Here is a 56,941-nt window from a genome sequence, read left to right as displayed (position 1 = left end):
GCACCATCACCGTCAACCGCCCGGACAAGCTGAACGCGCTCAACGCGGCCACCCTCGACGCGCTGCACCAGGCCTTCGACGATGCCGCGGCCGACGACGCGGTGCGCTGCGTGGTGTTGACCGGCGCTGGCAGCAAGGCGTTCGTCGCCGGCGCCGACATCAGCGAGATGAACACGCTGACCCCGGTGCAGGGCCGCGACTTCTCCCTGCGCGGCCAGCGCCTGATGCGGCGGATCGAGAAGATGCCCAAGCCCGTGGTCGCGATGATCAACGGCTTCGCCCTCGGCGGCGGACTGGAGCTGGCGATGGGCTGCCACCTGCGGATCGCCGGGGACAACGCCAAGCTCGGCCAGCCGGAGGTCAACCTCGGCCTGATCCCCGGCTTCGGCGGCACCCAGCGCCTGCTGCGGCTGGCCGGCCGTGCGGCGACGCTGGAGCTGTGCCTGGTCGGCACCCCGGTCGACGCCGCCCGCGCGCGCGAGTTGGGCATCGTCAACCAGGTGGTGCCGGCGGCCGAACTCGAGGCCGAGACGATGAAGCTGGCGACCCGCCTGGCCGAATCGGCGCCGCTGGCGCTGCGTGGCGTGCTCGACTGCGTGAACGTCGGCGGCGAGTGCGCGATCGAGGAAGGACTCGAGTACGAGACCGCCCAGTTCGGCCTGATGTTCTCGACCGACGACATGCGCGAAGGCACCGGGGCGTTTCTCGAACGTCGCAAGCCGGCGTTCAACGGCCGCTGAGATGGAAGTCGGCTGCCGCTGCGGATGCACCGCGCCCGGTCGCGACAATGCGCACCGGGTCGCGACCGCGGTCGCCGACGGCGATGTCGACCGCGCGATCGAGGCCGGCCTGCTGGCCTGCGGCTCCTGCCCGGCCTGCACGACGGATTGTCGCGACGCGGTGGCCGCCACCCGCGACGCACGGCTCGCGGCACTGGCCGCGCGCGAACGTTTCCGCAGCCGCGAGTCGCGCCTGCAACGCCGGGCGGCCGAACGCGACGCCGCCCGGGCGATACGAACCGCAGCGCCTGACAACACCACGTCAGCAGGTTCCGCCGCGCCGCCGACGCGCCCCGCACTGCCACCGGCCGCCGCCGCCGCCCTGGCCCGGGCGCGCGCCAAGGCAGCCGGCAACCGCGCACCCTGATCCGTCGCCCGACCGCTTCGACGCCACATGCCCGCACCCAAGGCGAAACGCCCCGCCCGCTCGAAGCTGAGCCGCGCCGAGATCGCGGAGATGTTCGCGCGGCTGAAGTCGCTCAACCCCAAGCCGACCACCGAACTGGAGTTTTCCAGCCCGTACGAGTTGCTGGTCGCGGTCACGCTGTCGGCGCAGGCAACCGACGTCGGCGTCAACAAGGCCACGCGCAAGCTGTTTCCGGTCGCCAACACGCCCGCGCGGATCGCCGCACTCGGCGTCGACGGGCTCAAGCCCTACATCGCCACGATCGGCCTGTTCAACACCAAGGCGGCCAACGTGGTGGCGATGGCCCACCAGCTGATCGAGCACCACGGCGGCGAGGTGCCGCGTGACCGCGCGTCGCTGGAAGCACTGCCCGGCGTCGGCCGCAAGACCGCCAACGTGGTGCTGAACACCGCCTTCGGCGAGCCGACGATGGCGGTCGACACCCATATCTTCCGCGTCTCCAACCGCACCGGGCTGGCGCCGGGGAAAAACGTGCGCGAGGTCGAGGACCTGCTGGTGCGGGTGATCCCGGCCGAGTACCTGCACGACGCCCACCACTGGCTGATCCTGCACGGCCGCTACGTGTGCAAGGCGCGCGTGCCCGACTGCCCGCACTGCGCCATCCGCGACATCTGCCGCTACAGGGACAAGACGCCGGGCGAGCCGGTGCCGGCGACCCGCGCCGCCGGTTGACGGCTCAGTCGTGGCGGCCTTCGCGCAGCCACTTGGTCGCGATCCACTTCTCGCCGTCGAGCACCGGCGCGCCCGCATGCAGCGTGCGCGTCATCGGGTGCGGCCGGTCGTAGCTGAAGAACACCGCGTTGCCCTTGACCGCCGCGACCTCGAAATGGGCATCGGGGAAGGTCGTCGCGCCGCCGTGTGCGGGTGTGTTGAGGTACATCACCAGCGACGCCACGCGCTGCCCGCCGCGCGCAATCTGTTTCGTGCTGCCCGGCCACGCCGGGTCGAAGTAGTCGTGATGCGGGCGGTACTGAGCGCCCGGGCCGTAGCGCAGGATCTGCATCGCCTCGCCGTTCTCCACCGGCCAGTCCAGCAGGGCGGCGATGCGCGCCTCGATGCGCCGGACCAGCGCGCTGCCGCCGCGTGGGAAGTGGGTGCCGGCGCTGGTGCGGTCGACGTGCACCGCGTCGTCGCCGGTGTCTGGATCGAGGATGGTGGAGCGCTGCAGCTTCGGCCGTGACAACACCACCAGTTCGTCGCACTCCACATCCGACAGCAGGCCGCCGAACACCACCACGCGCGGCAGCAGCAGGTTGGCCAGCACGGTGACGTCGCGGTCGCCCGCTCGCAGCACCGACGCGCCATTGAGTTCGACCGGGGATGGCACGCGCACCGCGGGCGGCAGGCCGGCGTCGCGGCTGCCCGTGGCGGCCCAGTCGCGCACCGCGGCCTCGACCGCGGCGACCGCATCGTCCTCGCTCCAGCCCTCGTCGAGCAACGGCTTGAGCAGCACGTCCGGCGGTTGTCCCGCGCGCGCCTGGGCGAGGATCCATTCAACGGTCGAGGGGGCGATTTCGCGTGTCATGCGCCGAGTGTGCGGGTGCTTCATTGCAGTTTCTTTATGACAGCGCGGTTTCACCCGGGAGGCGATTTGCGGGGTTTCCGGCCGGTAATTACGAAACCGTTATCGCTGAAAGCCCGCTGTCACAAATGGCGCCTATAAATCCGCTCCGAATCTTCGCTACAGGGGACGCGGGATTCGGGTCCGGACGGGAAAGTCCGGCCTGCATCCGGTTTCCGTGCGTTGACCCAACCCGACGATCGGAGACATCGCGCAAATGGCTGCTTCCAGCAATACCAAGACCCTCCTGATGACCCTCACCGCGGCGCTTGCGCTGAGCGCGTGTGGCGGTGGTTCCGACAACGTGGCCTCGCCGGGCGAAGGCGCCTTCCCGCCGCCGCCGAGCAGCACCCCGCCGCCGACCACGCCCCCGCCGACCACGCCGCCCCCGACCACCCCGCCGCCGACCGCGGCCGAGTGCCCGACCGGCACCACCGACGTCGGCGAAGTCGCCGGCCTGACCAACTGCCAGCTGCCCTCGCGCATCATCGGCGAGCTGCTGCTGCCGCAGGTCGACGGCCTGGTGTACTCGGTCAACGGCCGCACCGACGTCGGCGAGGACATGGGTGGCGATGCCGCCAACCCGGCGCCGCAGGCGCGCAAGGGCACCCTGCGGATCGAGCCGGGCGTGACCGTGTTCGGCTCGGCCGGTGCGGACTTCCTGATGGTCAACCGCGGTTCGCAGATCTTCGCCGAGGGCGATGCCGCCAACCCGATCGTGTTCACCAGCCGCCAGAGCGTGGAAGGCACCACCGACGTCGACTCGATCGGCCAGTGGGGTGGCCTGGTGCTGCTCGGCCGCGCCGCCATCAGCACCTGCCCGGGCACCGCGCAGCCGGGCACCGCCACCTGCGAAGCTCAGGTCGAAGGTGCGAACGGCTACTACGGCGGCAACGCCAACGACGACAACACCGGCGTGCTCAAGTACGTCCGCGTGATGCACTCCGGCTTCGAGGTCCTGCCGGACGTCGAGCTCAACGGCATCACCCTGGCCGGCCTCGGCAGCGGCACCACGGTCGAGTACGTGCAGGTGCACAACAGCTCCGACGACGGCTTCGAGTGGTTCGGCGGCACGGTCAACGCCAAGTACCTGGTCGGCACCGGCAACGACGACGACACCTTCGACACCGACTCGGGCTACCGCGGCGGCATCCAGTTCGGCCTGATCCTGCAGCGCGCCGGCGGCGGCGACCGCATGAACGAGATGAGCTCGCAGGACCTGCCGTACCGCTCGATGCCGAACCTGGCCAACGTCACCTTCGTCGGTGCCGGCCACGACAACGCCATCGTGCTGAACCAGGGCACCCTGGTGGGCTACTACAACGCGGTGGTCACCGGCGGCGCGCCGGCCTGCGTCGAGTTCCAGTCCGACACCACCGACGGCGTCTTCCACTCCACCTACCTGTCGTGCGACGTGCCGTTCGCGGGCGGCGCCAGTGGCCGCGAAGCCGCCGCGTTCAACGCCGGCACCAACAACGCCACCGGTGCATCGACCCTGACCGGCGGCTTCATCAACGGCGCCAACGAGGCCGCGGTCCCGGCCTATGCCGGCCTCGCTTCGGTCAACGCCGCCTTCGCCGACGTCGACTACATCGGCGCGGTCAAGGACGCGGGCGACACCTGGTGGCAGGGCTGGACCTGCGGCCTGACCGCCGACGACTGCTGATCGGCAACGGGCGTGGCGGTCGCGGCCGCCACGTCCCGGCGAACGGGGCAGGACGTCCGTGGCCCCGCTCCCTGATCGATGCCGCGGCCCCGTCCGCGGCATCGGCTCATCCGGACAAGCGAATCCATTGAAAGGCAGCCATACATGAAGCTCACACCCGCCCGCACGGGCCTGTTCCTGGCGATCTCCGCCCTGCTCGCGCCCGGCGTGGTGCTGGGCCAGTCCACCCAACAACCCCAGCCCGCCCCGGCCACCCCGTCGGCCGTCAGCGGTGGCACCACGGCCGCCGCCGCGGCGCCGATGCAGGCTACCGAACTCGACGTGGTGCAGGTCAAGGGCGACTACATCCCCGAACCGATGCTGCTCAGCTCGGCGGTGATGACCCACGTGTCGAAGGAAGACCTCGAACGCCAGGGCGACAGCACCGCGGCCGACGCGCTGCAGCGCGTGGCCGGCATCAGCCTCAACCACGGCCGCTACGTCTACGTGCGCGGCCTCAACGAGCGCTACTCCGCCGCCCTGCTCAACAACTCGCCGCTGCCCAGCCCCGAACCGCTGAAGCGCGTGGTGCCGCTGGACCTGTTCCCGACCAACGTGCTGCAGACCATCGAGGTGCAGAAGACCTACTCGGCCAGCATGCCGGCCGAGTTCGGCGGCGGCACCATCAACCTGTCCAGCGCAGTGATCCCGGACGAGCCCTTCCTCGACGTCAAGATCGGCACCGGCGGCAACAGCGAGACCACCTTCCAGGCCGGCCTGACCCACTACGGCGGCGGCGACTCCGACTTCTTCGGTTACGACGACGGCACCCGCAAGATGACCGCCGAGCTGAAGGACGCGATCGCCACCGGCAACCGCATCACCCCGGGCCGCGACTTCAGCAGCGACGAGGTCAAGAAGATCGCGCGCAGCTTCACCAACGCCCCGCTCAACCTGCTGCAGGCGACCGACAGCGTCGACCCCGACGTCAACGCCGAGATCAGCATGGGCAGCGCCTTCGACGTCGGCGGCGATGCGCGGCTGGGCCTGGTCGCCACCGCCGCGATGAAGAACAGCTGGCGCACCCAGCTGGGCGTGCAGCAGGACGGCGCGGTCGAGGACGGCGTGATGACCGTGCAGAGCGACTACGACTTCATGTCGACCACCAACAACGCCACCGTCAACGGACTGTTCGGCGCCGCGGTCGACTGGGGCGCGCACCGCGTCGGCCTGATGACGATGTACGTCCACGACACCGACAAGGAGACCCGCAGCAGCGAGGGCTACAGCCTGCTGACCGGCGACAACGTGCGCGACGACACCACCCACTGGTTCGAGCGCGAGATGATCAACACCCAGCTGACCGGCAAGCACGCGTTCGGCGAATACCGCGACCTGACCGTCGACTGGCGCGCCAGCCACTCGCGCGCCAGCCGCGACGCGCCCTACGAGAAGGGGTTCCGCTACCGCGAGGACGCCGACGGTTTCTGGCAGCACGACGCCTCGCAGGCGCAGAACTACACCCGCTTCAGCAACGTCGACGAGCGCGTCGACAGCGCGGGCGTGGACGCGGGGTGGCGCCTGCCGGTCGAGATGGACGCGACGCTGAATTTCGGCGCGGCCTGGTCGGAGACCGACCGCGACGCGGTGTCGCGCGAGTTCCGCCTGCTGTCGCTGGGCAACCTGCCCTTCTACGAGCGCTACCAGCGCCCGGACTACCTGCTGTCGGACTACAACATCAGCCAGGGCTACCTGACCCTGCGCGAGACCACCGGCGGCACCGGCGCGGCGGCGTACCACGGCTTCCTCGACACCAAGGCGGCCTACGCCGAGATCGAGGCGCAGCTGACCGGCACCGTGCGGGCCAACCTCGGCGTGCGCTACGAGGAGGCCTACCAGGGCGTCCGCCCGATCGACCTGTTCAACGAGGGCCAGCCGCTGCCGACCGCGCGTCCGCTCGACAACGACTACCTGCTGCCGGCGCTGTCGGTCACCTGGAACGTCGCCGAGAACCAGCAGTTGCGCTTCGGTGCATCGAAGACGATTGCCCGTCCGCAGTTCCGCGAGCTGGCACCGCAGCAGTACCTCGACCTCGACAGCAACCGCCTCGTCATCGGCAACCCGTTCCTGGTCGACAGCGAGCTGACCAACCTCGACCTGCGCTACGAGTGGTACTTCGACCAGGGCGAGTACTTCAGCGCGGGGCTGTTCTACAAGGACATCGAGAAGCCGGTGGAGATGGTGCTCAACGGCCGCTCGGGTTCGAGCTGGCAGCAGAGCTTCATCAACGCCCCGGCGGCCGAGGTGCTCGGCGTCGAGCTGGACTTCCGCAAGTACTACGACAGCCCGTTCGACTGGGCCGGCGGCAGCCGCCTGTTCCTCGGTGCCAACTACACCTGGTCGGATTCCGAGGTGCAGGTGGACGAGGGCGACGTGGCCTACACGCTCGCCGGCAACGGCCGCCCGCAGGACGCGTCGGAGCTGGTGCTGGACGGCAGCCGCCTGCAGGGCCAGTCCGAGCACCTCGCCAACCTGCAGTTCGGTATCGAGAACGAGGCCACGGGCAGCCAGGCCACCCTGCTGGTCGGCTACGCCAGCGAGCGCATCAACGCCCGCGGCATCAACGGCTACTCGCCCGACGGCATCGTGGTGGTGCAGCCCGACTACATGCAGGACCCGGGCACCACGGTCGACCTGGTGCTGAAGAAGGGCTTCAACCTCTGGGACACCGACGTGACCCTGTCGTTCGAGGCGCGCAACCTGCTGGGCGAGGAGTACAGCGAGTACCAGGAGTTCGGCGGCGGCCGCGCCGACGTGATGCGCTACGACCTGGGCACCAGCTATTCGTTCGAGATCAGCGCTTCATTCTAAGAGCGTGCGTGTGCGGCGTCCGGGGCTTGGGGAAGTGCCCGGACGCGGCGGCCCGGCAGGGAAACCTGCCGGGTTTTTTTGTATGTGACACGGCCCCGCAGGCCATGTGTCAGTTGCAATCAAACCGTCACCAAACCGTCTCATCCTGTGCGCACGCCTGAAACGTCAGTGCCCCGGCACCCCAGGAACCATGCACTTCCCCGCATTGCCCCACCGCAGTGTCCTCGCCGACTGGCGTCGCTGGCTGCCCGTCGCGACCGAGATCGTGCTGGCATCGCTGCTGGTGTTGCAGGCGGGGCGGATCGCGCTGGTGTTCGCCATGCCGGCGCCGGTCGACGCGGGTGCTCCGGCCGATGTCGCCGCGGCCGAAATGGCGGACGTTTCGCCTGCACCCGCCCTGCCGTCGATCGACGTGTTCTTCCGCACCACCACGCCCGCGGCATCGCGCGGCGAAGCGATGGGTTACCGGCTGTTCGGCGTGCGCCGCGACGGAGACGGCGGCTCGGCCATCCTCGGCAAGGACGACCTGCAGGCGTCGTACGCGGTCGGCCGCGAGGTCGCGCCGGGCGTCGTACTCGAATCGGTTGGCGACGACCACGCGGTGCTGCTTGCGGGCGGCACCCGCCACCGGCTGGAGTTGCCGGAACACGACGCGGTCGCGGCGATGGGGCCGGGAAGCCGGCCGGCACGCCGCACAGGCGCGGCAAGCCGCCCGGCCAGTGCCGATCAAGTCGCAGCTCCGATCACCGGAGCCAGCACCCGGAACGCCGACCGCAGCCCCGCGGCCACCTCGCCTGCCCGGCCGGAACCCGCCAACTCGGCTCCACTCACGCTCGACATCCGCAAGCTCGTCACCCAAGCCGGCCTGCGACCGAACCTCGCCGGCGGTTTCACCCTGTCGTCCGGCGGTGACGGCGCGTTGCTCGCGCAGGCCGGGCTCGCCCCCGGCGACGTACTGCTCGCGCTCGACGGCAAGCCGCTGACCGTCGCCAGCGTTTCCGGGCTGGCCAGCCAGCTGCAGGGCCGCAGCGAGGTGCAACTGCGCTTCCGCCGCGACGGCCGGGTCCACACCACCACCCTCAAGGCGCCACGATGATCCGTCGCTCCACCGGTGCCCTGCTCGCGCTGCTGCTGGCCGTCCAGCCAGCCCCCGCCGCCTTCGCCCAGGCCGCGCCGGCCACCGATGCGCCGCAGGCGTTCAACGTGCGCAATGCCGACCTGCGCGCCTTCATCGAGGATGTCGCGCGCGCCACCGGCACCAGCTTCATCGTCGACCCCGGCGTGCAGGGCACGGTCAACTACTCCAATGACCAGCCGCTGAGCGAGTCCGAACTGCTCGGCGTGTTGCTGACCATCCTTCGCGCCAACGGGCTGGTGGCGGTGCCCGCGGGCCCGGCGACCTACCGGGTGGTGCCCGACGACACCGCCGCCCAGCAGCCACGCACCGCCGGCGCCGGCGCGCTCGGCTTCGCCACCGAGGTGATCCCGCTGGCGCGGGTCGATGCGCGCATCGCCGCCGAGACCATCAAGCCGCTGGTCGGCCGCGGCGGCGTGGTCATCGCCACGCCACAGGGCAACAGCCTGCTGGTGGCCGACTACGCCGACAACCTGCGCCGCATCCGCGCCCTGATCGCGCAGATCGACACCGACCGGGCGACCATCGATACCGTCACCCTGCGCAACAGCTCGGCGCGCGAGATCGCCGCGACCGTCAACGGGCTGTTCGGCGGTGCGGGCGCCGAGGGCGGCAGCGCGGCGCTGTCGGTGCTGCCGGTGGCCAGCAGCAACTCGATCGTGGTGCGCGGCGACCCGGCGCTGATCCAGCGCGTGGTGCAGATGATCCTCGAGCTCGACCGCCGTGCCGAGAGCACCGGCGACGTGCAGGTGGTGATGCTGCAGCACGCCAGCGCCGAGCAACTGCTGCCGGTGCTGCAACAGCTGGTCGGGCAGCCGGTGGCGGCCGACGGTGGCGGCGCTGCCGTGCGGGTCACCGCGGGCAATGCCGGCGCCAGCGTCGATGCCGGGCAGGCGCAGGTGATCGCGGCCGTCCCCGGCAAACGCCCGACCATCGTCCGCGCGCCCGGCCAGAACGCGCTGATCATCAACGCCGACCCGGAAACCCAGCGCACCCTGGTCGGCGTGATCAAGCAGCTCGACGTTCGCCGCCAGCAGGTGCTGGTGGAGGCGATCGTGGTGGAGATCTCCGACGACGCCGCGCGCGAACTCGGCGTGCAGATCGCCGCCGCCAACCGCAAGGGCGTGCCGTTCGGCACCACCCAGTTCCGCCGCAACGGCACGCCCGGCATCACCGAACTGGCCGGCGCCGCGCTGCTGGACGACGACGACGATTCCGACCTCGCCGAGACCGCCCGCCGCGCCGCGCTGCAGTCACTGCTCGGCCTGACCGGCGGGCTGGCCGGCATCGCCGGCAGCGCCGGCGACACCCTGTTCGGCCTCGTCATCAACGCGGTCAAGAGCGACAACGGCTCCAACCTGCTGTCGACGCCGTCGATCATGACCCTCGACAACGAGCCGGCCCGCATCCTGGTCGGCCAGGAGGTGCCGGTGACCTCGGGCGAGGTGCTTGGCGACAGCAACTCCAACCCGTTCCGTACCATCGAGCGGCAGGACGTCGGCATCCAGCTGGAGGTCACGCCGCAGATCAACGCCGGCGGCGGCATCACCCTGCAGCTGCGGCAGGAGGTGTCGTCCATCGCCGGGCCGGTGTCCGCCGACTTCGACGAGCTGATCCTCAACAAGCGCGAGGTCGAGACCCGCGTGCTGGTGGACGACGGCGCGATCGTCGTGCTCGGCGGCCTGCTCGACCAGGCCGACCGCCACTCGGTCGACAAGGTGCCGCTGCTGGGCGACATCCCGCTACTGGGCAACCTGTTCCGCTCGACCGGGCGCTCGCGCAGCAAGACCAACCTGATGGTGTTCATCCGCCCGACGATCGTCGGCGGCCGCGAGGACGCGCAACGGGTGACCGCGCCGCGCTACGACTACATGCGCGACTCGCAGCTGCAGCTGGACGACGGCAAGGCGCGCGAGGCCGCGCTCGACGTGCTGGTGCGCGACTACCTGCGCACCCGGCCGCCGGTGCTGCCGGCCGACGCCCCGGCCGTCCCCGCCGTGCCGCCCGCCGCCACGCCGGCAACGACCGGCGACGCCGGCACCCCATGACCGCGATGAGCACCGCGCCCGCCCTGCCCTATGCGTTCGCCAAGCGCCACGGCGTGCTGCTGCTGGACGCTGGCGACGACACCGGCATCGCCGTCGCCCTGCGCGAGGGCGCCGACCCGGTGGCGCTGGTCGAGGTGCGGCGCGTGCTCGGCCGCCCGCTGTCGGTGCAGCCGCTGGCGCGCGCGGTGTTCGACCGCCGGCTGTCGGAGGTCTACGCCGACGCCGGCATCGGCGATGCCGGCACGGTCGACGCGCTCGACGCCCACGGCAGCCTCGACTCGCTGGTGGAGGACATTCCCGCCACCGCCGACCTGCTGGAGAACCACGACGACGCGCCGATCATCCGCCTGATCAACGGCGTCATCGCCGAGGGCGCGCGCGTCGGCGCGTCCGACATCCACATCGAGCCGTTCGAATCGATCCTGCGCGTACGCCTGCGGGTCGACGGCGTGATGCGCGAGGCCGCGCGGCTGCCGAGCCGGATCGCACCGCTGCTGGTGTCGCGGGTGAAGGTGATGGCGCGGCTCGACATCGCCGAGAAGCGCGTGCCGCAGGACGGCCGAATCTCGGTCGCGATGGGCGCGAAGGCGCTCGACGTGCGCGTGTCCACCCTGCCCGCGCGCGGCGGCGAGCGCGTGGTGCTGCGCATCCTCGACAAGGACCAGGGCACGCTGACGCTGGAGCAGCTGGGCATGCCTCCTGCTGTGCAAGCCTCGTTCGCGAAGGCGCTGCAGGTACCCAACGGCATCGTGCTGGTCACCGGCCCGACCGGATCGGGCAAGACCACCACGTTGTACGCCGGGCTGGCCTCGCTCAACGACGGCAGCCGCAACATCCTCACCGTCGAGGACCCGGTCGAGTACGCGATCGACGGCGTCGGCCAGACCCAGGTCAACACCAAGGTCGGCATGACCTTCGCCGCCGGCCTGCGTGCCATCCTGCGGCAGGACCCGGACGTGGTGATGGTCGGCGAGATCCGCGACCCGGAGACCGCGCAGATCGCGGTGCAGGCCAGCCTGACCGGCCACCTGGTGCTGTCGACCGTGCACACCAACGACGCGGTCGGCGCGATCACGCGGTTGCGCGACATGGGCATGGAGCCGTTCCTGCTCGCGTCGACCGTGCGGCTGGTACTGGCGCAACGGCTCGTTCGGCGGCTGTGCCCGCATTGCCGCGCACCGCGCGAGAACGACGCGCTGGTGCGGCAGGTGATGGGCGCCGACCACCACGGCACCGTGTACCGCGCCGCCGGCTGCGCCCGCTGCAACCACACCGGCTACGCCGGCCGGCTCGGCGTGTACGAGGCGGTGGTGATCGGCGACACCCTGCGCCGGATGATCGGCGACAACGCCGACGAGGACGCGCTTGCACACGCCGCCTTCAGCCGCACGGCGACGCTGGCGGCCTCGGCGCGCGCGGCGGTGGCGCGCGGTGACACCACGCCGGAGGAAGCCCTGCGCGTGGTCCGCCAGGACGACGCTCCGCCGATGACCACCGCAGCATCGGACAACAGCCATGCCCGCGTTTGACTACGCCGCGCTGGACACCCGCGGACTGACCCGCCAGGGCGTGATCGACGCCGCCAGCCCGGTCGACGCGCGCGAGCGGCTGGCCCGCCGCCGGCTGGTGCCGGTACGGATCGAGCCAGCCGCCACCGGCGCCGACACCGGCCCACGTCCGCTGCTGGACCGTTTCACCGCCAAGGACCTCGCCCTCGTCACCCGCCAGCTGTCGACCCTGGCGGCGGCGATGACGCTGGAGGAAGCGCTGCGCACGGTCGGCGCGCAGGCCGAGAAACGCGCAGTGCGCCGCGTGCTGATGGCGACCCACGCCCATGTGCTCGAGGGCTTCCGGCTGTCCGACGCGATGGCGCGGCAGGGCAACGCGTTCCCGCCGCTGTACCGCGCGATGGTCGCCGCCGGCGAAGGTTCCGGCGCCCTGCCCGACATCCTCGAACGACTGGCCGACCTGCTCGAACGCGAGCAGCAGGTGCGCGGCAAGCTGGTCACCGCGCTGGTCTACCCGGCCGCGCTGGCGATGACCGCGGTAGCGGTGGTCATCGCGCTGATGGCGTTCGTGGTGCCGAAGGTGGTCGAGCAGTTCGACTCGATGGGTCGCGAGCTGCCGCTGCTGACGCGGCTGGTGATCGGCGTATCCGACCTGATGGCCGCGGGCTGGCTGCCGGCGCTGGCGCTGCTGGCGGTCGGTGCGGTCGCGTTCCGCCAGTTGATGAAGCAGCCCGTGTTTGCCCGCCGTTTCGACGCGATGGTGCTGCGGCTGCCGCTGCTCGGCCGGCTGCTGCGCGACGTCCACGCCGCGCGGATGTCGCGGACCCTGTCGATCATGGTCGGCAGCGGCCTGCCGATGCTGGAAGGGCTCGTCATCACCGCGCGCACCGTGCACAACCGGGTGCTGCGCGAGGCGACCGACCGCATGGTCGCGTCGATCCGCGAGGGCGGCAGTCTGTCGGGCGCGATGCGACGCGCGGGCGTGTTCCCGCCGACGCTGCTCTACATGACCACCAGCGGCGAGGACAGCGGCCGGCTCGGGCCGATGCTCGAGCGCGCCGCCGACTACCTCGAACGCGAGTTCAACACCTTCACTTCGGTGGCGATGAGCCTGCTGGAGCCGCTGATCATCGTCGTCCTCGGCGGCGTGGTCGCGGTGATCGTGCTCGCCATCCTGCTGCCGATCCTGCAGTTCAACTCCCTTGTCCTTGGCTGAGGTACACCCATGCGCGCACCCCGCCGCACGCCCCGCTCCGCCCGCCACGCCGCCGGTTTCACCCTGGTCGAGCTGATGGTGGTCATCGTCATCATCGGCCTGCTGGCAACGGTGGTGATGATCAACGTGATGCCCAGCCAGGACCGCGCGATGGTCGAGAAGGCCCGCGCCGACGTGTCGGTACTGGAGCAGGCGGTCGAGACCTACCGGCTGGAGAACCTGGCCTATCCGCGCACCGAGCAGGGACTGGACGCCCTGGTGCAGGCGCCCGCCGGACTGGCGCGGCCGGAGCGCTACCGCAAGGGCGGCTACGTGCGCCGGCTGCCGGCCGATCCGTGGGGCAACCCGTACCAGTACCGCCAGCCGGGCCGCAGCGGCGCGTTCGACATCTACTCGTTCGGTGCCGACGGCGCCGAGGGTGGCGAGGGCGACGCCGCCGACATCGGCAACTGGAACTGAGCGACGCCGATGCACCGTCGCGGCCGCCATCCTGCGCGCCTGCCCCACGGCTTCACGCTGGTGGAGCTGATGGTGGTGCTGGTGATCCTCGGCCTGGCCGGGGTGGCGGTGGCGCTGACCGCACCCGGTGACGGCCGCCGGCTCGCGCTGGAGGCCGACACGCTGGCGGCGCGGCTGGTGCGCGCGCAGGAGGAGGCGATCCTGACCACCCGCGCGGTGCAGGTGACGGTCGACGCCGGCGGCTACACGTTCGCGCGGCAGGACTTCGGCGACTGGCAGCCGCTCGACGACGGTCCATTCGGGCCGGTCACGTGGAACGAAGGCACCGCGCTCGTCGGCGATGCGGATCACCGTGTCAGCTTCCGCTTCGATCCGGCCGGCGGCGCCCGCACCGGTGAGGTGCAGCTGCAGCGCGACGGGCAGAAGGTGCGGGTGGCGGTCGACGCCGCCGGCGAGGTGGTGGTCGATGGCCTGCGTTGACGCGCGCCGGGCCATCGGCGGCTTCTCGCTGATCGAACTGCTGGTCGCGCTGGCGGTGTTCGGCCTGACCGTGCTTGCCCTGCTCAACCTCGCCGGCGAGAACACCCGCACCGCGGTGGTGGTCGAGGAGCAGGTGCTGGCGGGCGTGGTGGCCGACAACCGCGCCGCCGAAGCGTTGCTGGCGACGCCCGCGCAACTGGCGGCCGGCGCCGACGCCGGTGAGACGCTGCTCGGCGATCGCGCCTGGCGCTGGACCCGCAGCGTCAGCCCGACCGACATGGCGGCGATCGTCCGGATCGACGTCGCGGTGATGCCGGCCGGCGAGGAGCGCGTCGCCGCCGAGGCGACCGTGTTCCGGGAGGCGCCGTGATGGCCGCGCGCACCGCCGGTTTCACCTTGGTCGAAATGCTGGTGGCGCTGCTGATCTTCGCGCTTCTATCGGCGGTCGGCGTCGGGGTGATGGCCTACGCGGCCGACAACCAGGGCGTGGTCCAGGCGCGGATGGACCGGCTCGGCGAGTTCCAGCGCGCGCGGGGGCTGCTGCAGGCCGACCTCGCCCAGGCCGCGGTGCGGCGCGTGCGCGGGCGCGATGGTGCGCCCGCGCGCAACGCCTTCGTCGGCCGCACCGATGGCGCCGGGCGCGGCGGCGAACCGCTGCTGGCGCTGGTCCGCCGTGGCTGGGCCAACCCCGACGGCGAGCCGCGCGCGTCACTCCAGTACATCGAATACCGGATCGTCGACGGCCAGCTCGAACGCGCCAGCCGGGCCGCGCTCGACGGCGCCGCGACCGGTACGCCGCAGGTGCTGCTGACCGGCATCCGTGCGGCGTCCATCGAATACCACCATCGCGGCCAATGGAACCGCGGCTGGGCCGGCGGCGCCGCGGCGATGCCCGACGCCGTGCGGTTGACGCTGGAACTGGACGGACTGGGCCGGATCGAGCAGCTGTTGCTGCTACCGGGGACGGCGACGTGATGCCGGCACCCGCTCCGCGCGCCCGTCAGCAAGGCGTCGCATTGCTGACCGTGTTGCTGCTGGTCGCGGTGATGGCGGTGCTGGTGACCAGCGTGCTCGACGACATCCGCTTCGGCCTGCGCCGCGCGACCAACGCGCAGGCGATGGCGCAGGCGCGCTGGCATGCGCTCGGCGCCGAGACGCTGGCGCGCGCGCAGATCGAGCGGCTGGCCGCGGCCGGTGCGGGCACGGTCCCGGCCGAACGCTGGAACGGCCGGCCGATGGTGTTCCCGACCGGCGACGGCCTGGTCCAGGCGCAGCTCGACGACGCCAGCACCTGCTTCAACCTCAACAGCGTGGTCGAGGGTGCGGGCGAGCTGTGGCAGCGTCGCGAGGCCGGCGCGCGCCAGTTCGGGATGCTGCTGCGCGAACTCGGCGTGCCCGCGCATCGCTCCGCTGCGCTGGTCGATGCACTGGTCGACTGGATCGACACCGATGCCGTACCCGGTTCCAACGGCGCCGAGGACAGCTACTACGCCCTGCGCGCGCCGGCATACCGGACCGCCGGCGCCCTGCTGGCCGAGACCAGCGAGCTGCGCGCGGTCGCCGGTTTCGACGCCGAACTCTACGAGTCGCTGCGCCCGTACATCTGCGCGTTGCCAATCGATGCGCGCTCGCCCGTCAACCTCAACGCGCTGGACGCCGACCACGCGGTGCTGCTGGTGGCGCTGACCGACGGTGCGCTGTCCGCGCCCGCCGCGCGCCGGCTGCTGCAGTCGCGCCCGCGCGCCGGCTGGCCGGACATCGCCACGCTGCGCGCCGAGCCGGTGCTGGCGGCGCTCGGCCTGCCCGACGCCGTATTCACCGGGATCGAGCTGAAACCGCACTACTTCGCCCTCCAGACCCGGGTCGAACACGGCGGCGCGCAGTTCGTCTCGAGCGCTCTGTTCGAACTCGCCGCCGGCCGCGCACGGCTGGTCGCCCGCCGCTGGACCCTGCCCGAATGACCCCTGCCCTGCAGTTGTTCCTGCTCCCGTCCGACCCCGACGGCGACATCGTCCGGCTGCGGGTCGACGCCGCCGGCCGCGTGCTCGCCCGCGAACGTTTTGCCGATTCCGAGCCGGGTCCCGTCGACGCCGGCGCGCGCAACCTCCTCGTCGTCCCCGGCGCCGATTGCCACGTGCTGTGGCTCGACCTGCCGGCGCGCAACCCCCTGCAGGCGCTGGCCGCCGCCCGCCTGCTGGTCGCCGACCACCTCGCGGTCGCGGCCGACTGCCAGCACGTCGCGATCGGCCCGCAAACCACCGAGGGCCGGCAACGGCTCGTGGTCTGCGTCGATGCGTCCCGCATGCGCGGCTGGCTCGACCGCACAGCCGCGCAGGGCATCACCGCCGACGCCGTGGTGCCGGCACCGCTGCTGCTGCCCATGCCCGACGATCCGGATGCGGTGACCGTCGCCGGGCACGCCGGCGAATGGCTGGTGCGCGGCGAGCGACTCGCCTTCGCCGCCGAGCCCGCACTGGCCGACGCGGTCATCGATGAACGGCGCCGGGCGCCCATCGAAGACCTCGACGAAGCACTCGCCGCCGGCGCGCTCTCGCCGCCCATCGACCTGCTGCAGCACGACTTCGCCCGCATCCCGCCGCAGCGCGAAGGCTGGCCGGCCTGGCGTCGCGCCGCCGTCCTCGCCGCGGTGCTGGCGGCCTCGCCGGCGTTGCTGCTCGGGGCGAAGGCCATCCACCACGCCCGCGCCGCCGATGCGCTCGCCGTGCAGTCGCGCGCCCTCGCCCGCACCGTGCTGCCGTCGCTGGCCGCCACCGACACACCGCTGCCCGCGGTCCGCGCTCAGCTGGCCGGACTGCGCGCCGGCGATACCTTCGCCCGTGCCACCGCCGCCCTGTCCGCCACGGTCGCCGCCATCGACGGCGCCGAAATCGACACGCTTTCCTTCAGTGGCGAAACCCTCGTCGCCACCATCGCCCACGCGGACCCGCGCGACGTCGACCGCCTGCGCGACGCCGTCGCCGCGTCCGGCCTGTCGCTGGAGGCCACCGGCAGCCGCAACACCAGTGGCCGCATCCACACCACCGTCGAACTGGCAGCGCAGCCATGACCACCCCGCACCACCGTTTCCGCGACCGCTGGGACACCTTCGCCCCGCGCGAGCGCGCCATGCTGGCGCTGATGGCCGTGGCAGTCGCGGCCTTCGTCCTGTGGCTGGGCGTGCTGCGCCCGCTGCAGGCCCGTGCCGATGCCGCCGTCCGCGACCACCGGCGCGCCGCCGCCGACCACGCCGAACTCGCCGCCGCCATCCGCGCGATCCGCGAGCTGCAGGCCGATCGCCCGGCCATCACGACCGGCGACGCCTTCACCCGGGCCGTACTCGAAAGCGCCACGGCCGCGCAAGTGCCGGTCACCCGCCAGCGCAGCGACGCCGGCCTACTGGTCATCGGCATCGACGCGGTGGCGGCGCCGGCCCTGTTCGGCTGGCTCGACGGCCTGCGCAACCGCCACGGCATCGCGCCGGCATCGCTCGACATCGGCAAGCGCAACGGCTCACTGAGGGCGGAGGTGGCCTTCCAGCTCCCGCCCCCCTGAGCGTGACGGCGGGGCGCGGGGATTCACCAGACTGCAAAACGGGTGTAACCACACCGCAGCAATGTCACATTGCTGCAAGATTCGCCGCCTAACCTGCGCGCACTTCCCCAGTGGTGACACCAAACCGTCATGAAAATCACACCGAACCGTCTTGTTGCCGCGATGCTCCTCGCCGGCTTCGCCCCGCTGGCCCAGGCCGGCGTGGTGATCGACACCATCGGCGGCTCCGAGATCAGCTTCGAGGGCCTCGTCCAGGCCGACAACAGCTGGTACGACAACGACCTGGCCGACCTCGACGGCGATGCCGGCGACGGCAGTGACAGCGACAGCGAGCTGCGCCGCGCCGAACTCGTGCTCAAGGGCAAGGGCCCGGGCGCGTTCGACTGGGTGATCGGCTACGACGCCAAGTCCGACAAGTGGCTCGACGTCAACGTCGGCTACGACTTCGGCGGCGGCCACGGCCTGACCGTCGGCCAGTTCAAGCAGCCCCACGGGATGGAGGAACTGTCGTCGACCAAGAACAACGACTTCATTTCCAAGGCGATGAGCACCAACACCTTCGCCGTCTCGCGCCGGCTGGGCGCGGCCTACAGCTACTCGGCCGACAACTGGGGCGTCACCGCCTCCAGCTTCGGCCGCGAGCTGACCAGCGGCGGTGCCCACGGCGCCGGCTACGGCGTGCGCGGCACGTTCGCGCCGGTCAACAGTGACGGCCACATCTTCCACCTCGGCCTGTCCTACGTGGACCAGGACACCGACGCCGATACCCTGCGCCTGCGCACCCGCCCGCAGGCCGACCTCGCCGCGGTGCGGCTGGCCGACACCGGCACCCTGCGCGACACCGACCGCATCGCCACCACCGGGCTCGAGAGCTTCTGGGTGCGCGGCCCGCTGAAGCTGCAGGGCGAGTACATGCACGCCGACGTCAGCCGCCACGACAACGCCGACTACGCCGCCACCGGCGGCTACCTGAGCGCGCTGTACAACCTGACTGGCGAGACCTGGAGCTACAAGAACGGCACCCCGGGCACCGGCAAGGCCGAGGACCCGGCGCGCGGGCTGTGGCAGGTCGGCCTGCGCTACGACACGATCGACCTCGACGACGGCAGCGTGCAGGGCGGCCGGATGGACGCCATCACCGCCGGCGTCAACTGGTACTGGCGCAGGAACTTCAAGTTCGCGCTCAACTACGTTCAGGTCGACAGCGAGCGCGGGGGCGTCAGCGACGACCCGAACATCATCGAGACCCGCCTGCAGTTCTACTGGTAAGGCACGCGGCGACACACGCCTGCAACATCCGGCGGCTCCAATAGGCCGCACGGCCCGCCGGGCCACCCACTCTCTCTCCTCCACGGCAGGGCGCGACCAAGGTCGCGCCCGTTTTTTTGCCCGCGCCGGCGTGACCGCGGCTGTAACAAACGTCCGCAACTGTCATATCGGCGTAACAAAAACATCATTTCATGGTCGCACCCGCCGGCAGGTGCCGGCATTTCCTCGTCACGGAGTTCCCGCATGAACACCTCGTCGGCCGGTTTCAACCTCCGCACCGCCGCCCTTTCCCTCGCCGTTGCGCTGGCGGTCGCCGCGTGTGGCGGCAACGACGCCGCCCCGGCCGCGGGCACCGGCAACGCCGCCCCGGACGCCGCCACCGGCACCGGTGACAAGGTCGCCGCGCAGATCACCGGCGCCGGCGCGACCTTCATCTTCCCGCTGGTCTCCAAGTGGTCGGCCGACTACAACGCCGCCACCGGCAACCAGGTCAACTACCAGTCGATCGGCTCGGGTGGCGGCATCGCCCAGATCAAGGCCGGCACCGTCGACTTCGGTTCGTCCGACGCACCGCTGTCGAGCGAGGAGCTGGCCGAGGCCGGCCTGCTGCAGTTCCCGTCGGTGATCGGCGGCGTGGTGCCGGTGGTCAACGTCAAGGGCATCGAGGCCGGCGAGCTGAAGCTGACCGGCCCGCTGCTGGCCGACATCTACCTGGGCAAGGTCAAGACCTGGAACGACCCGGCGATCGCCGCGGTCAACGAGGGCGTCGAGCTGCCGGCCACCAAGATCAACCTGGTGCAGCGCTCGGACGGCTCGGGCACCACCTTCAACTTCACCAACTACCTGACCAAGGTCAGCCCGGCGTGGGCCGACGCGGTCGGCGAAGGCAAGTCGGTGCAGTGGCCCGACGGCGTCGGCGGCAAGGGCAACGAGGGCGTTGCGTCCTACGTGCAGCAGATCGACGGTTCGATCGGCTACGTCGAACTGGCCTACGCGCTGCAGAACGACATGGCCTACGCGATGATGCAGAACGCGGCCGGCAACTTCGTCGCGCCGAGCGCCGAGGCCTTCGCCGCGGCCGCCGCGACCGCGGACTGGACCAGCGTGCAGGATTTCAACCTGGTCATCACCAATGCGCCGGGCGAGCAGGCGTGGCCGATCACCGCCACCAACTTCATCCTGATGTACGAGCAGCCGGCCGATCCGCAGCGCAGCGCCGCCGCGCGTGCGTTCTTCGAGTGGGCGCTGCACAACGGCCAGCAGCAGGCGTCGGCGCTGGACTACGTGCCGCTGCCGCCCGAGCTGGTCGGCCAGATCGAGCAGTACTGGGCCACCGAGTTCAAGGCCCCCGCCGCGCAGTAACCGCGTCTCGTCGGACCGCCCCCGGTTGCCTCGCGCACCGGGGGCGTACTGCCGGCCAAGGAACCGAATACCCGCATGAACGCCATCGCCCTGCCAGCCACCCGCGACCACAAGGACGCCCGCAACGACCGGCTGTTCCGATACGCGCTGGTCGCGACCGTGGTGTTCGTGCTGCTGGCGCTGGCCGGCGCCGCGCTGTCGATGCTGTGGGGTGGTCGCCATGCGCTCGAGGCGTCTGGCCTCGACTTCTTCTTCAGCGCCGACTGGAACCCGGTCGAAAACCGGTACGGCGCGCTGGTGCCGATCTACGGCACCGTGGTCACCGCGGTCATCGCGATGCTGATCGCGATCCCGGTCAGCTTCGGCATCGCCTTCTTCCTGACCGAGGTGGCGCCGCGCTGGCTGCGCGGCCCGGTCGGTACCGCCATCGAGCTGCTGGCCGGCATCCCGTCGATCATCTACGGCATGTGGGGCCTGTTCGTGCTGGTGCCGGTGATGACCCAGCACGTCACGCCGTGGGCCAACGAGCACCTCGGCACGCTGCCGGTGGTCGGTCCGCTGTTCCAGGGTCCGCCGATCGGCATCGGCATGCTCACCGCTGGCATCGTGCTGGCGATCATGGTCATTCCCTTCATCTCCTCGGTGATGCGTGAAGTGTTCCTGACCGTGCCGACCCGGCTGAAGGAATCGGCCTACGCGCTGGGCTCGACGAAGTGGGAGGTCAGCTGGGACATCGTGCTGCCCTACACCCGTTCGGCGGTGATCGGCGGCATCTTCCTCGGCCTCGGCCGGGCGCTTGGGGAGACGATGGCGGTGGCCTTCGTCATCGGCAACTCGACCCGCTTCACCGCCTCGCTGCTGGAACCGGGCACCACCATCGCCGCGCTGATCGCCAACGACTTCGGCGAGGCGACCGAGACCTACCGCTCGGCGCTGCTGCTGCTCGGCTTCGTGCTGTTCATCGTGACCTTCATCGTGCTGGCGATCGCGCGGCTGATGCTCAACCACCTGTCGCGCCGGGAGGGCAACTGACATGGCCGTCGTTGCCGGCAACCGCGCCCTGCGCAACTCCAACGCCCTGTACCGCCGGCGCCGGATCACCAACGCGGTGTCGCTGGTGCTGGCCTGCCTCGCTGCCGGGCTCGGCCTGCTGTTCCTCGGCTGGATCCTGTGGACGCTGGTGGCCAAGGGCATCTCGGGCATCGACGGGGCGCTGTTCACACAGAACACGCCGCCGCCGATGGCCGAGGGCGGCCTGAAGAACGCCTTCTTCGGCAGCGCGGTGATGTGCCTGATGGCGATCGGCATCGGCACGCCGCTGGGCATCGCCGCCGGCACCTGGCTGGCCGAGTACGGCGCCGCCAGCCGGGTCGGCACGGTGGTGCGCTTCGTCAACGACATCCTGCTGTCGGCGCCGTCGATCGTGCTGGGCCTGTTCGTCTACACGCTGGTGGTGATGCAGGCCGGCGGCAACTTCTCCGCCATCGCCGGTGCGATCGCGCTGGCCTTCATCGTGCTGCCGGTGGTGTTGCGCACCACCGACGAGATGCTGCGGCTGGTGCCGTCGCAGATGCGCGAGGCGGCGTTGTCGCTGGGCGTGCCGCAGTGGAAGGTCACGGTGCAGGTGATGTACCGCTCGGCGATGCCGGGCATCGTCACCGGCATCCTGCTGGCATTGGCCCGCATTTCCGGCGAGACCGCGCCGCTGCTGTTCACCGCGTTCGGCAACCAGTACTGGAGCACCGACATCACCGGGCCGATGGCCAGCGTGCCGGTGGTGATGTACCAGTACGCCGGCAGCCCGTACGAGACCTGGCAGGGCATCGCCTGGGCCGGCGCGCTGGTGCTGACCGCGTTCGTGCTGCTGATCAGCCTGGTGGCCCGCGCGATCGTCTCGCGCAAGCGGGTGAACCATGACTGAGGCCGCCCTGTCCCGCCGCACCGTCGCTGCGCCGCACCCTTCCACTTTCCAGATACCCGCCATGAACGACGCCATCGCCCCCGCCATCGCCACGCAGGCGCCGGTGAAGCTCGCCGCGCGCGGGCTCGACTTCCACTACGACCGGTTCCACGCGCTCAAGGGCATCGACCTGGAGATCCCCGAGAAGCAGGTCACCGCGCTGATCGGCCCGTCCGGCTGCGGCAAGTCGACCCTGCTGCGCGTGTTCAACCGGATCTACGCGCTGTACCCGAAGCTGCGCGCCTCGGGCGAGGTGCTGCTGGACGGCGAGAACATCCTCGACCCGAAGTACCCGATGAACCGGCTGCGCAGCAAGGTCGGGATGGTGTTCCAGAAGCCGGTACCGTTCCCGATGACGATCTTCGAGAACGTCGCCTACGGCATCCGCCACCACGAGAAGCTGTCCAAGGCGGAGATGAACGACCGGGTCGAGCTGGCGCTGCGCCAGGGCGCGCTCTGGGACGAGGTCAAGGACAAGCTCGGCCAGAGCGCGCTCGGGCTTTCAGGCGGCCAGCAGCAGCGCCTGTGCATCGCCCGCGCGGTGGCGCTGCGGCCGGACGTGCTGCTGCTGGACGAGCCGACCTCGGCACTGGACCCGATCTCCACCAGCCGCATCGAGCAGCTGGTCGCCGAACTCAAGAACGACTACACCATCGCGATCGTGACCCACAACATGCAGCAGGCCGCGCGCGTTTCCGATTTCACCGCCTTCATGTACCTGGGCGACCTGGTCGAGCACGGACCGACCGACCGGATCTTCTCGGCGCCGGAAAAGCAGCAGACCGAGGACTACATCACCGGCCGGTTCGGCTGAGGAGACCACCATGAGCAGCCAGCCCCACGACCACATCGTCAAGAGCTACGACGACGAGCAGCGTCGCCTGCTCGGCGAGACCCTGCGCATGGGCGGGATGGCCGCCGCGCAGCTGGAGGCCGCGCTGGACGTGGTCGCCCGCCGCGACGACAAGGCCGCCGAACGCATCATCGGCAACGACGAGGCGATCGACGCGCTGGAGCAGGAGATCAGCCACGATGTCATGAAGCTGGCCCTGCGCGGGCCGATGGCGCGCGATCTGCGCGAGATCCTCGCCGCCATCCGCATCGCCTCCGACATCGAGCGTATCGGCGACTACGCCGCCAACGTCGCCAAGCGTTCGACCGCGCTGAACCTCGCCCCTCCGCTGCCGCACGTGGGCGGGCTGCAGGTGATCGGCCGGATCGCGGTGCAGCAGTTGCGCGACGTGCTGGTGGCCTACCGCGACAACGACGTCACCGCCGCGCAGGCGGTCCGCGACCGCGATGCCGAGCTCGATGCCGCCTACACCGCGCTGTTCCGCGAGCTGCTGACCTACATGGCCGAGGACCCGCGCTCCATCACCGGCTGCACCCACCTGCTGTTCATGGCCAAGAACATCGAGCGTATCGGCGACCACGCCACCAACATCGCCGAGAACGTGTGGTTCCTGGTCCGCGGCAACGACGAACTGCCGCCGCGCGAGAAGCGCGACGACAGCAACACCGTCGCCCCGTAGGGCGGCGGGCTGGTCGCTCCGGGGGCAAACCGCGCTAGCATCGCTCCACCGCGGCCACGCCGCCCCCACGGAGACAGCCGATGTCCAGCAAGTCGAACAAGCCCGTCCTCGCCGCCGCCGGCATCGCCGGCAGCCTGCTCCTGGCCGGTACCGCGTTTGCCGCCACGCCGCTCGCGCAGGGTTACATGCTCGGCGCCGCGCAGGATCACGCCGACCACGTCTCGCACGGCATCGAGAACATGGACACCGACAAGGACGGCCGGCTCTCGCCTGCCGAATTTGCCGCGGCCCACGGCGGTGACGACAGCCGCTTCGCCGAGTACGACGCGGACAGCGATGGCTTCATCAGCGCCGCAGAGATGGACGCGCGCCACGCCGCCATGAAGGACGGCAAGGACGACAAGGCCGGCATGGAAGGCAAGTGCGGCGAGGGCAAGTGCGGCGGCATGTAGCCCGCGACGGACGCACTCCGCGCGCGCTATCCACCTGACGCGATGACCGCACCGGCGCCGCTCGCCGAGGACGCCGTCGGCCTCGGCCTGCGGCGTGCGCTGCTGGGTCCGCTGCGTGCGGCGGCGCCCGGCGGCTTCGACTTCCTCGAGGCCGCGCCGGAAAACTGGATCGGCGTCGGCGGCGCGCTCGGCGACGGCTTCGACGAGCTCGCCGCGCACCATCCCATCGTCTGCCATGGCCTGTCGCTGTCATTGGGCGGGCCCGGGCCGCTCGACGAGACCTTCCTCGGCAGGTTGCGCCGGTTCCTCGACCGCCTCCGCAGCCCGGTCTACAGCGAGCACCTGAGCGCCTGCAGCGACGCCCGCGGCCAGCTGTACGACCTGATGCCGCTGCCATTCACCGACGCCGCAGTGGCGCACGTGGCCAGCCGCATCCGCCACGTTCAGGACGTGCTAGGCCGCCGCATCGCGGTCGAGAACATCTCCTACTACGCGACGCTGGAGCCCCGCGGCATGGCCGAGATCGACTTCATCCGCGCGGTGCTGGACCGCGCCGACTGCGACCTGCTGCTGGACGTCAACAACATCGTCGTCAACGCGACCAACCACGGCTACGACGCGGTCGACTTCCTGCACGCGCTGCCGGGCGACCGCATCGCGTACATCCACGTCGCCGGCCACTACGACGAGGCCGCGGACTTCAAGATCGACACCCACGGCGCGCCGGTCAGCGACCCGGTCTGGGCACTGCTGTCCGAGGCATACCGCGTGTTCGGCCCGCGCCCGACCCTGCTCGAGCGCGATTTCAACCTGCCGCCGCTGGCCGAACTGATGGGCGAACTCGACACCGTCCGCAGCCACCTGTCAGCGACCCGCAACGGCCGGCGCCATGCCGCCTGAGGCCGACCGTCCCGGCGCACCGTCGCCGGAGTCACCCCGGCATGCAAGCACCCCGGATGCGTTCGCCGACACCCAGCGCGCGCTTGCCGACTACATCCGCGACCCCGACCACGCGCCCGCCCCGGAAGGCATCGAGCCTCGGCGGCTGAGGGTCTACCGCGAGCTGTTCTTCAACAACATGGAGTCGATGCTGGGCGGCAACTTCCCGGTGATCCGGCGGATCCTGTCGGCCGCGCCGGACGCCGGCCGCTGGTCGACGTTCGTGCGTGACTTCTACCGCGAACACCCGGTCCGCACCCCGCTGTTCCCCGAGATCGCGCGCGAGTTCCTGCGCTACGTCGAGGGCCGCGCCGACAATGCCCGCGGCGACCCGCCGTGGCTGGCCGAACTCGCCCACTACGAGTGGGTCGAACTCGCCCTGCAGATCAGCGAGGCGCGCATCGGCGACATCGCCCACGATCCCCACGGCGACCTGCTGGCCGGCGCTCCGCTGGTCTCGCCGCTGGCGTGGCCGCTGGCCTACGCGTGGCCGGTGCACCGCATCGGCCCCGGCTTCCTGCCCGACGCGCCCCCGGCCGAGGCCACCTGCCTGCTGCTGACCCGCGACGACGACGGCACGGTCCGCTTCCGGCAGCTCAGCGCGCTCACGTTCCGTTTGCTGCAACGGCTCGACCAGCACCCGGAACTCGACGGCCGCAGCCAGCTGCAAGCGCTTGCCACCGAAGCCGCGGCGCCGTCGATCGACGCCTTCATCGACGAAGGCAGGCGGACGCTAGCGGAGCTGCGACGCGACGGCATCGTCCTGGGCACGCGCAGCGGGGCGGCCATCCCCGTCTGCTAGGCTTCCCGCGATGACAGCCCCCGCCCCCACCACGCCCGCGGAACCGGTGTCCACGCCCGGTTCCGCGTCACCGCTGGCCACCCGCTTCCGCGGCTACCTGCCGGTGGTGGTCGATGTCGAGACCGGTGGTTTCGACTGGAACCGCCACGCGCTGCTGGAGATCGCCGTGCAGCCGGTCGAACTCGACGACGACGGCCTGCTGGTACCCGGCGAAACCACCAATGCGCACCTGGTGCCGGCCGAAGGGATGGAGATCGACCCCAAGTCGCTGGAGATCACCGGGATCAGGCTCGACCACCCGTTCCGCCTCGCCAAGCCCGAACGCGCGGCGCTCGACCACGTATTCGCGCCGGTGCGCGCAGCGTGCAGGAAGCACGGCTGCCAGCGCGCGATCCTGGTCGGCCACAACGCCCATTTCGACCTGAATTTCCTCAACGCCGCGGTCGCGCGGGTCGGCCACAAGCGCAATCCGTTCCACCCGTTCAGCGTGTTCGACACGGTGACGCTGGCCGGCGTCGCCTACGGCCAGACCGTGCTCGCCCGCGCGGTGCAGGCCGCCGGCTTCCACTGGGACCCCAACGAGGCGCATTCGGCCGTCTACGACACCGAGCGGACCTCCGAGCTGTTCTGCCGCATCGTCAACAGCTGGCCACGCGGCGCCTCCGCCGGCTGAGCCAGGCCGCGTTCAGCCCTGCCGCTGGCGCACCGCCTCGAACAGGGTCACGCCGGCCGCCACCGAAACGTTGAGGCTCTCCACCCCTTCACCCGGCATCGGGATACGCACCAGCTGGTCGCAGTTCTCGCGGGTCAGCCGGCGCAGGCCGTCGCCCTCGCCACCGAGCACCAGCCCGACGTTGCCGCGCAGGTCGAGCGCGTACAGCGGCGATTCGGCCTCGCCGGCCAGCCCGTACAACCAGACACCCATCTGCTGCAGATCGCGCATGGTCCGGGCGAGGTTGGTCACCGGCACCACCGGGATGCTGTCGGCGGCACCGGCGGAGGTCTTGCGCACGGTCGCATTGACCTGCACCGACTTGTCCTTGGGGATCACCACCGCGGTCGCGCCGGCCGCGGCGGCACTGCGCAGGCAGGCGCCGAGGTTGTGCGGGTCCTGCACGCCGTCGAGCAGCAGCACCAGCGCGCGGCCTGCCGCCGCATCGACCAGCTCCTTCAGCTCGTTCTCGCTCCAGGTCCTGGCCGCCGCGTAGCGCGCGACCACGCCCTGGTGGCGCAGGTTGCCGACCACGCCGTCGATCGCCTGCGTCGCGACGCGCCGGACATCGATGCCGACCCGACGCGCAGACGATTCGATCTCCGCCAGCCGCGGATTCTTCGCCCCGGCCTCGATCAGCACCTCGCGGACGTTGTCGGCATCGTGCTCGACCGCGGCGGCGACGGCGTTGATGCCGGCGATCCATTGTTTCTGGCTCATGGGGCGTGGGGCGTGGGAGGCGGGGCGCCATTGTACGGCGCCCGCCGCCTAGTACTTCTGCTTCACCCGCTTCGCCGGCTTGCCACGCTCGGGCAGCGGCTTGGCCCCGCGCTCCTCGACCAGCCTGAAATCGATCTTGCGCTCCTCCACGCTGGCCTTCATCACGATGATGCTGACGCGGTCGCCGAGACGGAATTCGCGGCCGTGGCGCTCGCCGGTCAGCGTCTTGCGGATCGGGTCGAAGTGGTAGTAGTCGTGCGGCAATTGGGTCACGTGGATCAGCCCGTTGACCTTCGACTGGTCCAGTTCGACGAACAGGCCGAAACTGGTCACGCCGCTGATCACGCCGTCGAACTCGCCGCCGACATGCTGCTCCATCCACGCCGCGCGGTAGCGCTCGTCGACCTCGCGTTCGGCTTCCTCCGCCCGGCGCGAGCGTTCCGAGCACTGCAGCGCGAGCTGGGCCATGTCGCTGGGCGAGTACTTGAACTTCTCCGGCTTCTTCCCGCTCAGCGCATGCTTGATCGCCCGGTGCACCAGCAGGTCCGGGTAACGCCGGATCGGCGAGGTGAAGTGGGCGTAGGCCTCCAGCGCCAGGCCGAAATGGCCGACGTTCTCGGGCTGGTACACCGCCAGCGACTGGCTGCGCAGCAGCACCGATTCGATCAGGGTCGAGTCGGCGCGCTCGCGGATGTTCTTCAGCAGGCTGGTGAAGTCGCGCGGCTGCACCTTCGTCCACGGCGGCATGCGCAGCTTGAACTCCTTGAGGAACTCCAGCAGGTCGGCGTACTTCTGCTCCGGCGGGCGGTCGTGGATGCGGTACGGCGCCGGCACTTCCGCTTCGATCAGGAACTTCGCGGCCTCGACGTTGGCCGCGATCATGCATTCCTCGATCAGCTTGTGTGCGTCGTTGCGCAGGATCATGCCGGCCTGGGTGACCTCGCCCTTCGGCCCGAGCACGAAGCGCACCTCGCTGGACTCGAATTCGATCGCACCGCGCCTGGCGCGCGCCTTCGCCAGCACCTGGTAGAGCTGGTGCAGGCGCTGCACCTGCGGCAGCAACGTGCCGATCCGGCCCAGCGCGTCCTCGCGGTCCTCGTCGCTGGCATCGTCGCCGACCGCGTTCCAGACCTGGGTGTAGGTCAGGCGCGCGTGCGAATGCATCACCGCCTCGTAGAACTTCGACCCGGTCACCTCGCCCTTGCGGTCGATCTGCATGTCGCAGACGAAGCACAGGCGGTCGACCCTGGGTTTGAGCGAGCAGATGCCGTTGGACAGCGTCTCCGGCAGCATCGGCACGACGAAGCCCGGGAAATACACCGAGGTCGCGCGCTTCTGCGCCTCGTCGTCCAGCGGCGTGCCGGGGCGGACGTAGTGCGACACGTCGGCGATCGCGACGACGAGGCGGAAGCCCTCGCGGTTCGGCTCGCACCAGACCGCGTCGTCGAAGTCCTTGGCGTCCTCGCCGTCGATGGTGACCAGCGGCAGGTCCCGGATGTCGACGCGGCCGCGCGCATCCGCATCCGGCACGTCCAGCGGCACCGCGGCGGCCTGGTCGAGCACCGGCTGCGGGAACTCGTGCGGGATGTCGTGGCCGTGGATCGCGGCCTGCACCGCGAGCGAAGCGGTCAGGCGCTCGCCGAGCACGGTCAGCACCCGGCCCATCGGTGGCCGGCGGGCGTCGGGGGCGCGTGTCAGCTCGCACACGACGAGCTGCCCGGCCTGCGCGTCGCCGCGGCTTTCCGGCGGGATCAGCACGTTGCGCTGGATCCGGCGATCGTCCGGCTCCACGTAGCTCACACCGTCGTCGAGGATGTAGCGGCCGATCATCCGGCTCAGACGACGCTCGAGCACCTCGACGATCGCGCCTTCCTGGCGGCCGCGCCGGTCCATGCCGGTGATGCTGGCCAGCACGCGGTCGCCATGCATGACCTTGCGCATCTCGTACGGCGGCAGGAACAGGTCGTCGCCGCCCGCGTCCGGCCGCAGGAAGCCGAAACCGTCCGGGTTGGCGATCACGCTGCCGGCCACCAGGTCGACCTGTTCGGCGGGCACGAACCCGCCGCGGCGGTTCTGCAGCAGCTGGCCATCGCGGACCATCGCCCGCAGGCGCGCGGTCAGCGCGTCGAAGCGGTCCGGCGCGGTCAGCCCGAGCTTCTCCGCCAGCGCCTCGGCCTCGATCGGGCCGTCGGACGCCGACAGCAGCTGCAGGATCATCTCGCGGCTGGCGATCGGCTGTTCGTAGCGCGCGGCCTCGCGGTCGGCATACGGGTCGGCCGGCCGGCCATCCTTGCCGCGCTGGGGCTCGCCGTGGAGCGGCGCCAGCGGTGGTTTGCGAGCGCCGCGCGGGGGCGGTTCGGGGAGCCAGCCGGGCTTTTTGCCTGCCGGCTTGCCGCGGCCGCCGGCGGCCTTCGCTCCGCCGCTGCGCGACGCCGGTGCCTTCGCGCCTCCGGCCTTCTGACCACCGGCCTTGCCGGGCGACTTGCGGGCTTTCGCGCCGCGCTTGCTGGGGGGTTTGTTCATCGAAGCGATGGTACACGCCGACCGTCAACGCCCCGTGCGGCCGCGTGCGCGTCCGGGCAGGCGCCGGGGCAACAAAAAACCCCGCCGGAGCGGGGTTCTTCGTGTGTCCGGTGCGGTAGTCACCGGTCGGTGTTTGGTGCCCAGGAGAGGACTCGAACCTCCACGGAGTTGCCCCCGCTAGCACCTGAAGCTAGTGCGTCTACCAATTCCGCCACCTGGGCAAACCGCACGTTGTTGCTGTGCGGGCCGCGCATATTGGCGGGCGGCGGTGGCGATGTCAACACTTCCTTCACCGGATCGCGCGGGGCGGCGGCAATGACGCCCCGGGAGATGCCGCCGACGCCCCCACTGCGCCGCGGCCGGGGTCTGGAGTAGACTCACTCCAGTCGCGGGCGGCGCATCTTGCGTCGCCCGCATGCATTGGAGCCCACGCATGACCGCCCCCACCATTCTCGTTTCGCGCCTGGATTGCGAGCGCCTCGAAGCGCTGCTCGAAGCTCCCGGCAGCGCCGACCTCGATACCTCCGCGCTGGAAGCCGAGCTGTCGCGTGCGCAGATCCTCGAGCCGGCGCAGATGCCGGCCGACGTCATCACCATGAACTCCACCGCCCGCTTCCGCGTGATGGACGGCGGCGACCAGGGCCAGGAGCGCGAGCTGACCCTGGTCTACCCGCGCGACGTCAACGGCCAGGCCGACCGGGTCTCGATCCTGGCGCCGGTCGGCAGCGCCCTGCTCGGCCTGCGCGTGGGCGACACCATCGAATGGCCCGTCCCGGGCGGGCGCACCGTGAGCCTGCAGGTGCTGTCGATCGCCTACCAGCCCGAGGCCTCCGGCGAACTGCACCGCTGAACCCCGGCCGCCCAGGACCGAACCTCCCGCATGACTGAATCCGTACGTCCGACCTTCCACGGTTTCGAACAGATCCCCCTGCGCGAGTATGCCGAGCGCGCCTACCTCGACTACTCGATGTACGTGGTGCTGGACCGCGCCCTGCCGTTCCTCGGCGACGGGCTCAAGCCGGTGCAGCGCCGCATCATCTACTCGATGAGCGAGCTCGGCCTCAACGCCGCCAGCAAGCCCAAGAAGTCCGCGCGCACCGTCGGCGACGTCATCGGCAAGTTCCACCCCCATGGCGACAGCGCCTGCTACGAGGCGATGGTGCTGATGGCGCAGCCGTTCTCGTACCGCTATCCGCTGATCGAGGGCCAGGGCAACTTCGGTTCCTCCGACGACCCCAAGTCGTTCGCGGCGATGCGCTACACCGAGTCCAAGCTGACCCCGATCGCCGAGATACTGCTGGGTGAGCTCGCCCACGGCACGGTCGACTGGGACCCGAACTTCGACGGCACGCTGGAAGAACCCTCGTGGATGCCGGCGCGGTTGCCACACCTGCTGCTCAACGGCACCACCGGCATCGCCGTCGGCATGGCCACCGACGTGCCGCCGCACAACCTCAACGAGGTCGTCAGCGCCTGCGTCCGGCTGCTGGAAGACCCCGACGCGACGACGCGTGACCTGTGCGAGCACGTGCTCGGCCCGGATTACCCGACCGAGGCCGAGATCATCACCCCGCGCGCCGACCTGGTGTCGATGTACGAAAGCGGCAACGGCAGCGTCCGGGCGCGCGCGGTGTTCGAAAAGGACGGCGCCAACATCGTCGTCACCGCCCTGCCGCACCAGGTCTCGCCGAGCAAGGTGATCGAGCAGATCGCCACCCAGATGCGCGCCAAGAAGCTGCCGTGGCTGGAGGACATCCGCGACGAGTCCGACCACGCCAACCCGACCCGCATCGTGCTGGTCCCGCGCAGCAACCGGGTCGACATCGACCAGCTGATGGGCCACCTGTTCGCCACCACGGACCTGGAGAAGAGCTTCCGGGTCAACTTCAACGTGATCGGCCTCGACGGCCGCCCGCAGGTGAAGAGCCTGAAGGCGTTCCTGTCGGAGTGGCTGCAGTTCCGCGCCGACACCGTGACCCGCCGCCTGACCCACCGGCTGGAGAAGGTCGAGCGCCGCCTGCACCTGCTGGAAGGCCTGCTGGTCGCCTTCCTCAACCTCGACGAAGTGATCCGCATCATCCGCACCGAGGACGAGCCCAAACCCGTCCTGATGAAGCGCTTCGAGCTCAGCGAGGAGCAGACCGACTACATCCTCGAAACCCGGCTGCGGCAGCTGGCGCGGCTGGAGGAGATGAAAATCCGCGGCGAGCAGGCCGAGCTGGAGGCCGAGCGCGAGAAGCTGGTCGCGACGCTGGGCAGCAAGGCCAAGCTGCGCAAGCTGATCAAGGACGAGCTGCTGGCCGACGCGAAGAAGTTCGGCGACGCCCGCCGCTCGCCGCTGGTCGCCCGGGGTGCCGCGCAGGCGCTGTCGGAGACCGACCTGGCGCCAAGCGAACCGATGACCGTGGTCGTCAGCGAAAAGGGCTGGGTGCGCGCGGCCAAGGGCTTCGACGTCGACGCCGCCGCGCTCAGCTACCGCGAGGGCGACGAGCTGCAGGCCTACGCCCGTGCGCGCAGCAACCAGCAGGTGGCGTTCCTCGACTCCACCGGCCGCAGCTACTCGACCATCGTCCACAGCCTGCCGTCGGCGCGCGGCAACGGCGAACCGCTGACCGGGCGCTTCTCGCCGGCGCCGGGTGCGTCGTTCCAGGCGGTGGCCAGCGGCGACAACGACACCCGTTTCGTGCTCGCGTCCAGCCACGGCTACGGCTTCGTGACCCGCTTCGAGAACCTCACCAGCCGCAACAAGGCCGGCAAGGCAATGCTGTCGCTGACGCCCAACGCGAAGGTGGTGCAGCCGGCACAGGTCGGCGATGTCGAACAGGACCGCGTCGTCGTCGCCACCAGCGCCGGGCACCTGCTGGCGTTCCCGGTGTCCGAGCTGCCGGAGCTCGACAAGGGCAAGGGCAACAAGCTTATCGACATCCCCAAGGCCAAGCTCGGCACCGAGCGCGTGGTCGCGGTGGCGGTGGTTGCGCCGGGCGGCACGCTGTCGGTGAAGTCCGGCGCCCGCACGATGACGCTGCCGTGGAAGGACCTCGACGGCTACGTCGGCGCGCGGGCGACGCGTGGTGGATTGTTGCCGCGCGGTTGGCAGAAGGTCGAAGGGCTTTCGGTCGAGTAACCGCGACGGCGTTGACCGGGCGGAAAGGCGGGGGTGAGAGAATCGCCCCTCCCCCTCCGGAGCCACCCCATGACCACCAACGCCTACGGCGCACATGCCGGCGACAAGCCGCTGGAACCGATGCTGATCCAGCGCCGCGCACCCGGCCCGCACGACGTACAGATCGACATCGCCTACTGCGGCGTCTGCCATTCCGACCTGCATACGGTCCGTTCCGAGTGGGGCGGCACCCGCTACCCGTGCGTGCCCGGCCACGAGATCGTCGGCCAGGTCAGCGCGGTCGGTGAGGCGGTCACCCGCTTCGGGGTGGGCGACACCGTCGGCGTCGGCTGCATGGTCGACAGCTGCCAGCAGTGCGCGGCCTGCGGCGACGGGCTGGAGCAGTACTGCGAGCGCGGCTTCACCGGCACCTACAACGGTCGCACGCAGGATCCGCCCGGCCACACGCTGGGCGGTTACTCGGAGCGGATCGTCGTCAGCGAGCGTTTCGTGCTGAAGATCGGCCATCCCGCCGAGCAGCTCGCCGCGGTCGCGCCGCTGCTGTGCGCAGGCATCACCACGTATTCGCCGCTGCGCCACTGGAACGTCGGCCCCGGCCAGAAGGTCGGCATCGTCGGCATCGGCGGGCTCGGCCACATGGGCCTGAAGCTCGCCCGCGCGATGGGCGCGCACGTGGTTGCCTTCACCACCTCCGAAAGCAAGCGCCAGGACGCCCGCGACCTCGGCGCGCACGAGGTGGTCAACTCGCGCAACGCCGACGAGGTGAAGCAGCATGCCGGCAGCTTCGACTTCATCCTCGACACCGTCGCCGCCAGCCACGACCTCGACCAGCTCACCGCCCTGCTCAAGCGCGACGGCACCCTGTGTCTGGTCGGCGTGCCCGAGCACCCGCACCCGACCCCGAACATCGGCCAGCTGATCTTCGGCCGCCGCTCGATCGCCGGCTCGCTGATCGGCGGCATCGCCGAAACCCAGGAAATGCTCGACTTCTGCGCCGAGCACGGCATCGTGTCGGAGATCGAGATGATCCCGGTGCAACGGATCGACGAGGCCTACGAGCGGATGCAGCGCAGCGACGTGAAATACCGGTTCGTGATCGACTGCGCGTCGCTGGTCGATTGATCCAGGCGACGGCAACCGCGAACGCAACGCCTTGTGCTAGCGTTGCCGCGGCTGGCGTGGAAGATTCCGGCCACGACATGGCTGCACCAACAGTCGAATTTGCTGATGCCAAGGAGAAGGTATGCAGGCAACCATCGAACGCACCGCGCAGGTGCGTCCCGCGAACATCGACCAGCTCATCTCGATCGTCCAGCGGGAATATCCATCCGCCAGGATTCGAGTCACCGGGCGTGCCCGTACGATACGACGGCAGGCTGAACTCATGGCCCAGCGAATCAGGGCCAGTCGTACCGAGTTCCTGAGAACCTACCGTCAGACCCGGCACATCGAGAAAATGGACCGCTGGCTGCTTCGCAATCCCAGTGCCTCCGAGCGTGAAACGGTGGACGAGTTCGAACGCCTGATCGAAGAGGCCCGCGCCCGCGGCGCGCTGGTATCGAATCACCTGTCCAATACCGCGCGCGACATCAGCTGGCCTGTCGGCAGTCACCAGCAACTCGACGCGATTGAGGCGAGGATCAACGAGCTCGGCGCCTCGGTGCTGCGCGAACCCCATGCAGCCAGCGGGAGGCACTGGCATGTCGATTGGTAAATTTGCTGGCGCGGCGCTCACGCTGTCGGTCGCCTTTTCGCTGGCGGGCTGCCGGTCGGACGGTGTGGATCCCGGCCATGCCGAGTCGACCCCGGCCGCTGCCTGGTGGTACGCCATGGAGTTCGAGCCGGTTTCGCGCATCGTCCACGGAATCGATGTCGCACGGTTCGATTCTTCCTGGAGCCGTGCCGATGCACTCGGCGCGAGAATGCTGGAATCCCGCGTCGAGCCTGGTGGGCTTTCGGAGTTCCACGACTCGGGGTTGTCGCTCTCGCTCACGGCTGACCTTGACGGCGACGGCACCGACGAGGACTTCTTCGTCGGCGTCTTTGCCGCCAATGACGGCAGCCGCGGCCGCTTCCTCGCCATCACCCGGGACGGGCGGTTGCTGCATCACTTCACCCAGTCCGGCACGGCCGGTTTCAGCGCACTGCTCGCGCAGGGTGACGAGGTCCGCTGGTACAAATGCCTGCAATGCGGGGATTTCGACTCGATCAGGTGGGCCGGGAGCTCGTACGCCCTCGAATAGCCGCGATGCGCATGGTCGATCCATGCGCGTCGTGCCGTCTTTCACGCCAGCGCCGCCCGGTGCACCCCCGCAACCGCCCGGCCCGACGGATCGGCGGCATTCGCGAACGCGGCATCCCACGCGATCGCCGCCGGTGACGAGCAGGCAATCGACTTGCCGCCGGGCACGGTCTGCGCGCAGGCCTCGCCGGGGAACAGCCGCTCGAAGATGCGGCGGTAGAAGTACGCCTCCTTGCTCTGCGGCGGGTTGACCGGGAACCGGCTCGCCGCGGCGGCGAACTCGCGGTCGCCGACGTGCGCCCCGGCATGGGCCTTGAGCGAGTCGATCCAGCCGTAGCCGACGCCGTCGCTGAACTGCTCCTTCTGCCGCCAGAGGATGGAGTCCGGCAGGTAGCCGTCGAAGGCCTCGCGCAGCACGGTCTTCTCGATCCGCAGGCGGCCGTCCGGGCCGACGCCGACCATCTTCGCGCTCGCGTCCATCCGCATCGCCACGTCGAGGAACTCGACGTCGAGGAACGGCACGCGCGCCTCCACGCCCCACGCCATCATCGACTTGTTGGCGCGCAGGCAGTCGTAGTTGTGCAGCGCGTCGAGCTTGCGCACCAGCTCGTCATGGAACTCGCGCGCGTTGGGCGCCTTGTGGAAGTACAGGTAGCCGCCGAAGATCTCGTCGCTGCCCTCGCCCGACAGCACCATCTTCACGCCCATCGCCTTGATCCGCCGCGCCAGCAGGTACATCGGGGTGGAGGCGCGGATCGTCGTCACATCGTAGGTCTCGACGTGGCGGATCACGTCCGGCAGCGCGTCCAGCCCCTCCTCGATGGTGTAGGTGAAGCCGTGGTGGACGGTGCCCAGCGCCTGCGCGGCGACCTCGGCGGCGGCCAGGTCCGGCGAGCCTTCCAGGCCGATCGCGAACGAGTGCAGGCGTGGCCACCAGGCCTCGGCGCGGTCGTCCTCCTCGATGCGACGGCGGGCGAACCGTGCGGCGCAGGCGGCGACCAGCGACGAGTCGAGGCCACCCGACAGCAGCACGCCGTACGGCACGTCGGTCATCATCTGGCGGTGCACGGCACGCTCGAACGCCTCGCGCAGCTCATCGGGCGCCACCTGCACGCCGGCGGTGGCGTCGTGCGCACGCCACGGCCGCCGGTAATAGGGCTGCAGCTGGCCGGTCGCGCTGTCGTAGAAATGACCGGGCGGGAACTGGGCGACGTCGCTGCAGGTGCCGGCCAGCGCCTTCATCTCCGAAGCCACCCACAGCCGGCCGTTGCCATCGTGGCCCCAGTACAGCGGGCAGACGCCGATCGGGTCGCGGGCGATCAGGTAGCGGCTGCCCTCGCGGTCCCACAGGGCGAAGGCGAAGATGCCGTTGAGCCGGTCGAGCCAGGCGGCGATGTCGTCGTCCTGCGCGTACAGGGCGTTGATGACCTCGCAGTCGGAACCGGTCTGGAAGTCGTACGGCTGCGCCAGCGCGCCCTGCAGCTCGCGGTGGTTGTAGATCTCGCCGTTGACGGCGAGCACGAGCCGGCCGTCGGCCGAGCGGATCGGCTGGGCGCCACCGGCGGGATCAACAATCGCCAGTCGCTCGTGGACGAGGATCGCGCCGTCGTCGGCGTGCACGCCGCTCCAGTCGGGGCCGCGATGGCGCTGTCGCTGTGAATGCTCCAGCGCCTCGCGGCGCAGGCGTGGAAGGTCGTCGCCGGGAGCGAGGCCGAAGATGCCGAGGATCGAACACATGTGCGGATTTCCTTATGCGGTGGTTGGGTGGTGGGGATCACCGGCAGCTGCGTCGCGGCAACAAAAAGGCCCGCACTTCGCAGTGCAGGCCTGGGAGAACGATGAGCGGGTACTAGGTGCTAATCGCCGGCCTGCGGAGGGCTGGCGTTGTTATTGCTGCGGTTGTTGAGGGACATCGACATTGGAGGGTCGGCCTGGACTGGAAACGCGGGCACACGCCCCTTTCGAAATCGATCAACGCGCCCCGGCGGGGTGACCGGCCAACCGCCCGTATGATCCGGGTGGGGCCTGCCGGGAACAGACAATGCCGACACTTTCAATCGAACGCGGCCGCGATGCAAGTAGCCCGCGCGCAATCGCCGCCATCCTCGTACTGGCGTTCGCGCTGGCGACGTGGCTGGGTTTCATGCAGAACCGTCCGCCCGCGCCGGCCGGAACCGACGCCCCCGCCTCGGAATTTTCCGCCGCGCGGGCAATGGCCGTGCTGGAGCGCATCCTCGGCGACCAGCGTCCCCACCCCACCGGCAGCGCCGCCAACGCCGCGGTCCGCGACGCGATCGTCGCCGAGCTGCGCGCGATCGGACTGGAGCCGGAGGTGCAGCGACGCTTCGCCTGCGGCGGCTTCACCTGCGCGACGGTCGACAACATCGTCGCGCGCGTGCCCGGCGCCTCGCCCGACGACGCCGCGCTGCTGTCGGCGCATTACGATTCGGTCGCCGCGGGGCCGGGCGCGTCCGACGACGGCGCCGGCGTGGCGGCGGTCATCGAGGCCGCGCGGGCGCTGCTGGCCGGGCCGGCGCCCGCCCGAGACGTCTGGCTGCTGCTCAACGACGGCGAGGAGCTGGGACTGGTCGGCGCCGAGGCCTTCGTGCGCGAACCCGCGTTCGCCCACATCGCCCGGGTGGTCAACCTGGAGGCGCGCGGCACCACCGGCGCCAGCCTGTTGATCGAGACCCACGCCGGCAACGCGGCGCTGTCGAAGCTGCTGCGCCGGTCTCTGGCCGCGCCGGCCGGCTCGTCGCTGGAGTACGAGATCTACAGGACGCTGCCCAACGACACCGACTTCACCGTCTACAAGCGCGACGGGCTGGCCGGCGCCAACTTCGCCTGGGCGCGGGCGCCGGCGCGCTACCACACGCCGCTGGACGACATCGCCCACCTCGACCCGGGCTCGCTGCAGCACCACGGCGAGCACGCACTGTCGCTGGCGCGTGCATTCGCCGCGGCCGAACCGCCGGTGGAGAGCGCGGACGACGCGGTCTTCTTCAGCCTGCCCGGCGGGGTGATGGCCGGCTGGCCGGTGGCATGGAACCCGCTGCTGCTGGCGCTGGCGGTGCTCGGCTGGCTGGCGTTGGGCTGGCGGCTGGTGAGGGTCCGCGCGGCGCGCGCGATGGCACTGCCGGTCGCCGGCGGGCTGGTGCTGGGCGGCGTCGCCGCGCTGTTGGTGGCCGGCCTGCTCGGCCACCTGCTGCTGCGTGCCCTCGGCGCGATGCCGGCGACGTGGACCGCACAGGGCGGCGCGATGGTCGGCGCCATGCTGCTGCTCGCGGTTGGGTTGCTGGTGCCGCTGGGCTGGCTGGTGCGCCGGCTCTGCGGTGAGGCCGCGTTGGGTTGGGCGGCGTTGCTGCCGTCGGCGCTGATCGCGGTCGGTGCGGTGCTGTGGATGCCCGGCGGCGCCCACATCGGCCTGCTGCCGCTGCTGGTGGGCGTGGTGGCCGGGCACGTCGCGCCGCGCCGGGCCGTGCTGTGGGCCGGGCTGGCCGCGTTGCCTGCCGCGCTGCTGTGGATGCCGTACGCCGAGGGCGCGTACGACGCCGTCGGCCACGAGGGGCTGGTGCCGGTGCCGGCGGTGGTCGGCTACATGCTGTTGCCGCTGCTGCCGGCGGTGCTGTCGCTGCCGCGCGGCACGACGATCGCGACCGCAGCGGGCTGGCTCGGTGCGGCGGCATGCACGCTGCTGGCGCTGGCGCGGCCCGCCTTCGATGCCGATACCCCGCGCCCGGCCAACCTGCTGCTGGTGGCGGGACCCGACGGCTCGCAGCTGTTCGCGCAGTCACGCGCGCAGCTGCCGGAGGCGTTCCTGCGCGACGCCGGCTTCGGCCGCGAGCGCGAACCGATGAACCCGTGGGGCACCCGTGGCCTGCCGGGGCCGGCGGGCCCGGCGCTGGCGGCGCCAATCGTCGTGATCGAGCAGCGCGAGGTGGTCGGCGAGCGACAGCGCCTGCAGGTTCGGCTGCGTTCGGCACGTGGCGCAACGACCGGCGGGCTGATGCTGCCGGGCACGGTCGACCTCGGTTCGGTGCGCGTCGACGGACAGCCGCTGGCGACGTCGCGCTGGCATGCCGGCAGCGAGCCGTGGCGCGGGATCTCGGTGGTCGGGCTCGAGGCCGATGGCGCTGTGTTCGTGTTCGAACTGCCGCTCGACGCCGGGCCGCTCCATGCCTTCGACCGCTCCCACGGCCTGCCGGCGGCGCTGGACGCCGCAACTGCCGCGCGCGACGCGATCGGCGTGCCGATCGGCGGCGGCGATGCGGCGATCGCATGGACCACGATCGAGCTGCCGCAGGCCGCCAGCACCGGCGCCGGCGATCAGTCCGCGAGCAACCGCTCGATCAGCGCGAAATAGAGATCCGGCAGGGCTTCGAGGTCGGCGACGCGCACGTGTTCGTCGACCTGGTGGATGCTCGCGTTGACCGGGCCGACCTCGATGCACTGCGCGCCCAGCGGCGCGATGAAGCGCGCATCGGAGGTGCCGCCGCCGGTGCTCTCCTCCGGCGGCGCACCGGCAAACGATGCCAGCACCTCGCGCGCGGCCTGCCGCAGTGGCCCTTCGGGTGTGTGGAACGGCTCGCCGCTGCGGTGCCAGTACAGCGCGTAGTCCAGCCCGTGCCGCGCCAGCACCGCCTCGCACTCGGCCTCCAGCCGCGGTGCATCCCAGTGCGGGTTGTAGCGCAGGTTGAACAGCACCCGCAGCTCGCCCGGGATCACGTTGCTGGCGCCGGTACCGGCATCGACGTTGCTGATCTGCAGGCTGGTCGGCGGGAAGGTCTCGAAGCCGTCGTCCCAACGCCGCGCGGCCAGTTCGGCCAGCGCCGGCAGCGCCTGGTGGACGGGATTGCGCGCCTTGTCCGGATACGCCACGTGGCCCTGCACGCCGCGCACCGTCAGCGTTCCGGTGAGGGAACCGCGCCGGCCGACCCGCAGCAGGTCACCCAACCGCGCGGTCGACGACGGCTCCCCGGTGATGCACCAGTCGAGCCGCTCGCCGCGCTCGCGGAACAGCTGCGCGACCTGGCGGACACCGTCGATCGCGTCGCCTTCCTCGTCCGAGGTCAGCAGCAGCGCGAGCCGGCCGGGGTGCCCGGGGTGCGCGGCGACGAAGCGCTCCGCCGCGACCACGAACGCCGCAACGCTGCCCTTCATGTCGGCGGCGCCGCGACCGTACAGGACGCCGTCGCGGATCTCCGGGGCGAACGGATCGCTCGCCCACGCCTCGCGCGGGCCGGGCGGCACCACGTCGGTGTGGCCGAGCAGCACCAGCGTCGGCCCATCGCCGTCGCTCCCGTGCGTGGCCCACAGGTTGTCGACCGCGCCGAAGCGCAGGTGCTCGCAGGCGAAGCCGGCGGCCGCGAGACGGTTGGCGATCAGCGTTTGGCAACCGGCGTCGTCGGGCGTGACCGACGGCAGGGCGATCAGGTCCTGGGTGAGTTGGAGGACGTCGGACATGCGGAGAGGTTACCTGTCGTCGTAGGAGCGGCTTCAGCCGCGATTGAGTAACCGTGCGCACACGCCGACTCCACGATCGCGGCTGAAGCCGCTCCTACACGAGCGTGGATCGCGCTTGCGCGGGCTCAGCCGACGCCGAAGCGCTTCTTGAAACCGTTGTCGCTGAAGCCCTGGGTGACCACGCCGTCGCCCGTGACCACCACCGGGCGGCGCACCAGTTGCGGGTACTCGCGTAGCAGTAGTTTCCACTCGGCGTCACTGCCCGGCGCCTTGCGATGCTCCGGCAGCTGCCGCCACGTCGTCGACGACTTGTTGATCATCGCGTCCCAGCCGCCGAGCGCGTCCTTCCAGGCGACGAACTCCTCCGGCGTCCGCGGCTCGTCGCGGTAGTCGACGAATCCATGCCCGACGCCGAAGCGGTCCAGCCATTTGCGCGCCTTCCGGCACGTATCGCAGTTCTTCAGACCATAGAGCGTGGCCATGCTCAGTCAGCCAGCCCGCGCAGCAGATCGTTGATGCTGGTCTTGGCCCGCGTCTTCGCGTCGACCTTCTTGACGATCACCGCGCAGTACAGCGAGTGCGAACCGTCCTTCGCCGGCAGCTGGCCCGACACCACCACGCTGTACGGCGGCACCGATCCGTAGCTGATCTCGCCGGTCGCACGGTCGTAGACGCGCGTGCTCTGGCCGAGGAACACGCCCATCCCGATCACGCTGTGGTGGCCGACCACGAAACCTTCGACCACCTCCGAACGCGCACCGATGAAGCAATGGTCCTCGATGATCGTCGGCGTCGCCTGCAGCGGCTCCAGCACCCCGCCGATGCCCGCGCCGCCGGACAGGTGGCAGTGCTTGCCGATCTGCGCGCAAGAACCGACCGTGGCCCAGGTGTCGACCATCGTGCCCTCGCCGACGTGCGCGCCGATGTTGACGAAGCTCGGCATCAGCACCACGTCCTTGCCGATGTGCGCGCCGCGGCGGACGATCGCGCCCGGCACCACGCGCGCGCCGAGCTGGCGGAACGCGGGTTCGTCGAAGTCGGCGAAACGCGCCGGGATCTTGTCCCAGAACGGCGCCGGATCGGCCTCGACCACCTCCATGTCCTGCGTGCGGAAGTACAGCAGCACCGCCTTCTTGAGCCACTCGTTGACCTTCCAGCCGCCCTGCCCGTCCGGCTCGGCGACGCGGAACTCGCCGCTCTCGATCCCCTCGATGACGCGCTCGACGGTGGGTCGGGTGGAACCTTCCACTTCCTCCGGCGTCAGCATCGTGCGCCGCTCGAACGCGCTTTCGATCACCACCCGCAATTCGTCGGTGGGCGACACCGGCGGCGCCGCCTTGCGGGCAGGCGCCTTCTTCGCGGGCGACTTCGCGGGCGACTTCCGTGCGGGGGCCTTCTTTGGCGGACTCATCGTGCTTCTCCTTCAAGGCAGGCCAGCAGCGCCTCGCTGAGCGCCTGCTGCCGTGCGGGGTCCAGCGGCCGGTCGCGGCCGTCGCTGGTGGTGGCGGTGATCTGGAACACGTCCTCGGCGCGCTCGCCGAAGGTCGCGATGCGTGCGTCGTGCACGCGCATGTGCTGGTTGCGCAGCGCCTGGGCGACGTCGGCCAGCAGGCCGGGGCGGTCGGTGCAGACCAGGCTGAGCGTGGTGCGGCCAAGCTCGCCGTCGTCGAAGGCGATCTTCGGCGCGATGCGGAAGTGGCGCAGGTGGCGCGGCAGCGTGCGCCGCGCGGGACGGATCCCTTCGAGCGGTCCGGCCAGCGCGCGCGCGAGCCGCTGCTCGACGTCGGCGGCGACCGGCAGGTGGCGGCTGTCGGCCGGGATCACCTCGAAGGTGTCGAAGATCGTGTCGCCCGGGCCGTCGAGCACGCGCGCCTGCTGGATCGCCAGGCCGGCGCGGTCGAGGGTGGCGACGATGGCGGCGAACAGGCCATCGGCGTCCGGCGCGTGGACGAACACTTCCAGCGCGCCGGCGTGGGCCGGCACCGGCCGCACCCGGACGACGGTCGCGCCGACGGTGGATTCGCGCAGCGCATCGGCCTGCCAGGCGAGCTGGTCGGCCCGCCCGCGCTGGAAGCCGACCGCCGGCATGCGCTCGAACAGCGCCGCCACCATCTCATCGTCCACGCCGCTTTCGGCCAGCATCGCCCGCACCGCGGTGCGGGTCTCGGCGCCGCGCTCCTCGGCCGCCAGCGGGTGCTCCAGCCCGCGCCGCAGCGCCAGCCGGGTGGCGCTGTAGAGGTCGGCCAGCAGCCGGTCCTTCCACGCGTTCCACAGCTTGGGCGAGGTGCCGGCGATGTCGGCGCAGGTCAGCAGGTAGAGGTGGTCGAGCCGCTCGCGGTCGGCCACCTCGGTGGCGAAACGGTGGATCACGTCGGGGTCGGCGATGTCCTGCTTCTGCGCCGTCATCGACATCAACAGGTGCCTGCGCACCAGCCACTCGACCAGCGCCGCCTCGGACTCGCCCAGCCCCATCGCCAGGCAGAACACACGGGCGTCGTCGGCGCCGAGTTCGGAATGATCACCGCCGCGGCCCTTGGCGATGTCGTGGAACAGGCCGGCCAGCAGAAGCAGTTCCGGCTTGCGCAGCCGCGGCCAGGCCTCGTGGACGAGGGCGAACCGCGGATCGCGCTCGCCCGAGGCGAAGGCCTGCATGTACTTGAGCACCGCCAGCGTGTGCTGGTCGACGGTGTAGACGTGGAACAGGTCGAACTGCATCCGCCCCGACACCTTCTGGAACGCCGGGATCCAGCGCCCCAGCACACCCAGGCGGGCCATGCGGGTCAGGCTGCGGACCGGCTGGGCGCCGCGCAGCAGCCCCATGAACCGCTCGCGCAGGGCGTCGTCGGCACGGTCGTAGGCGGGGAACCGCGGCAGCGCCTCGGCCAGCGCGCGGGCGGTGTGCGAGTGCAGGCCACGGGTCTCGCCGCGGCGCGCCCAGGTCTCGAACAGCGCCAGCACCTCGGCCGGCGCGTGCGGCCAGTCGGGGTCGCGCGCGGCGAGGTAGCCACGGCGCAGCTCGAACAGCTCGTCCAGCGGCTCGGGTTCGGCCTCGCCCTGCAGCTGCTCCTCGAACCGCTGCAGCAGCCGCTCGCCGATCCGCAGCACCAGCGAGGCGCTGCGGTAGAAGCCCTGCATCATCTGCTCGACCGCGAGCGTGCCGCCGGCGTCCTCGAATCCCAGCCGCGCCGCCAGCAACTTCTGGTAGTCGAACCGCAACCGCTCCTCGCGCTTGCCGGCGACCAGGTGCAGGCCGTAGCGCAGCCGCGCCAGCGCGCGTCGCTCGCGCTCGATGGTGGCGACCTCGTCGGCGCCGAGCTGGCCGAACGCGACCAGCGACTCCATGTCGGCGGTGCCGATCACCCGCAGCGCGATCCAGTGCAGGGTCTGCACGTCGCGCAGGCCACCGGGGCCTTCCTTGAGGTTGGGTTCGAGGTTGTCGGCGGTGTCGCCGTAGCGGGCATGGCGCTCCAGCAGCTCGTCGCGCTTGGCCTCGAAGAACGCCTGCGGCGGCCAGACCTGCCGCGGCGAAACCGCCGACTGCAGCTCGCGCCGCTCGTGCTCGTTGGCGGCCAGCGGGCGGGCCTCCAGCAGCGCGGTCAGCACGGTAATGTCCCCCACCGCGGCCTCAGTGCACTGCTCCAGCGAGCGCACCGCGTGGCCGACCGGCAGGCCGCAGTCCCACAGCAGCGCGAACAGCCGCGCCAGCGAGTCGGCGTGCGCCTGCGAGTGGGCCGGCGCGGCCATCACCAGCAGGTCGATGTCGGACTGGGGGTAGAGCTCGCCGCGGCCATAGCCGCCGACCGCGAACAGGGCCAGCTCGGCCTCCAGCGGGATCGCCCGCTGCCACGCCGCCTGCACCAGCGCGTCGACCGCGGCGGCGCGCTCGGCCAGCAGGCGGTCGATCTCGCCGCCCTGGTCGAAGCGGGCGGCGAAGCCGGCGTCGGCCGTCGCCAGCTCCTCGCGTGCGAGCGCGGCCCAGCCGGCGTCGTCGACGTCAGCGGGCCCCGGTTGCCCGGCCGGGCCGATCGTCGTCCGGTCGGCGGGCATGGCGGGGCTCACAGGTCGTTGTCGTCGCCGGGCACGCGGGTCAGGATCTCGACCCCGTCATCGGTGACGGCCACCATGTGCTCCCACTGCGCCGACAGCGAGCGGTCCTTGGTGACCACGGTCCAGCCGTCGGGGAGCAGCCGCGTGTGGCGCTTGCCGGCATTGATCATCGGTTCGATGGTGAAGGTCATCCCCGGCTGCAGCACGAGGCCCTGGCCCGGGTTGCCGTAATGCAACACCTGCGGCTCGTCGTGGTAGACCTTGCCGATGCCGTGGCCGCAGTACTCGCGCACCACGCTGAAGCGCTCGGACTCGGCGTAGCTCTGGATCGCATGGCCGATGTCGCCCAGGGTCGCGCCGGGCCTGACCGCGCGGATGCCGCGGAACATCGCCTCGCGGGTCACGTCGATCAACCGCTGGGCCAGCACCGACGGGGTGCCGGCGACGAACATCCGGCTGGTGTCGCCGTGCCAGCCGTCCTTGATGACGGTCACGTCGATGTTGACGATGTCGCCGTCCTTCAGGACCTTGGCCTCGCTCGGGATGCCGTGGCAGATGACGTTGTTGACCGAGGTGCAGACGGTCTTGGGGAAGCCCCTGTAGCCGACGTTGGCGGGGATGGCGCCCTGCACGTCGACGATGTGGTCATGGCAGATGCGGTCCAGCTCCTCGGTGGTCACCCCCGGCTTCACATGCGGGGCGACGACCTGGAGCACCTCGGCGGCCAGGCGGCCGGCGATGCGCATCTTCTCGATTTCTTCCGGAGTCTTGATGGGCACTGGCATCCGGCCATTATCGCCCATTCGGCACGGCGCCGGGCCGGAGCCGTGTTACCCCGGCCGATCGCCCAGCCGGGCCGCGCCTCGTCCCACTTTCCGGGGACCGCAACCGGCGTCGCGTCACAAACGGGATGCCGTTCAAGCCGGAAATGTGACGCCGAACGTCAATTATTGCCCGGTCACCTTTGAGAACGTTTCGTTAAGGCAACTTCCCGGCACCCAACTCCGACAAATTGTTGGCACGCGAATTGCGACGGGGTTCGCAGTCCTTTCCCGTCGAGCGCCGACCCGCGCCGGAGTCCAACCTGATGAAGCTTGTGAACGCCTCCCTGATCGCCGTTGCCCTGTCGGCCGCCGCCATCGCCCCGGCCCACGCCGCCGACAACCAGACCTTCGACGTCACGATCTCGATCGCCGAGTCCTGCGACGTGACCTCCACCCAGAACATCTCGTTCGGCACCAACGTCCTGGCCAGCGCAGGCAGCGTCGACGCGACCGGCGGCGTGACCGTGCAGTGCTCGGTCGGCACCACCTACAACCTCGCGCTGGACGCCGGCCAGCACAGCGGCAACGACATCGGCGCCCGCCAGATGCAGATCGACGGCGGCACCGCGACCATCCCGTACCAGCTGTACCGCGGATCCGCACCGTCGCAGGTCTGGGGCGAGACCGCCGGCACCGACACCGAGACCGGCACCGGCACCGGCTTCGGCACCGGCGCACCGTACGACCAGCCGCACACCGTCCTGGCCACCGCGACCATCCCGGGCACCGCGCTGGCCGGCAACTACAGCGACACCATCACCGCCACCGTGACGTTCTGACGGACCGGCTTCGGGCGGGCTGCCGGCCCGCCCGCGGCCCAGGCGCACGGGCAACCCGCCCGTGCTGCCCGACCCGACGTCTCCCCACCGCCTCCCGCTCCGCCATGAACGCCATCAAGTCGACGCTTTTCGCGGCGATGCTGGCCGGCTGCATCGCCGCGCCGGCCACGGCACATGATTGCGGTGGCGTGTGCACCACCAGTTTCGAGGTCTACCTCGACGTGGTCGCCAGTTGCGAGTTCACCGGCAGCACCGACGTCGCTTTCGGCAGCCACGCGGTGGTACCCGGCCAGCAACTGGACGCCTACGGCTCGCTCACCGTCCGCTGCAACGTGCCGGCGGCCTACGCGATCAGCCTTGATGGTGGCCGGCACGGCAGCGTGACCGACCGCAGGATGGCTTCGGACACCGGCGAGACCATCGCCTACCAGCTCTACAGCGGCCCCGGCGGCACCTCGCCCTGCACCGCCGCGGCCGGCACCCAGTGGGGCGATGCCAGTGGCGGCTGCATTTACCGCGGCACCTACGCCGGCACCCCGCAGGACATCGAGGTCCACGGCCGGCTTACGATCGACAACCCACGCGCTGGCAGCTACAGCGACACCGTCACCGCGACGATCACGTATTGAACGCCCACCCGCCATGAGCCGACGTTTCCCGACATTCCGCATCCCCGTGATCGGTGCCCGCGCAGCCTGCGCCGCCCTCGCCCTGGCCATGCTGCCCGGCCTCGCCACGACCGCGGTCGCCGCCAGCCTCCAGGTCGCGCCGACCTCGGTGGAACTGCAGGCCAGCGAGAACGGCGAGGCGGTCTGGCTGAGCAACACCGACGCCGACACGCCCGTCCGCGCGCAAGTGCGGCTGTTCCGCTGGACCCAGCACAACGGCGAGGACACGCTGGAACCGACCCGCGACCTCGCGATCAGCCCGCCGCTGGTGGAACTCGCCGGCGGCGCGCGCCAGCTGGTTCGCGTCATCCGCACCGGCCCGCCGCCGACCGACACCGAGACCAGCTACCGGATCATCGTCGACGAGGTGCCCGACGGCACGGCCGCCGACCGGACCGGCCTGCAGTTCCTGCTGCGCTACTCGATCCCGGTGTTCGTGCTACCGGCCGGCGAGGCGCCGATCACCTACCAGCTCGCCCCGCGTCTCGAGCACGACGGCGACGCCGCGACCCTCGTGGTCGCCAACCACGGTGGCCGCCACGCACAGCTGGCCGACCTCGCCTACGTCGATGCGGGCGGCAATCGCCACGAACTGCTGTCCGGGCTGGTCGGCTACGTGCTGCCCGGCCAGACCATGCGTTGGGCACTCCCGGCCTCCGCTTCCCGCTACGCCGACGGCGGCCGCTTCCAGGTGAGGATCAATGGCGAAGCCGCCGAGCAGACGCTCGCGCTCGACCGCGCGGCGCGTTGAACCCCTGCTGTTGCTTGCCTGCTGCCTGCCGGCGCCGGCGCTGGCCGGCACCGCCGTGCCCGCACCCGCGCCATCGCCGGCGCAGGCCGACATCCCGCTGTATCTCGACGTCGAACTGAACCACCAGCCGACCGGACTGCTGCTGCCGTTCGTGCTGCGCGACGGCCGCCTGCATGCGAACGCCGAAACGCTCGCCCGGCTCGACTTCGCCCTGCCCGGCGTCCCGCCCGGCCAGCTGCTCGCGCTCGACGAAATCCCCGGCGTGCAGGTCGACTACGACGCCAGCCTGCAGCGGGTCGCGATCAACGCGCCGCTGTCGCGACTGGCGCTCGAGCCCACCGTCATCGGCGCCGACCGCCGTGAACCGCTGCCGGCCAGCAACGCCCCCGGCCTGCTGCTCAACTACGACCTCTACGCCAACCATTCCGGCCACTCCAGCAACGCCACCGCCTACGGCGAACTGCGCGCATTCGGCGGCAACGCCGGCGTGTTCAGCACCACCGCGGTCACCCGCGCGTTCCGCAGCGACGCCGACAACCGCTGGCGTGGCGACAGCGTGCGGCTGGATTCCAGCTGGCAGTGGTCGTTCCCCGGGTCGATGCTCAGCCTCGCCGTCGGCGACACCACCACCGGCAACCTCGGCTGGACGCGGGCGATCCGGCTCGGTGGCATCCGCATCGGGCGCGACTTCGGCCTGCAGCCCTACCGCGTGACCACGCCGCTGCCTGCATTCCTCGGTGAGGTGGCGGTGCCGTCGGAGCTGGAGCTGTACGTCAACGGCATCCGGCAGTACTCGGGCGAAGTGCCGGTCGGGCCGTTCCAGCTGATCTCGCAACCGGGCATCAACGGCGCCGGCAACGCGCAGCTCGTCATCACCGACGCGTTCGGCGCGGTGCGGACGCTGAGCTTCCCGTTCTATGCCAGCCAGAACCTGTTGGCCAAAGGGCTGTCCGACTGGTCGGTCACCGCCGGCGTGATCCGCGAGGACTACGGCCTGCGCTCGTTCTCCTACGGCAGCCCGCCGGTCGCCAGCGGCAGCCTTCGCTACGGCGTGGGCGACGCGTTCACGATCGAGGCGCACGGCGAAGGCGGCGACGGCCTCGCCAACGGCGGCATCGGCGCGGTGTGGTCGCTCGGCCGCGCCGGCATCGTCAGCGGCTCGTGGGCCGGCAGCGACTGGCACGACCAGAGCGGCAACCAGACAGCGCTGGCCTACAGCTGGAACAACACGCGCTTCAACGTGTCGCTGGGCACCCAGCGCACCCACGACGACTACCGCGACCTCGCCTCCGGCTACGGCCAGTCCCCCGCGCGTGCCAGCGACCGCGCCCTGGTCGGCTGGAACTCCGCCCTGCTCGGCAGCTTCGGCGCCAGCTACCTGCGCCTGCGGTACCCGGACAGCGACGCCAGCCGCTACGCCAGCGCCTACTGGAACCGCAACTTCGGCCGCAACCTGGCGTTGAACTTCAGCGTCAACCAGAACCTCGACGACTCCGGCGACCGCAGCTTCTACCTCGGCGTCTCGGTCAACCTCGGCGAGCGCCGCGCGCTCAACACCTCTCTGCAGCGCAACGCCGAACGCGACACCGCCAACGTCGACCTCAGCCAGTCGGTGCCGACCGCCGGCGGCCTGAGCTGGCGGTTGCGGGCCAGCCACGCCGAAGGCGGCGAAGCCACCGCGCTGGCCGAGGCCGGCTGGCTGGGCGAGCACGGCCGGGTCAATGGCGGCATCGCCGGCTCGGCGGGCAACTGGTACGGCTACGCCGGCGCCAACGGCGGGCTGGTGCTGATGAGCGGCGACGTGTTCGCCTCGCGCAGCGTCAACGACGCCTTCGCCGTGGTCTCCACCGGCGACATCGCCGGGGTGCCGGTCAAGCTGGAGAACCGCCTGATCGGCAGCACCAACGACAACGGCCTGCTGCTGGTGACGCCGCTTAGCGCCTGGCAGCGCAACCGCCTGGCGATCGATCCGATGGACCTGCCGGCCAACACGCGGCTGGGCCAGGTCGAGATGTTCGCCGTGCCCAGCGACCGCGCCGGCACCGAGGTGCGGTTCGACATCCAGCCGGTGCGCGCCGCGGTGGTGGTGCTGCACGACGCCGCGGGCGAGCCGCTCGCTGCCGGCGGGGGTGCCGTGCTGGAGGGCAACCCGGCGTCGGCGACCTTCGTCGGCTACGACGGCGAGGTCTACCTGGATGCGCTCGGCGACCACAATGTCCTGCGCGTCTCGACCGCGACCGGCACCTGCCACGCCCGCTTCGACTATCCCGTCAGCGATGTCCCGATCCCGCGGATCGGCCCGTTGACCTGCATTCCGGAGGAAGCGCCATGAACTGGCTGCGCTGTGTGATCGTCCTGTGCCTGGGAATGACGGGTCTGTTCGCCGCGCCCGAAGCATCGGCGGAGACCACCTGTTGGGCGGAAATGACGGACTTGGAGTTCAATCTGGCCGACCCGGGGAATCGCACCGCCAGCGGCACCATCCGCTACGACTGCCTCACCTACGGCGCTTCCAGCGAGCAGGCCACTGTTCACATGTGCTTTGCAATCGGCCCGGGATCCGCGCCCGGCAGCACGGTACCGGCACGGCGAATGGTCAACCCCTACGGGGAGTCGCTGCCGTTCCAGCTTTTCCAGGATCCGGCGCATACCCGGCCGTGGGGCGACAGCCCTGCGCCCCCCGGTTACCGGCAACTTTCGATTTCCTACTCGACCCGCATCTTCGGGTTGGGTCACGGGAGCGGAACCGTCACGGTTTACGGCGTGATTCCTGACCTCGCCGGTATCCCGCCCGGTGACTACAGCAGCTTCTTCGCGGATGGCCGACTGACCTACCAGTACAACGACGGGCGCGGCAACAACGACCCGAGGAGCTGCGATAGCGGCCCCGGTAAAACCGGAATGCCCGACGACTTCACCTTCACCGCACGCGCCAGCGTCCCGGGCAGCTGCAGCGTCATCACCGCCAGCAACATGAGCTTCAACCCCGGCGGCATGCCACTGTCGGGCACCCGCACCGGCAACCTCCTCAGCACTTCCACCATCGACCTGACCTGTACCCGGCGCACCAGCTGGCAGGTGGGCCTCGATGACGGCCTGCACGCCACGCCCGCCGGCGTCCGGCAGATGTGCAACGCCGACGGCGCCTGCATCGCCTACCAGTTGTACAAGCCTGATGGCGCCTCCCCTTGGGGCAACTACATCGACGTCGACACGATGGAAGGCTCCAGCGCCGGCACCAGCCAGTCGCTGACCGTGCACGGCCGGGTGGACGACCAGCCCCTGGAGCAGGCCGGTCGCTACAGCGACACGGTCAAGGTCACCCTGACGTACTGACCAAGGGGTGGCGGCGTTCTTCCCGCGCGCCGCGTGATCCACCTCACAAATCGGAGACAAAACCGCGAATAGTCTCGGGACGTGCCCGAAATCGGCTCAACTTCCTCTGGAGCCGGCCGACAGATTGTCTGACCCGTCTCGTTCCCCGTGGACGAGCGCCAGGAGCAGCCAATGCACGTCTGGAAGCCCATCGCCGCCCTCAGCGTGGCCGCATGCCTGGCGTGCGGGCCTGCCCGGGCGGACTCGAAGGGCGTCATCCGGGTCGGCATCACCATCGTGCACGGTTGCACCGCCGACACCGCGCCGGCCCCCGCCCGCAACCGGCCGATGCAGGTGGACTGCACCGGCGGGGTGCCCTACCGGGTGACCACCACCGACCCCGACGCGCACGCCGCACACCGCGTGGCCATCGTCCCCGACGAGCGCGCCGACGCCCGGATCGCCACGCTGACGTTCTAGCCGCCCGCCCTCGGCGGCCACGCCCGATTGCTTCCCGGGCCCGTGCACCGGTACAATCCGCCGGCTGCCCGGACTGCGTCCGTGCACCGCCCACGCCGGGCGTCACCGGTGAATACACACCTGCTGCCAACACCCGTGCCGGGGTGCCTTGAAATCCTTGCGGATCAATAGGTTCGGACACGGAAGCCGCAGGGAGGCCCAACCCCGGAGCCCACGCCCCGGCCCTGCCGAGGCAGCCGCCCCACCTATCCGGCGGCCCGGGTTCCACTGCCTGGAGTTACAAGCAATGCCCCAGATCACCATGCGCCAGATGCTGGAAGCCGGCGTCCACTTCGGCCACCAGACCCGTTACTGGAACCCGAAGATGGGCCCGTACATCTTCGGCGCCCGCGGCAAGATCCACATCATCAACCTCGAGAAGACCGTTCCGCTGTTCAACGACGCGATGAACTTCATCTCGGGCGTCGCCCAGAAGCGCGGCATGATCCTGTTCCTCGGCACCAAGCGCAGCGCGCGCGAGTCGATCAAGGAAGAGGCCGAGCGCTGCGGCATGCCGTACATGACCCAGCGCTGGCTGGGCGGCACCCTGACCAACTTCGCCACCGTGAAGAAGTCGGTCGCCCGCCTGAAGGAGCTGGAAGCGGCCGAGACCGATGGCACCTTCGAGAAGCTGGTCAAGCACGAAGTGCTCGGCCTGCGCCGTGAGCGCGAGAAGCTGGAGGCCTCGCTGGGCGGCATCAAGGAGATGAACCGCCTGCCCGACGCCCTGTTCGTGATCGACATCGGCCACGAAGACATCGCCATCAAGGAAGCCCGCAAGCTCGGCATCCCGGTCGTGGCGGTGGTCGACACCAACTACGACCCGGCGCTGGTCGACTACGCGATCCCGGGCAACGACGACGCCATCCGCGCCGTGCAGCTGTACGCCCGCGCCGCCGCCGACGCCGTGCTGGAAGGCAAGGCCGCCGCGCCGCAGGCCGCCAGCGTCCGCGAGGAAGACTTCAACGCCGACGGCGAAGCCGGCGACAAGCCGCGCCGTGCCCCGGCCAAGAAGGCCGCCGCGAAGAAGGACGCCGCCAAGGCCGAGGACAAGCCCGCCGAGGGCGCGTCGGCCGAAGCCCCGGCTGCCGAGTAAGAGCGATGTCATGCGGTCGCGCCATGCTGCGCGACCGCACTTTCTATGTAGGAGCGGCTTGAGCCGCGATCCCGATCCGGACGGGCGCCTGACGTCCTTCGCGGCTGAAGCCGCTCCTACACACCCCCGAATCCAGAGGTAACCCCCATGGCAGAGATCACCGCTTCCCTGGTCAAGGAACTGCGCGAGCGCACCGGCGCCGGCATGATGGAGTGCAAGAAGGCGCTCACCGAGAACAACGGCGACGTCGAAGCATCGGCCGAGTGGCTGCGCAAGCAGGGCCTGGCCAAGGCCGACAAGAAGGCCAGCCGCGTTGCCGCCGAGGGCCGCATCGCCGCCGCCCAGGCCGACGGCAAGGCCGTGCTGGTCGAGATCAACTCCGAGACCGACTTCGTCGCCAAGGACGCCAACTTCCTGGCCTTCACCGAAGCCGCCGCCGACGCCGCGCTGTCGGCCGCCGACGTCGACGCCCTGAAGGCCACCAGGCTGGCGTCCGGCGAGACCGTCGAGGAAGCCCGTTCGGCCCTGATCGCCAAGGTCGGCGAGAACGTGCAGGTCCGTCGCATGGCCCGCGTCGACAGCGCCAACACCGTCGCCGCCTACGTCCACGGCGGCCGCATCGGCGTGCTGGTCGAGCTCAAGGGTGGCAACGACGAGCTGGCCCGCGGCCTGGCGATGCACGTTGCCGCGATGAACCCGCCCTACATCTCGCCGGCCCACGTCCCCGCCGACTTCGTCGCCAAGGAGAAGGAAATCGCCCTGGCGCAGGTCAAGGACACCGGCAAGCCGGCCGAGATCCTGGAGAAGATGATCTCCGGCAAGGTCGCCAAGACCGTCAATGAGCTGTGCCTGACCGGCCAGCCGTACGTGCTGGACACCAACCAGACCGTCGAGCAGACCCTCAAGGCCGCCGGTGCCGAAGTCGTCGGTTTCGTCCGCCTCGCCGTCGGCGAAGGCATCGAGAAGCAGACCGATGACTTCGCGTCGGAAGTGATGAAGCAGGCCGGGCTGGCGTAAACCACACTCCGGGACTACGCAGTACGAAGAAGCCGCGGCCCAGCCGCGGCTTTTTTGTTGTCCGCCGTGCGCTATGGCAGCGGCTATGCGATCCCCAATAAAATCGGCCGCCCCCCGGGGGGAGGCGGCCGAAAAAGAAACAAAGTAACGAGAGAGACAGGCTCTGGTTTCTACTACCAGTCGAATGAAACGCTCAGACGCACGGACCGCTCCTGCTGGAAGTTGGTCGGCGAGAGATAGTTCGGATTGGCGGTGTAGTCGTAGCCGGTGAGGTTTCCAGCGGCATCGAAGACTTCCACCTGTGCCAGGTCACCCACCTCATTCAACTCGGTGGCTTCCTGGTCGCCCAGCACGTTGATCATGTCGATCTTGAACGCGAGCTTCTCGTCCGCCCACATCGGGCGATACTCGAGTCCGAGGTCGAGCTGGTTTGTCCAGCTGGTGCGACCAACCGAACCGCGCTCCACCAGTTCGCCGTTGCAGTAGAACGACTCCTGGCCATACGCCTGGGCGAACAGGTCGGTGGGGTGGAAGCCGAAGCAGTTGATCGGACGGCCGGACTTGCCGACGTAGTTTCCGCTGAGCAGGAACTCCGGCGCGAACTGCCATGCGCCCCACACCTTGACGGTATGGGTACGGTCGTTCGGCAGGTCGCCGTAGGCACCATGCATGAGACCCGGCTGGTCGAACAGAGTGGTCAGACCGGCGTCAGTCTGCTCGTTGTCGGATCGCACGAAGCCTTCGTTGTTGCCGTAGCTGTTGGACCAGGTGTACGAGCCTTCAACGAACCACTGCTCATCCCAGGCGCGGGCGAAGAACAGCTCGACCGCCTTGTACTTTCGAACGGACTTCGGGTAACCAAGGATGTCCGCGCTGAGCTCGACCGGGTCAAGCACGCCATCACCATCCATGTCGACCTGGATGCTGATCGGGAACCCCGGGTTGCCGAGCACGTAGTAGTCGAAGCCGCCGGCGGTGAAATCGTCATAGCCGTTCTGCTCGGCATAGCGGATCAGACCCGCGTCCACCGCCATGTCCTCGATGGTGCTGCCCAGTTCGCGGTAGATGCCGCGCACGCCCACCGACCACTTGGGCATGAACTGCCACTGGTAACCCAGGATGTACTCGTCCTGGTACATCGGGTCGATCTCCTGGTCGACGCTCGACTCGGTCGGATGCACGGTACCGTCGGCGAAGACAGCGGCATCGAACTGATCCGCCGGGTCGAGGATCGGAATGAAGTTCTCGTCGACCGACGTGCCATCCCAGAAGAAGTAGTCACGCAGGTACAACTCCTGGCCCGCAAGCCGGATATTGGTATTGGTTGCCACTGGCAGGTGGTAACGGCCTGCGTTGGCGAACAGCTTCTGCGTGCCTTCACCGCCGATGTCCCACGACAGGCCAAGACGCGGAGCCCACTGGTCCTTGATCTTGATGAAAGCTTCGCCGCCAGCGTTCATGTTCTCGAACTGCTCGTTGCGCACGCCGATGCTCAACAGCAGGTTGTCGGTCACCTGCCACTGGTCCTCGACGTAGAACGCCTGCGATAGCGTCTCGAAATCACCGACGTTGTTGTAAACATCGCGCTGCACGTACCAGAAGTCGTCGGCGGTACCGATCTCATTGTCGGCGCCGTCATTCTCGATGGCCGCGTAGCGGTAGCCATCCGCACCCTGGATGGTGTTGTTGTTGGACGCGGAGTTCTCTTCCCGGTCCACGCCGAAGCGCAGGAAGTGGCTGCCATAGAAGAGCTCACCGAGATCCCACTCCGCGTCCACGCGGTACGCCACGCGCTTGTCTTCGCCAAGACTGTTGAGCGAACCGAGCGCCGGCGTCAGCACGCGGGTCGGCCCCCTGAGCGAGTTGTAGGTGACATAGCTGGAGTTCGCGTTCGCGCTGATACCCGAGTTGTAGTCGGACACCGAGTACTCGCCCTGCCCCCACAGCGCCGACAGCGTGAAGCTGTCGCTCAGGTAGCCGGTGTACTTCAGGATGTGGTTATCACCGCCACTGAGCTGGGCGTAGGACGTCGCGCCCTCGTAGCCGACAACCTCACCGGGAAGCGCACTTTGCTGGCTGCGCATGCCCGAGGTGATGAACTCGCTCTCGTCGCGGAAACCGGTGTACTCCACACGATGGTTGTCGGTGAGGTAGGCGTCCAGCTTCAGGCCCCAGAACGGGCTGTCGCTGGAACCGTTGGTCGCGGCGCCCTTGGTCTCCAGATCACCCGAGAACGCGTAGGTGGTCTGCGTGTTGTCGCGCAGGCTGCCAATGGCATAGAAGAACAGGCGATCCTCGATCAGCGGGCCGCTGGCGTACATGCTCGTTTCGAGCTTGTCGTACTTGTCGAACCGATTGCTGGCGATCGGGTCACCCTGCGGATTGACGATGTCCCTGTCGCTCTGGCGCCAGCGGTCCGGCGTCCAATAGGCGGAAGCGCCCCAGTGCCACTCGTTGGTGCCGCGCTTGGTGGTGGCGTTGATCACGCCGCCGGTCGAGCGACCAAACTCCGCCCCGTAGCCGCCGGTCTTGACCTGGTACTGCGAGTACATGTCGAACGGCACGTTGCTGAAACCGAGGCCGTTGCGGAAGTTGGTGACGTTGAAGCCGTTGATGTAGTAGGCGTTCTCGCCGACGGTGGCACCACCGAACGAAGCGAGGTTGCCGAAGCCGGCATCACCCGGTAATCCCCCCGTTTTTAGCGGACTCCAGAAGTGGAGCTAGGCGGCAAGCGCCAATTTCTGCATCGGGGTGATGCCGCCGAGCGCCATGTTGGGGCGCTCGTGGTTGTACGTCCATAGCCAGCGGGTGGCCTTGTCCTGCACCTGCTCGATCGAGTCGAACAGGATCCGGGCCAGCCAGGCGTAGCGCACCGTGCGGTTGTAGCGTTCGACGTACGCGTTCTGCTGCGGCTTGCCCGGTTGGATATGCTCGATCCGAATGCCCTGGAGTTCCGCCCAGGACAGCAGCGCGCCGCTGATGTACTCGGGGCCGTTGTCGCAGCGGATCACCTTGGGCTTGCCGCGCCACTCGATGATCTGCTCCAGTGCCCGGATCACCCGCGCCGATGGCAACGACAGATCGGCCTCGATCGCCAGGCCCTCGCGGTTGAAAGGGTTCTACCCCGAAATCACGGACGGTTGT

Annotated in this window: 50 protein-coding genes, 1 tRNA gene and 1 pseudogene (1 of these 52 cut by a window edge); 40 read left to right on the top strand and 12 right to left on the bottom strand. The window is 70.2% G+C overall.

The window, feature by feature from the left end:
- The 3 genes in view from N799_RS08030 to nth are tightly spaced (at most 27 nt apart) and all read left to right on the top strand, a layout consistent with a single transcriptional unit that may run on beyond the window.
- Window positions 1-740, top strand: partial view of an enoyl-CoA hydratase/isomerase family protein gene (locus tag N799_RS08030; protein WP_036210543.1) — the 3' portion only. 55 nt of this gene lie to the left of the window's left edge; 740 of the gene's 795 nt are visible here — the last part of the coding sequence; the start codon falls outside the window, past its left edge; its stop codon occupies window positions 738-740.
- A 1-nt stretch (window position 741) separates the two neighbouring features.
- Window positions 742-1,146: a hypothetical protein gene (locus N799_RS16080; RefSeq protein WP_052101358.1), complete on the top strand. Its 405-nt coding sequence runs from the start codon at window positions 742-744 to the stop codon at window positions 1,144-1,146.
- A 27-nt stretch (window positions 1,147-1,173) separates the two neighbouring features.
- Window positions 1,174-1,878: an endonuclease III gene (gene nth / locus N799_RS08020; protein ID WP_036210540.1), complete on the top strand. Its 705-nt coding sequence runs from the start codon at window positions 1,174-1,176 to the stop codon at window positions 1,876-1,878.
- A gap of 4 nt (window positions 1,879-1,882) precedes the next feature.
- On the opposite strand, the gene N799_RS08015 is transcribed toward nth, so the two are convergent.
- Window positions 1,883-2,731, bottom strand: coding sequence for a 2OG-Fe(II) oxygenase (locus N799_RS08015; RefSeq protein ID WP_036210537.1), 849 nt, complete (start codon window positions 2,729-2,731; stop codon window positions 1,883-1,885).
- Between the two features lie 253 nt (window positions 2,732-2,984).
- Here N799_RS08015 and N799_RS08010 point away from each other — a divergent pair, with 253 nt between their 5' ends.
- The 23 genes from N799_RS08010 (at window position 2,985) to rnt (ending at window position 26,670) form a co-directional block, all read left to right on the top strand.
- Window positions 2,985-4,433: a hypothetical protein gene (locus N799_RS08010; RefSeq protein WP_036210534.1), complete on the top strand. Its 1,449-nt coding sequence runs from the start codon at window positions 2,985-2,987 to the stop codon at window positions 4,431-4,433.
- Window positions 4,434-4,577: 144 nt separating this feature from the next.
- Window positions 4,578-7,283 carry a TonB-dependent receptor domain-containing protein gene (locus tag N799_RS08005; RefSeq protein ID WP_152597857.1) on the top strand — a complete coding sequence of 902 codons (2,706 nt, stop codon included), beginning with the start codon at window positions 4,578-4,580 and terminating at the stop codon, window positions 7,281-7,283.
- A 190-nt stretch (window positions 7,284-7,473) separates the two neighbouring features.
- A complete protein-coding gene (locus N799_RS08000) occupies window positions 7,474-8,379 on the top strand; it encodes a type II secretion system protein N (RefSeq protein ID WP_081974824.1) in 906 nt (301 codons plus the stop codon).
- Window positions 8,376-10,466: a type II secretion system secretin GspD gene (gene gspD, locus N799_RS07995; protein WP_036210528.1), complete on the top strand. Its 2,091-nt coding sequence runs from the start codon at window positions 8,376-8,378 to the stop codon at window positions 10,464-10,466. Before N799_RS08000 ends, gspD begins: the two co-directional genes overlap by 4 nt.
- Before the next feature lie 5 nt (window positions 10,467-10,471).
- A complete protein-coding gene (gene gspE / locus N799_RS07990; RefSeq protein ID WP_152597856.1) occupies window positions 10,472-11,995 on the top strand; it encodes a type II secretion system ATPase GspE in 1,524 nt (507 codons plus the stop codon).
- Window positions 11,982-13,190 (top strand): type II secretion system inner membrane protein GspF, encoded by a 1,209-nt coding sequence (gspF, locus tag N799_RS07985; protein WP_036210525.1) that lies wholly within the window; start codon window positions 11,982-11,984, stop codon window positions 13,188-13,190. The genes gspE and gspF overlap by 14 nt, the downstream gene beginning before the upstream one ends.
- A 9-nt stretch (window positions 13,191-13,199) precedes the next feature.
- Window positions 13,200-13,649, top strand: coding sequence for a type II secretion system major pseudopilin GspG (gspG, locus tag N799_RS07980; protein ID WP_036210516.1), 450 nt, complete (start codon window positions 13,200-13,202; stop codon window positions 13,647-13,649).
- Between the two features lie 9 nt (window positions 13,650-13,658).
- Window positions 13,659-14,129, top strand: a complete 471-nt coding sequence (locus tag N799_RS07975) for a GspH/FimT family pseudopilin (protein WP_052101356.1) — start codon at window positions 13,659-13,661, stop codon at window positions 14,127-14,129.
- Window positions 14,116-14,499, top strand: a complete 384-nt coding sequence (gene gspI, locus N799_RS07970; protein ID WP_036210513.1) for a type II secretion system minor pseudopilin GspI — start codon at window positions 14,116-14,118, stop codon at window positions 14,497-14,499. The genes N799_RS07975 and gspI overlap by 14 nt, the downstream gene beginning before the upstream one ends.
- On the top strand, window positions 14,499-15,104 hold the full coding sequence (gene gspJ / locus N799_RS07965; RefSeq protein ID WP_036210510.1) for a type II secretion system minor pseudopilin GspJ: 606 nt from the start codon (window positions 14,499-14,501) through the stop codon (window positions 15,102-15,104). Before gspI ends, gspJ begins: the two co-directional genes overlap by 1 nt.
- The gene (gene gspK, locus N799_RS07960; protein ID WP_036210506.1) at window positions 15,104-16,090 is read left to right on the top strand and encodes a type II secretion system minor pseudopilin GspK; all 987 of its coding nucleotides are present in this window, start codon (window positions 15,104-15,106) and stop codon (window positions 16,088-16,090) included. Before gspJ ends, gspK begins: the two co-directional genes overlap by 1 nt.
- Window positions 16,087-17,196 carry a type II secretion system protein GspL gene (gene gspL / locus N799_RS07955; RefSeq protein WP_081974823.1) on the top strand — a complete coding sequence of 370 codons (1,110 nt, stop codon included), beginning with the start codon at window positions 16,087-16,089 and terminating at the stop codon, window positions 17,194-17,196. Before gspK ends, gspL begins: the two co-directional genes overlap by 4 nt.
- Complete coding sequence (gspM, locus tag N799_RS07950) at window positions 17,193-17,681, top strand: type II secretion system protein GspM (protein ID WP_036210500.1); 489 nt, start codon at window positions 17,193-17,195, stop codon at window positions 17,679-17,681. Before gspL ends, gspM begins: the two co-directional genes overlap by 4 nt.
- A gap of 129 nt (window positions 17,682-17,810) precedes the next feature.
- A complete protein-coding gene (locus N799_RS07945; protein WP_036210497.1) occupies window positions 17,811-18,950 on the top strand; it encodes an OprO/OprP family phosphate-selective porin in 1,140 nt (379 codons plus the stop codon).
- A gap of 243 nt (window positions 18,951-19,193) precedes the next feature.
- A complete protein-coding gene (gene pstS, locus N799_RS07940) occupies window positions 19,194-20,312 on the top strand; it encodes a phosphate ABC transporter substrate-binding protein PstS (RefSeq protein WP_036210494.1) in 1,119 nt (372 codons plus the stop codon).
- Window positions 20,313-20,387: 75 nt separating this feature from the next.
- Entirely contained in the window at window positions 20,388-21,344 is a 957-nt protein-coding gene (gene pstC, locus N799_RS07935) for a phosphate ABC transporter permease subunit PstC (protein WP_036210491.1), read from the top strand.
- 1 nt (window position 21,345) lies between these two features.
- A complete protein-coding gene (gene pstA, locus N799_RS07930; RefSeq protein WP_052101355.1) occupies window positions 21,346-22,233 on the top strand; it encodes a phosphate ABC transporter permease PstA in 888 nt (295 codons plus the stop codon).
- 61 nt (window positions 22,234-22,294) lie between these two features.
- Window positions 22,295-23,086, top strand: a complete 792-nt coding sequence (pstB, locus tag N799_RS07925; RefSeq protein WP_052101354.1) for a phosphate ABC transporter ATP-binding protein PstB — start codon at window positions 22,295-22,297, stop codon at window positions 23,084-23,086.
- Window positions 23,087-23,096: 10 nt separating this feature from the next.
- Window positions 23,097-23,804, top strand: coding sequence for a phosphate signaling complex protein PhoU (phoU, locus tag N799_RS07920; protein ID WP_036210483.1), 708 nt, complete (start codon window positions 23,097-23,099; stop codon window positions 23,802-23,804).
- 80 nt (window positions 23,805-23,884) lie between these two features.
- Window positions 23,885-24,256, top strand: coding sequence for an HvfA family oxazolone/thioamide-modified RiPP metallophore (locus N799_RS07915; RefSeq protein ID WP_036210480.1), 372 nt, complete (start codon window positions 23,885-23,887; stop codon window positions 24,254-24,256).
- Window positions 24,257-24,298: 42 nt separating this feature from the next.
- Window positions 24,299-25,156 carry an HvfB family MNIO-type RiPP peptide maturase gene (locus tag N799_RS07910; RefSeq protein ID WP_036210475.1) on the top strand — a complete coding sequence of 286 codons (858 nt, stop codon included), beginning with the start codon at window positions 24,299-24,301 and terminating at the stop codon, window positions 25,154-25,156.
- Complete coding sequence (locus N799_RS07905) at window positions 25,146-25,997, top strand: HvfC family RiPP maturation protein (protein ID WP_081974822.1); 852 nt, start codon at window positions 25,146-25,148, stop codon at window positions 25,995-25,997. Before N799_RS07910 ends, N799_RS07905 begins: the two co-directional genes overlap by 11 nt.
- 10 nt (window positions 25,998-26,007) lie before the next feature.
- A complete protein-coding gene (gene rnt / locus N799_RS07900) occupies window positions 26,008-26,670 on the top strand; it encodes a ribonuclease T (protein WP_036210472.1) in 663 nt (220 codons plus the stop codon).
- Between the two features lie 12 nt (window positions 26,671-26,682).
- Here rnt and rlmB read toward each other — a convergent pair whose 3' ends face one another.
- From rlmB to N799_RS07885, 3 genes are all read right to left on the bottom strand, one after another.
- The gene (rlmB, locus tag N799_RS07895) at window positions 26,683-27,429 is read right to left on the bottom strand and encodes a 23S rRNA (guanosine(2251)-2'-O)-methyltransferase RlmB (RefSeq protein ID WP_036210469.1); all 747 of its coding nucleotides are present in this window, start codon (window positions 27,427-27,429) and stop codon (window positions 26,683-26,685) included.
- 48 nt (window positions 27,430-27,477) lie between these two features.
- Window positions 27,478-29,952 carry a ribonuclease R gene (gene rnr / locus N799_RS07890; RefSeq protein ID WP_036210466.1) on the bottom strand — a complete coding sequence of 825 codons (2,475 nt, stop codon included), beginning with the start codon at window positions 29,950-29,952 and terminating at the stop codon, window positions 27,478-27,480.
- 134 nt (window positions 29,953-30,086) lie between these two features.
- Window positions 30,087-30,173 (bottom strand) — tRNA-Leu (locus N799_RS07885).
- Window positions 30,174-30,385: 212 nt separating this feature from the next.
- On the opposite strand from N799_RS07885, the gene rnk reads away from it, so the two are divergent.
- The 5 genes from rnk to N799_RS07860 all read left to right on the top strand — a co-directional run bounded on the left by rnk (window position 30,386) and on the right by N799_RS07860 (window position 35,319).
- Window positions 30,386-30,802 (top strand): nucleoside diphosphate kinase regulator, encoded by a 417-nt coding sequence (rnk, locus tag N799_RS07880; protein WP_036210462.1) that lies wholly within the window; start codon window positions 30,386-30,388, stop codon window positions 30,800-30,802.
- 30 nt (window positions 30,803-30,832) lie between these two features.
- Window positions 30,833-33,076, top strand: coding sequence for a DNA topoisomerase IV subunit A (gene parC, locus N799_RS07875; protein WP_036210459.1), 2,244 nt, complete (start codon window positions 30,833-30,835; stop codon window positions 33,074-33,076).
- A gap of 69 nt (window positions 33,077-33,145) precedes the next feature.
- Window positions 33,146-34,198, top strand: a complete 1,053-nt coding sequence (locus N799_RS07870; RefSeq protein ID WP_036210456.1) for an NAD(P)-dependent alcohol dehydrogenase — start codon at window positions 33,146-33,148, stop codon at window positions 34,196-34,198.
- A 121-nt stretch (window positions 34,199-34,319) separates the two neighbouring features.
- A complete protein-coding gene (locus N799_RS15275) occupies window positions 34,320-34,790 on the top strand; it encodes a hypothetical protein (protein WP_152597855.1) in 471 nt (156 codons plus the stop codon).
- Window positions 34,777-35,319, top strand: a complete 543-nt coding sequence (locus tag N799_RS07860; RefSeq protein ID WP_036210450.1) for a hypothetical protein — start codon at window positions 34,777-34,779, stop codon at window positions 35,317-35,319. The genes N799_RS15275 and N799_RS07860 overlap by 14 nt, the downstream gene beginning before the upstream one ends.
- A 41-nt stretch (window positions 35,320-35,360) precedes the next feature.
- Here N799_RS07860 and asnB read toward each other — a convergent pair whose 3' ends face one another.
- Window positions 35,361-37,055, bottom strand: a complete 1,695-nt coding sequence (gene asnB, locus N799_RS07855; RefSeq protein WP_036210447.1) for an asparagine synthase B — start codon at window positions 37,053-37,055, stop codon at window positions 35,361-35,363.
- Window positions 37,056-37,359: 304 nt separating this feature from the next.
- On the opposite strand from asnB, the gene N799_RS14380 reads away from it, so the two are divergent.
- Window positions 37,360-39,681, top strand: a complete 2,322-nt coding sequence (locus N799_RS14380) for a M20/M25/M40 family metallo-hydrolase (protein ID WP_052101353.1) — start codon at window positions 37,360-37,362, stop codon at window positions 39,679-39,681.
- On the opposite strand, the gene dapE is transcribed toward N799_RS14380, so the two are convergent.
- The 5 genes from dapE to map all read right to left on the bottom strand — a co-directional run bounded on the left by dapE (window position 39,645) and on the right by map (window position 45,613).
- Complete coding sequence (gene dapE / locus N799_RS07845) at window positions 39,645-40,781, bottom strand: succinyl-diaminopimelate desuccinylase (RefSeq protein WP_036210444.1); 1,137 nt, start codon at window positions 40,779-40,781, stop codon at window positions 39,645-39,647. The genes N799_RS14380 and dapE overlap by 37 nt on opposite strands.
- A 125-nt stretch (window positions 40,782-40,906) precedes the next feature.
- Entirely contained in the window at window positions 40,907-41,263 is a 357-nt protein-coding gene (locus N799_RS07840; protein WP_036210441.1) for a Spx/MgsR family RNA polymerase-binding regulatory protein, read from the bottom strand.
- Between the two features lie 2 nt (window positions 41,264-41,265).
- The gene (gene dapD / locus N799_RS07835; protein WP_036210439.1) at window positions 41,266-42,192 is read right to left on the bottom strand and encodes a 2,3,4,5-tetrahydropyridine-2,6-dicarboxylate N-succinyltransferase; all 927 of its coding nucleotides are present in this window, start codon (window positions 42,190-42,192) and stop codon (window positions 41,266-41,268) included.
- Window positions 42,189-44,828, bottom strand: a complete 2,640-nt coding sequence (gene glnD / locus N799_RS07830; protein ID WP_052101360.1) for a [protein-PII] uridylyltransferase — start codon at window positions 44,826-44,828, stop codon at window positions 42,189-42,191. Before glnD ends, dapD begins: the two co-directional genes overlap by 4 nt.
- 8 nt (window positions 44,829-44,836) lie before the next feature.
- Window positions 44,837-45,613: a type I methionyl aminopeptidase gene (gene map, locus N799_RS07825; protein WP_036210436.1), complete on the bottom strand. Its 777-nt coding sequence runs from the start codon at window positions 45,611-45,613 to the stop codon at window positions 44,837-44,839.
- Between the two features lie 302 nt (window positions 45,614-45,915).
- Between map and N799_RS07820 the strand changes: the two genes are divergently transcribed.
- From N799_RS07820 to tsf, 8 genes are all read left to right on the top strand, one after another.
- Window positions 45,916-46,431, top strand: a complete 516-nt coding sequence (locus tag N799_RS07820; protein WP_036210433.1) for a Csu type fimbrial protein — start codon at window positions 45,916-45,918, stop codon at window positions 46,429-46,431.
- Window positions 46,432-46,535: 104 nt separating this feature from the next.
- On the top strand, window positions 46,536-47,060 hold the full coding sequence (locus tag N799_RS07815; RefSeq protein WP_036210430.1) for a Csu type fimbrial protein: 525 nt from the start codon (window positions 46,536-46,538) through the stop codon (window positions 47,058-47,060).
- Between the two features lie 13 nt (window positions 47,061-47,073).
- A complete protein-coding gene (locus N799_RS07810; RefSeq protein ID WP_052101352.1) occupies window positions 47,074-47,850 on the top strand; it encodes a fimbrial biogenesis chaperone in 777 nt (258 codons plus the stop codon).
- A complete protein-coding gene (locus N799_RS07805; RefSeq protein WP_081974820.1) occupies window positions 47,801-50,182 on the top strand; it encodes a fimbria/pilus outer membrane usher protein in 2,382 nt (793 codons plus the stop codon). Before N799_RS07810 ends, N799_RS07805 begins: the two co-directional genes overlap by 50 nt.
- Complete coding sequence (locus tag N799_RS07800) at window positions 50,179-51,186, top strand: Csu type fimbrial protein (RefSeq protein WP_036210428.1); 1,008 nt, start codon at window positions 50,179-50,181, stop codon at window positions 51,184-51,186. Before N799_RS07805 ends, N799_RS07800 begins: the two co-directional genes overlap by 4 nt.
- Before the next feature lie 171 nt (window positions 51,187-51,357).
- Complete coding sequence (locus tag N799_RS07795) at window positions 51,358-51,645, top strand: hypothetical protein (protein ID WP_036210425.1); 288 nt, start codon at window positions 51,358-51,360, stop codon at window positions 51,643-51,645.
- A 286-nt stretch (window positions 51,646-51,931) separates the two neighbouring features.
- On the top strand, window positions 51,932-52,780 hold the full coding sequence (gene rpsB / locus N799_RS07790) for a 30S ribosomal protein S2 (RefSeq protein ID WP_036210422.1): 849 nt from the start codon (window positions 51,932-51,934) through the stop codon (window positions 52,778-52,780).
- A gap of 147 nt (window positions 52,781-52,927) precedes the next feature.
- The gene (gene tsf, locus N799_RS07785; RefSeq protein WP_036210419.1) at window positions 52,928-53,797 is read left to right on the top strand and encodes a translation elongation factor Ts; all 870 of its coding nucleotides are present in this window, start codon (window positions 52,928-52,930) and stop codon (window positions 53,795-53,797) included.
- 173 nt (window positions 53,798-53,970) lie between these two features.
- Here tsf and N799_RS07780 read toward each other — a convergent pair whose 3' ends face one another.
- Together N799_RS07780 and N799_RS07775 are read right to left on the bottom strand one after the other, a co-directional pair.
- Window positions 53,971-56,361, bottom strand: a complete 2,391-nt coding sequence (locus N799_RS07780) for a TonB-dependent receptor plug domain-containing protein (RefSeq protein ID WP_152597854.1) — start codon at window positions 56,359-56,361, stop codon at window positions 53,971-53,973.
- 156 nt (window positions 56,362-56,517) lie between these two features.
- Window positions 56,518-56,910 (bottom strand): annotated as a pseudogene (locus N799_RS07775) (integrase core domain-containing protein); the annotation flags it as partial.
- Window positions 56,911-56,941 lie beyond the last annotated feature (31 nt).

It is taken from the genome of Lysobacter arseniciresistens ZS79, assembly GCF_000768335.1.
GTDB classification, from domain to species: domain Bacteria; phylum Pseudomonadota; class Gammaproteobacteria; order Xanthomonadales; family Xanthomonadaceae; genus Novilysobacter; species Novilysobacter arseniciresistens.
This window is presented reverse-complemented; position numbering and strand designations above follow the sequence as displayed.

Bases quoted from the DNA above. Each gene is read 5' to 3' on its own strand.
- N799_RS16080 (WP_052101358.1), top strand. From the start codon at position 742: ATGGAAGTCGGCTGCCGCTGCGGATGCACCGCGCCCGGTCGCGACAAT.
- nth (WP_036210540.1), top strand. From the start codon at position 1,174: ATGCCCGCACCCAAGGCGAAACGCCCCGCCCGCTCGAAGCTGAGCCGC.
- N799_RS08015 (WP_036210537.1), bottom strand. From the start codon at position 2,731: ATGACACGCGAAATCGCCCCCTCGACCGTTGAATGGATCCTCGCCCAG.
- N799_RS08010 (WP_036210534.1), top strand. From the start codon at position 2,985: ATGGCTGCTTCCAGCAATACCAAGACCCTCCTGATGACCCTCACCGCG.
- N799_RS08005 (WP_152597857.1), top strand. From the start codon at position 4,578: ATGAAGCTCACACCCGCCCGCACGGGCCTGTTCCTGGCGATCTCCGCC.
- N799_RS08000 (WP_081974824.1), top strand. From the start codon at position 7,474: ATGCACTTCCCCGCATTGCCCCACCGCAGTGTCCTCGCCGACTGGCGT.
- gspD (WP_036210528.1), top strand. From the start codon at position 8,376: ATGATCCGTCGCTCCACCGGTGCCCTGCTCGCGCTGCTGCTGGCCGTC.
- gspE (WP_152597856.1), top strand. From the start codon at position 10,472: ATGAGCACCGCGCCCGCCCTGCCCTATGCGTTCGCCAAGCGCCACGGC.
- gspF (WP_036210525.1), top strand. From the start codon at position 11,982: ATGCCCGCGTTTGACTACGCCGCGCTGGACACCCGCGGACTGACCCGC.
- gspG (WP_036210516.1), top strand. From the start codon at position 13,200: ATGCGCGCACCCCGCCGCACGCCCCGCTCCGCCCGCCACGCCGCCGGT.
- N799_RS07975 (WP_052101356.1), top strand. From the start codon at position 13,659: ATGCACCGTCGCGGCCGCCATCCTGCGCGCCTGCCCCACGGCTTCACG.
- gspI (WP_036210513.1), top strand. From the start codon at position 14,116: ATGGCCTGCGTTGACGCGCGCCGGGCCATCGGCGGCTTCTCGCTGATC.
- gspJ (WP_036210510.1), top strand. From the start codon at position 14,499: ATGGCCGCGCGCACCGCCGGTTTCACCTTGGTCGAAATGCTGGTGGCG.
- gspK (WP_036210506.1), top strand. From the start codon at position 15,104: ATGCCGGCACCCGCTCCGCGCGCCCGTCAGCAAGGCGTCGCATTGCTG.
- gspL (WP_081974823.1), top strand. From the start codon at position 16,087: ATGACCCCTGCCCTGCAGTTGTTCCTGCTCCCGTCCGACCCCGACGGC.
- gspM (WP_036210500.1), top strand. From the start codon at position 17,193: ATGACCACCCCGCACCACCGTTTCCGCGACCGCTGGGACACCTTCGCC.
- N799_RS07945 (WP_036210497.1), top strand. From the start codon at position 17,811: ATGAAAATCACACCGAACCGTCTTGTTGCCGCGATGCTCCTCGCCGGC.
- pstS (WP_036210494.1), top strand. From the start codon at position 19,194: ATGAACACCTCGTCGGCCGGTTTCAACCTCCGCACCGCCGCCCTTTCC.
- pstC (WP_036210491.1), top strand. From the start codon at position 20,388: ATGAACGCCATCGCCCTGCCAGCCACCCGCGACCACAAGGACGCCCGC.
- pstA (WP_052101355.1), top strand. From the start codon at position 21,346: ATGGCCGTCGTTGCCGGCAACCGCGCCCTGCGCAACTCCAACGCCCTG.
- pstB (WP_052101354.1), top strand. From the start codon at position 22,295: ATGAACGACGCCATCGCCCCCGCCATCGCCACGCAGGCGCCGGTGAAG.
- phoU (WP_036210483.1), top strand. From the start codon at position 23,097: ATGAGCAGCCAGCCCCACGACCACATCGTCAAGAGCTACGACGACGAG.
- N799_RS07915 (WP_036210480.1), top strand. From the start codon at position 23,885: ATGTCCAGCAAGTCGAACAAGCCCGTCCTCGCCGCCGCCGGCATCGCC.
- N799_RS07910 (WP_036210475.1), top strand. From the start codon at position 24,299: ATGACCGCACCGGCGCCGCTCGCCGAGGACGCCGTCGGCCTCGGCCTG.
- N799_RS07905 (WP_081974822.1), top strand. From the start codon at position 25,146: ATGCCGCCTGAGGCCGACCGTCCCGGCGCACCGTCGCCGGAGTCACCC.
- rnt (WP_036210472.1), top strand. From the start codon at position 26,008: ATGACAGCCCCCGCCCCCACCACGCCCGCGGAACCGGTGTCCACGCCC.
- rlmB (WP_036210469.1), bottom strand. From the start codon at position 27,429: ATGAGCCAGAAACAATGGATCGCCGGCATCAACGCCGTCGCCGCCGCG.
- rnr (WP_036210466.1), bottom strand. From the start codon at position 29,952: ATGAACAAACCCCCCAGCAAGCGCGGCGCGAAAGCCCGCAAGTCGCCC.
- rnk (WP_036210462.1), top strand. From the start codon at position 30,386: ATGACCGCCCCCACCATTCTCGTTTCGCGCCTGGATTGCGAGCGCCTC.
- parC (WP_036210459.1), top strand. From the start codon at position 30,833: ATGACTGAATCCGTACGTCCGACCTTCCACGGTTTCGAACAGATCCCC.
- N799_RS07870 (WP_036210456.1), top strand. From the start codon at position 33,146: ATGACCACCAACGCCTACGGCGCACATGCCGGCGACAAGCCGCTGGAA.
- N799_RS15275 (WP_152597855.1), top strand. From the start codon at position 34,320: ATGCAGGCAACCATCGAACGCACCGCGCAGGTGCGTCCCGCGAACATC.
- N799_RS07860 (WP_036210450.1), top strand. From the start codon at position 34,777: ATGTCGATTGGTAAATTTGCTGGCGCGGCGCTCACGCTGTCGGTCGCC.
- asnB (WP_036210447.1), bottom strand. From the start codon at position 37,055: ATGTGTTCGATCCTCGGCATCTTCGGCCTCGCTCCCGGCGACGACCTT.
- N799_RS14380 (WP_052101353.1), top strand. From the start codon at position 37,360: ATGCCGACACTTTCAATCGAACGCGGCCGCGATGCAAGTAGCCCGCGC.
- dapE (WP_036210444.1), bottom strand. From the start codon at position 40,781: ATGTCCGACGTCCTCCAACTCACCCAGGACCTGATCGCCCTGCCGTCG.
- N799_RS07840 (WP_036210441.1), bottom strand. From the start codon at position 41,263: ATGGCCACGCTCTATGGTCTGAAGAACTGCGATACGTGCCGGAAGGCG.
- dapD (WP_036210439.1), bottom strand. From the start codon at position 42,192: ATGAGTCCGCCAAAGAAGGCCCCCGCACGGAAGTCGCCCGCGAAGTCG.
- glnD (WP_052101360.1), bottom strand. From the start codon at position 44,828: ATGCCCGCCGACCGGACGACGATCGGCCCGGCCGGGCAACCGGGGCCC.
- map (WP_036210436.1), bottom strand. From the start codon at position 45,613: ATGCCAGTGCCCATCAAGACTCCGGAAGAAATCGAGAAGATGCGCATC.
- N799_RS07820 (WP_036210433.1), top strand. From the start codon at position 45,916: ATGAAGCTTGTGAACGCCTCCCTGATCGCCGTTGCCCTGTCGGCCGCC.
- N799_RS07815 (WP_036210430.1), top strand. From the start codon at position 46,536: ATGAACGCCATCAAGTCGACGCTTTTCGCGGCGATGCTGGCCGGCTGC.
- N799_RS07810 (WP_052101352.1), top strand. From the start codon at position 47,074: ATGAGCCGACGTTTCCCGACATTCCGCATCCCCGTGATCGGTGCCCGC.
- N799_RS07805 (WP_081974820.1), top strand. From the start codon at position 47,801: ATGGCGAAGCCGCCGAGCAGACGCTCGCGCTCGACCGCGCGGCGCGTT.
- N799_RS07800 (WP_036210428.1), top strand. From the start codon at position 50,179: ATGAACTGGCTGCGCTGTGTGATCGTCCTGTGCCTGGGAATGACGGGT.
- N799_RS07795 (WP_036210425.1), top strand. From the start codon at position 51,358: ATGCACGTCTGGAAGCCCATCGCCGCCCTCAGCGTGGCCGCATGCCTG.
- rpsB (WP_036210422.1), top strand. From the start codon at position 51,932: ATGCCCCAGATCACCATGCGCCAGATGCTGGAAGCCGGCGTCCACTTC.
- tsf (WP_036210419.1), top strand. From the start codon at position 52,928: ATGGCAGAGATCACCGCTTCCCTGGTCAAGGAACTGCGCGAGCGCACC.